Genomic DNA, 57,671 nt, shown 5'->3' with positions numbered 1-57,671 from the left:
TACCTCCATATTGTTTTACGAGGTGCTGGAAATGTTCACCCCTTTTCTCATAACTCGAATACATGTCCCAACTGGTACAAGCTGGAGAAAGAAGTACTGTCTCTCCTGGCAAAGCTGCTTTCATAGCCATGCGAACAGCCTCTTCCATATCAGCAACTTCAATACAATTTGAGAAGCCAATATTTTCAAGGGCCTGGAGAATCTTCGTTTTCTCTTCTCCCAGAATAATGGCTACTCTCGCTTCTTTTTTTACGACTTCAGCTAAAGGACCGTAATCCTCGCCCTTCCCCTTGCCGCCAAGAATTACCACCTTTTTCCCCTCTATTGAAGAAAGAGCTGTGGAGCTAGCAGCTACATTGGTTCCTTTAGAATCATCAATATAGCGAACCCCGCCTATATCAGCTACAAAGGTACAGCGATGGGATAGAGGGTTAAAATCCGCTACAAAGTGAGACGCTGCAGAGCATTTCATTCCACCTAAAGCAAGAGCAGCCATTGTCATAGCCACATTTTCCAAATTATGGCGACCAATGAGGGATGTATCTTCATAACGAAAAAGCAACTCGTCTACCCCATCAGTACAAAAAAAGGCTCCTTTATCTTCCATTCGAATAAAGGCATGAGTCTTTTGTAACTTCTCTTGTTGCCCTTCCCAAAAAAGAGAAGCTACATGGGATCTTTTATGAGCTTCAAGAGCCCTAACATCGCGATTTTGTACTATCGCCCACTGACCAGGTTCCTGCAAATGAATAAGACGAGCCTTTGCTTCTATATATTTTTCGTAGGAACCATGCCAATCGATATGGTCAGGAGCCAGGTTTGTAACAATAGCTATATGGCTATGTAAATTATGAGCCCAAGCAAGCTGAAAACTACTCAGTTCAATAACAATATAATCCCAATTTTCCTCAGCACAACACGAAAGTGCTTTGCCTATGTTTCCAGCTGCTACTGCCTTGTACCCGCACTTCTCCAATACGAATCCTGTCAAAGCAGTTGTAGTACTCTTCCCATTACTCCCTGTGACCCCAATAATTTTCCCTTGAAGATGGGGCACTACAAAATCTAGTTCCCCCATAACAGGAACGCCGGCACCTAAAGCCTTCTGAATAATAGGAACAGATGGAGATATTCCTGAGCTTACAACTAATACATTCGTGTCAAGTGCTCTTTCGCTATGCCCTCCTGTTTCCCAATCTATCCCATTTTCATGGAAGGCCTTTTCAACATGGTCAGGGAGTGATTCTTTATGTTCCGTCACAAAAACTTGCGCACCGAGACGACGGGCTAGGAAAGCTAGACCTTGCCCACTTGTTCCGGCCCCAAGAATCGTTACTTTTTCTCCTTCGTATGATTGGATCGTACCCATAGTGTGTGCCTTCTTTCTCGCTATCATAAGGTAATTCATGCCCACCAAGACATCAAAAAGAAGATACAGACAATCGCCCCTAAACCATGAAGAATCAAAAATCTGGTTACAATCTGATCTTCACTCCACCCTGTAAGTTCAAAATGATGATGAAGAGGGCTCATTTTAAAAACTTTTCTCTTGAATTTATGAATAGCTATCAATTGTATAGAAACAGTCAGGATCTCAACACCAAAAATAAAGCCAAGAGGAATCACTGCCATTAAGAAGCCACTTAACGCACAGAGAGAGATAAGAACCCCTGCCAAAAAATGAGAACCGACATCCCCCATAAATACAGCCGCAGGATGAGAATTATACCAAAGAAAAGCCAGACACATTGCAAGGGTAACAATTCCTCCGCTCCGTACATACGTAGCAGCAGGAAGCCAGACAAGGAATGCCACAAGAGAGAGAATGACCGATCCCGCAGCTAAACCATCAAGCCCATCGGTCACATTAACGGCATTCAACATCCCGATAGCTATGAAGGCAAGAAGGGGAACACCAAGCCATAGAGATAATTCCATATTAGGCCATAAATAAATCCCTTTATACCATCCGACCCAAAAGGCCCACGGTAAGGCAAGAAGTATCTGGGCTACGAGTTTACCTAAGCTGGGGAGACCTTCGCTTGAGTGTTTTTTGTATTTAATCCAATCATCGATAAAACCGATAAGAGCAGCTCCCCAAGGGAGTATCCAGAAAACAAAAGACTCATGCCATGTTCCTGCATTGGATAATGGGAAAAGAAATAAGCACAAAAAAGATACCGCTAAAAACATGAGACCTCCCATAGAAGGAGTTTTGCTCTTCGTTAAAATATGGCTTTGAGGCCCATAATTTTTTTGCACCTGAGACATATCCATTTCGCATGATTTTCGAATCCATAACTTCTCTATTAATAAAGAGAGAAAAAATATAAAAAAGAAGAGGAAGAGTCTATTCATTCTTGTTCCCTCCCACTAGAGACGAGACCACAAGATCCAAACGATGGATATGAGATCCCTTCACGAGGAGAAGATCCCCTTTATGGAGTCTCGATAAAAGTCCTGCTCCTAAGGCTTTCAAATCAGCAATACATGCGACTCTTTTCCGTTCTTCATCAGATAGTTTCAGATACGGGTCTTTCCATTCCTCTCCTATGAGGAATAACACGTCTAAAGCAAGAGCTTTCTTGAGAACCTCCTCATGCAGCCGCGTGTCATCCTCTCCTAATTCCTTCATACTCCCTAGAACAGCTATTTTTCGCCCTGTCGCAGGAAGATCTAAAAGAGTAGTAAGGGAAGCATCCATAGAGGAAGGATTAGCATTGTATGAGTCGTCAATAAGTATAGCTTCGTTTTTCAATACCATAACGACACCCCGGCCAGGCAGAGCACTCATAGTCTCTAAACCATGAATAGCCTCTTCTAGAGAGAAATGCAACTCTGAACATAAGGCCAGAGCAAAGGCAATAGATAACGAAGCATGTGTTCCCCATAACCCCGTGTAAATCTCGTGAGCCCCTCCATCTGGAGTTGAAAGAACAGTTTTCAGACGAGGCAAGCCATCTATTATATGAAAATCAGCTTCTTTTATCCGATAGAGACCGTGGATATACCCCACCCCAACTTTTTCATACTCTCCAGGATGTTGAAGAATCTCTTGAGTTAACAATCTGTTATCTTCGTTAAAGAAAATAGTCTTTATATCTGACGATTGGAGGATTTCAAGTTTAGCAGCTATAACTCCCTCCAAAGATTTCAACCCTTCGAGGTGAGCAGAGCTTACCTCCGTTATGATAGCTCTTGTGGGGGGGAAGTACTGAACCATCTCTGCAATTTCTCCAGGTTTATTGGTTCCCATCTCCAAAATTAAGACTTCAGTTCCTGACGACATTCCTAAAATAGTGAGAGAACATCCTATGAGCGTATTAAAACTCCGTTCTGCTCCATACGCAAAAGGGAACCTCTCTAAACATTTTTTAATAATTTCCCTCGTCGTTGTTTTCCCGACACTCCCTGTAATAGCAACAACTTCTTGCGGAGCAACTGCCTTGAGATAGGCAGAAGCCATACGAGCCATGTCGGTCACGGAATCATTTACTTCTATATAGGCCCTACCATCAAAAGATATTCCTTTCGGCACGCGCCCCTTTTCAGCAATAATAAGGGTCGCCCCACGATGTAAAGCATCAATTATATAGTCATGCCCATCTTGGTTAGCTCCTCGAACAGCAACAAAGGCTGAACCAGGATAAACCTCTCGGCTATCAACACAAAAAAAGTCAGGAATTACTATGTCACTACCTGACCAAGTAGCACCTATAGAACCAGCTAAATCTGATATCTTCCATAGTTGCCATTTCATTTTATTGCCACCTCAATCCCTGCTTCATGCCCCATTCTTTAATGGTTTCTGAATCATTATATGGAATTCGTTTATCCTGAAGTAAAATATAATGTTCCGGCCCTTTCCCGCTTATTACCACCATATCTCCGGGATGAGCCATAGAGAGGGCTGTTCCGACAGCTTCTTGGCGATTCAAAATACGATAGTGCTCCAACAATGACGACGTAAAACCTTTTTCTATTTCTTCTGCTATCTGAGCAGGGTCTTCGCTACGTGGGTTATCCATAGTTACTACTACTACATCTGCATTTTCAGATGCCACTTGTCCCAAAAGAGGACGATTCCCGTGATAGCGCTCTCCCCCATGTCCAAAAACAGAGATAAGTCGACCTTTGCAGATTTCCCTCATCGCTGACAAAACGTTCTGAAGAGCATCTGGAGTATGTGCGTAATCTACTACGGCACAAACACCATTTTCAAAAAAATATTTCTCGACTCTGCCAGGAACCTGGGGCATAGTTTCCAAGCCTCTTTTTATAGTGGGCATATTTATTCCTACCCCATAAGCAAGAGCAATAACACCGAGAGCATTATAGACATTAAAACGCCCTGTAACAGGAATATCTAATTCTAAGGATTCCCCCGCCGGCAAGCGGACGTCCATCTGAAGACCTGAAAGTCCCATTCCCAGCCACGTAGGATAGACATCATGACCAGCACAAGAACATAATCCGTAAGACAAGCAACGATCCTTATATTCATATAAAAGCCTTTTCCCGTACTCATCATCGCCATTAATGGCTCCGCACCAATCATGACTGACGTATTTTTCAAAAATGCTTTTTTTAGCCATGAAGTAATGTTCCATATCTCCATGATAATCTAGATGCTCTGGAGTTAAATTAGTAAAAATCATGCCGCTAAAAAAACAACCGTTAAGTCGCCCTTGGACTGCTCCATGAGAAGATACTTCCATTGTGGCACTTTTACACTCATTCCTTACCATACGGGCAAGATATCGTTGAACATCACAACTTTCCGGAGTTGTACGGCTCGCTTCTTCCTCCACATCTCCATCAGAATAAACAATAGTACCCATAAGACCGCTTTTCTCACCTGAAGCTTGTAAAACACTTCGCATCATATAAGAAGAAGTACTTTTTCCATTTGTTCCGGTTACACCGTACATGGCTAAATGCTCAGACGGACAATCATATACAGTAGCTGCCGCATACCCCATGGCCCATCGAACATCTTTTACAATAATTTGAGGGACATTTATCTCTAAAGGGCGCTTGCATAACAAAGCAATGGCGCCTCGCTGGACTGCGTCTGCAGCGAAAAGATGGCCATCATGCCTTTCTCCTTGTATACAACAAAAAAGGGAGCCTGGATTACATTCTCTGCTATTGCTAAAAATACTCGTGATAGGCAAGCTCTCCTTTGAGGGGAAAACAATTTGTTCTATTTCTCCGTTCCCCTCTAATATCTTTATTATATTCTGCAGGTCAGACATTCCTCTCACTGCCTCTCTCTTGCCAATTTAAAAAATGTTTAATTGCGCCATATCTTCTACGACAGATCTAAAAACTGGCCCGGCTACACTTCCACCATAATACTGCCCTTTAGAGGGTTCGCCTACAACTATAAGCATAGCGTACTTAGGGGATTCATAAGGCCAAAAACCTATAAAAGATGCCACCCATCTTTTTTTAGCGTAAACACCTTTTTCCGCAACTTGGGCAGTTCCAGTTTTACCTGCTACAGTAGTTACCGGCGTATCCGCTAACCTGCCTGTTCCGCGCACTACTACATCCCTCATAACTTTTCGCAGCCATGTCGCAATGGAAGGGGTGACAACTGTACGTATAACTTCCTTTTTCCCTTCGTAAACTTTTTTCCCGTGGCTATCTATAACATCTGCCACTATATAGGGACGTAATAATTCTCCACCATTGATTATGGCATTCATAGCGGTTAAAAGCTGAAGAGGAGAAACTCCAATACCTTGCCCTATGGCGATATTAGCTGGGACAACGCCCCTCCACTGGTCTGGTGATGGCAACAACCCTGCCTCCACCCCGTTGAGTTCTATTCCAGGCACTACCCCCAAACCCCAATCTTTTAAACTGTTATACATATCAAAGGGGCGGATCCGAAGTCCTATTTGTGCCATCCCAACATTTGAAGATTTTACCACGATATCTCCTAAAGATAAGGACCCCCAATTACTATTACCTGACTCCGAAATAGATCCATCTGCAACTTTAATTCTGTGAGGTGTAGAGAGGACTTCCGAAGCATACGTTACTTTACGTTCCAATGCTATGGACACTATTACTGGCTTAAAGGTAGAGCCTGGTTCGTATACTCTGCTTACAGCATTATTAAAAACTTTATTTTTATTGAGCAAATCCATTCTATTATTAGGGTCAAAAGAAGGGGCACTAGCTAATCCCAATAGTTCCCCTGTAGAAGGATTCATACAGATAGCAGCTCCCCATCGAGCTTGATTTTTATCTATTGCCTCTTGGAGACGCTGTTCCAAAATATATTGGATACGCATATCCACTGTTAAGCGAATTCTGCCTTTATGTTCTATTTTTTCAAGGTCAGATAACGTTGTAGATACATCTATCGCACGCCCTGTAGCTTCTTTTATAAAAAAACGGATGCCTGGGGGAGAATATAATATCTGATCCCAAACTAGCTCTATTCCTGCAAGTCCGCGATCATCAATATCACAATATCCAATAGCATGTGCTAAAAGAGAGTTTTGTGGATAAAGACGTTTTTTTTCTTGTAGCCGATAGAGTCCGGGTAAATTTAGTGCCATGATGGCGTCAGCTTTTTCTTTACTTATTTTTCGAGCAATCCAATGAAAACGGCCAGCAAGTGGCTTTGATATTTTATCTACAACCTCAGAAGGAAGTAATCCTGACAACGATTTACCGTTAGAAGGGTTCCAAAAAGCTGGATCGACAAAAAAACTATATGCTGGCACGGACATAGCTAAAGGATTTTCATGAACATCGACAATAGATCCACGAGTGGTGCTAACAGGGACCTCACTCCAATATTGCCGCTGAGATTGCCGAATAACACGATCATCCGGCATACAATGCACAAAAAATAATCTGCTTAAAACTACAATAAAAGAGATAAATACCCACGGCCAAGGCCCTAACCAGAAATTTCGTTTCATTTTAGTTTCAATCTGCTCCAAAGTATAAAGTCAATTTATCCTAATCTTTTGCTGTGGCTGGAGAAGAGAAGAGTGAAAACAATAAGTTCCATCCATGACTCGAAGCTATAGAAGCGACCTCCATTTCTTCCTTTAAAGCGGGTATTCTCGCTACATGAACTACTCCGGTCTTTACATTAGCAACCATGCCTAGTTTCTTTTGGGAGTAGCCGTAAATAGCCTCTGGAGAAGTTAAAGAAGAAAGCACACGATGCATCTCTGTTTCCTGCATCTCATAACTTTCTATTTGCAAATTAATAGCATGAAGACGAGCCTCAAGTCGGTTAGAGTACAACCTTAATATGCCCAAACCAATAAAAGACACAACCATAGCTAAAATGAAAAAGATAAAATACGGGCTGACTTTTCGTGCCGATTCACAGGGATACTCACATGTTTGGGAATCATACACGGTGTGCACACCTCCCTTAAGAATCCTCTTCCATATCTACTTCTCTCATAAATGCCCGAAACTTAGCGCTTCTAGCCTTATAATTTTCTTCTATTTCCTTTTCTGTAGGAATGAGAGGATGGCGGGTTAAAATAATGCCTTTACCTTCGTTTTTCCAGTCTCTCATGGCGTACTTAACAATGCGGTCTTCTAAAGAATGGTAACTAACAACAATAATAACTCCTTTATCTGCTGCTTTTTCGATAGCAGCCTGCAACCCTTCTTCCAATTCAACAAGTTCATTATTTACAAAAATACGGAGGGCCTGAAATACTTTCCGAGCTGGATGTCCTCCCATTTTCCTTTGAACAGGTGCCGGGAGAGAGGCTCTAATGGCCTCTACAAGTTGCGCAGTAGTTGAGATTTGACCGTTTTCTTTTCTATATTTGACAATACCAGATGCTATCCGTCTCGAATATCGCTCCTCTCCGTATTTCCAAAAAATATCTGCCAAATCTTTTTCTGAAAAAGTATTTACTACGTCAGAAGCACGGAGCCCCTCAACTTCTTTAGAACTTTCCATGCGCATATCTAAAGGGCCATCTTGTTGGAAAGAAAAGCCTCGTTCCGGAAGGCTTAATTGCAGATTAGAAACTCCTAAATCAAAAACAACTCCATCAGGAGTTACTTTTTCTTTCTCTAACACAGAAACAAGTCTACTGAAGGGAGCAAGATAATAGTGAACTCTGTCTCCAAACGCAGCTAAACGGTCACGAGCCATAGAAAGAGCTTGCTCATCTCTATCCACACCAATAAGCAAAACATCCGGAAATTGTGTAAGGATACTTTCTGCATATCCTCCCAACCCCAATGTCGCGTCGACTATCACACGTGGGACCGGTATCTGCTTGAGATGCTCTACTACCTCATTAATCATAACTGGAATATGCTCTACCATTAGAATCCATCTATCCCTTCTGCTATCTCTGGCAGCTCATCAAGAACAGTTTTGCTATACTGTTCCCAAATACCTTTATCCCAAAGCTCTATATGATCGCTTATCCCCACAAAAAAAGCATCAGTCAGAAGTTCTGCATGATCCCTTAAAATCTGGGGGATAAGGATACGTCCGGCACTATCAATAGCCAATTCATGAGCACTAGCAAGCATAATTCGCATAAGCCCTCTGGTTTTGCTCTTTGAAAAAGGCAAACTTTGGAGTTTTTCCAAGACCTTTTGCCATTCCTCCATGGGATAGAGAGAAACACATCGATCTATACCTATAGTGGCAACAACACACTCCCCGAGCTCCTGCCTGAACTTGGCAGGAATAACCGTTCTTCCTTTAGCGTCGACTCGGTGTTCGTAAGTTCCCACTAACATGGGGAAACCTCCCACTTTATGACATTTTCTACCACTTTCTCCCACACTAGCACCTACACATAAAAACAAATAAGCCTGGAGGACTAAAAAATAAATAAAACAATAGTCCTCCAGGCTTATTTTTCATCAAACTATAATAAAGGAGCATTTTATAAGCCGGGTTCTGTGTAAGAGATGACCATTTATCTGGGAAATACCTTGCGGTACTCCTCAAGCGACCGTACCCAGGGGTCAGCGGGCCGCCTCTTTCCCCTCTATTCGGCCTTGCTCCGAGCGGGGTTTGCCTGGCATATCGGTTACCCGACACCCGGTGGGCTCTTACCCCACCTTTTCACCCTTACTTTCTACTGCGAGAAAGCGGTTTCTTTCTGTGGCACTTTCCTTTGGTTCGCACCAACTGGACGTTATCCAGCACTCTGCCCTATGGAGCCCGGACTTTCCTCTACACCCAAAGGTGCAGCGGCCATCTAAAATACTCCTTATATATTATTTTAACATTTTTTATTCTTTGAGAAAGAGCAAAATCCTATAAATATGGTATATATGTTTCATAAACTATGCGTAATAATCGGATTAGAACTTAATTGAGGTGAGAAAATGGACGAGCTAGAAAAAAACTATGATTCTCCTGCATACAACAACTTTAAGAAGAAGATACGAATTTTGACTGGGCTTGATCTAAATTCTTATAAAAATCAAATCCACCGTCGCGTACACATGTTAATGCAAAGATGGAACATAACCGATTATGATGCATATTTTGATTTAGTAAAAAAAGAAGAAAAAAAACTTCGAGAATTTCTCGATTATCTTACGATTAATGTATCGGAATTCTTTAGGAACCCCCCTCGATGGGATGATCTTCAAAACAAGGTTCTACCTGAATTAATTAAAACTCGGGGATCCAAAAGACTAAAGTTGTGGAGTGCTGGCAGCGCTACAGGAGAAGAACCCTATTCTCTTGCGATGTTGTCTATGGAAACAAAACTTCATTGCCCCCCTTATGTACTCGCCAGCGATATAGATGAAGGAGCAATTAAAATTGCACAGAAAGGAGAATATCACATACGGCAGCTAGCCAACCTTTCTCAAGAGTACGTTGATAAATACTTTTCAAAGATAAATGAGGAAATCTTCTCCATACAGGAAGGAGTCAAGAAACGAGTCAACTTTGAACAACTCAATTTAATAGACAACCCATTTGGACAAGATTTTGACCTCATCCTCTGTCGAAATGTCGTTATCTACTTTTCCACAGAGACTAAGAAAAATCTTTATTTAAAATTTTACAAAGCCCTCCGTCCTGGCGGTTTTCTTCTTGTGGGATCTACCGAACAGATTTTTGAACATAAGGCGCTAGGTTTTGAATCTGCCGGGCCATTTCTGTATAAAAAAACCCTTCCTTGATATCCTCTCTCTGTAGAAACCCCTATGCTCTCGTGGGAAATACCGGAGCAGAGCAAAAACATGACCTTTATTATATTCCTCTGATTTTTATAAAAAGACAAGGCCGGGAAAATTTAATTTCCCGGCCTTCTTGTTTTAATGTGAACGCACTATATCTTTAATTTTCATCAACCGGCTGAGAGTTGACCGCTCCTGTTCATCTAGCTTCATCGTAATATACCGAATAGTTTCGTTAAAGTTAGGTATCATTACGTGTTCCAAAGCGTTGACTCGACGTCTCGTTTTTTCAATTTCAGAAGCCATAAGCCGAATAGCCTTTTCTTTTGCTGCCAAAGCAATGAGCTTAGGAATTAACTTGGAGAATCGCTCTAAAGCGACGTCCAAACTCCCTTGAGACGTTGCAAGCCCATAGCTTAAAGCCTCTCCCTGCTGCTCTACAGTATATTCAGGTACAACAACGCTCATGACATTGCGTTCTTGTACTTTCAAATTACATCGTGTCCCTGAAATCATAAGAGCCTGCTCCAGCATTGCAGGTAACGTCTGAGCCCGGGCAAGAAGGAAACTATGGTAACAATCTCCCAATTCTACCTCAAGCTCCTCTCGCAATGCCTTCCCTTCGCGAGCACGTTCAAGAAAGGCCTTAATCAAGGCATCTTGCTTATCTTTAAGAAGCTTATGTCCACGTTTAGCTACAACGAGTCGTTTTTTTAGACGAGAAAGCTCCATCCGGTTGGGGTTGACGTTCAACCGTGGCATACTTCGTCACCCCCTACTTTACAACGGGAACTGCTTCTTCGTTTTTCCCCTCTTCTTGCAGCCTCGGTTTGAGATATTTCTCTATATATGCGTCACGAACACGTTTGAGCTCTTTCACTGGAATCATCGTCAAAAGATTCCAACCTAATTCGAGTGTTTCATCAACTTTGCGGTTCTCATACTCGCCTTGACGGACATATTTGTCTTCAAACTCATCTGCAAAACAGGCAAAGGCCTTATCTTCTTCAGTAAGGGCACCTTCTCCAAGAATAACTGCAAGCTCCTTAGCTTCTTTACCGCGAGCATAAGCAGCAAAAAGCTGGTTCATAAGGTCTGCATGATCTTCTCTGGTTTTCCCCTTACCGATACCTTTATCCTTAAGACGAGACAAAGAAGGCATAACGTCTACAGGCGGATAGATGCCCTTACGATGAAGGCCTCGACTCAAGATAATCTGCCCTTCTGTAATATATCCTGTCAAGTCAGGAATAGGGTGAGTCTTATCGTCTTCTGGCATAGTCAGAATAGGAATCTGAGTAATGGATCCCTTTTTCCCCTTCAGACGACCAGCTCTTTCATACATGGTGGCAAGGTCTGTATAGAGATAACCAGGATAACCTCGCCGTCCCGGAACCTCCTTACGGGCAGCAGAAATCTCTCGCAGTGCTTCGCAGTAGTTGGTTAAGTCTGTCAAAATAACCACTACATGCATATCCTGTTCAAATGCTAGGTACTCCGCAGCTGTCAATGCAAGTCGAGGTGTAGTAATCCGTTCAATAGCTGGGTCATCAGCTAAGTTAACGAACATTACAGTCCTCTGTATAGCGCCAGTTCTTCTGAAGTCTTCCATAAAGAACGAAGCTTCTTCAAAAGTGATACCCATGGCAGCAAAAACAACTGCAAAATCCTCATGCCCGCTAATAACGGTGGCCTGACGAGCTATCTGGGCAGCCATTCTGTTGTGAGGAAGACCACTTCCAGAGAATATAGGCAACTTTTGTCCACGAACCATTGGGTTCATGCCATCAATAGTAGAAATACCGGTCTGGATAAACTCAGAAGGATAGTCTCGAGAATAAGGATTCATCGGCATCCCATTGATATCCAGCTTTTTGTCAGGAAGGATAGGAGCTCCTCCATCAATAGGTTCTCCCCGTCCATTAAAAATACGCCCTAACAAATCCCGGCTAACTGGAAGCATCAAAACCTTCCCAAGGAATCGGAGTTTTGTATTCTGTATGTCGATTCCATCGGTTCCCTCAAAGACCTGGACAAGGGCCCTATCTGATGTTATCTCAAGAACACGTCCTCGCCGCAATTCTCCACTGGCAAGCTCAATCTCCACTAGTTCGTCATAACGAACATCCTTGGTTTTTTCCACAACCAGAAGTGGGCCAGATAACTCGGTGATGGTACTATACTCTTTAGGCAGCATCACTATCGCCCCCCACTGGTATTAATGCATTTATCTCTTTCTTCATTTGGTCTTCTAGCGCATCAAGCTGTTCAATCTCTTTTTCATCTACATAACGCATTCTAGCGATTTGCTCTCGTACAGGAAGATTGAATACCTTATTCATATCTGCGCCACGTTTCAACCCATCCATAGAGAGGTGATGGAATATTAAAATATTCTTCAACATTTTAAATTGCTTTCTCATAGAAGCATATGTGTCAATCTCATGGAAAGCATTTTGGTGCAAGAAATCTTCTCGAAGCGATTTAGCAGTCTCCAAGACCATTCGCTCCTCTTTGGAAAGAGCGTCTATTCCCACGAGACGAACAATCTCCCGCAGTTGGTCCTCTTCTTCAAGAAGAGACATTCCCTCTACGCGAAGAGAACTCCATTCATCGTCAAACTGAGAATCCCAGTATTTGTCCATAGTATCGGTGTATAGGGAGTAGCTCAACAACCAGTTAATCGCCGGGAAATGGCGCTGATAGGCCAAGCTAGCATCAAGTCCCCAAAATACTTTAGTCACACGGAGAGTGTTTTGGCTTACTGGTTCAGAAAGGTCTCCACCAGGAGGGGAAACTGCTCCTATAGCTGTTACAGATCCTTCTCTACCATCAGAACCAAGGCAAATAGCCCGTCCCGCTCTTTCATAGAAACTGGCTAACCGCGTTCCTAGGTACGCAGGGTACCCTTCTTCTCCTGGCATTTCTTCAAGTCGTCCTGACATTTCTCGAAGAGCCTCAGCCCAACGGCTTGTAGAATCTGCCATAAGAGCCACAGAGTATCCCATGTCTCTGTAGTACTCTGCAATTGCAATGGCAGTGTAGATACTCGCTTCTCGCGCAGCGACTGGCATATTAGACGTGTTTGCTATAAGAACCGTACGTTTCATCAACGGTTCCCCAGAACGTGGGTCTTCTAGCTCAGGAAACTCCAACAGAACGTCTGTCATTTCGTTGCCTCGCTCACCGCAACCTACGTACACTACGATATCGGCTTCCGCCCACTTTGCAAGCTGGTGCTGAATAACTGTTTTCCCTGAACCAAAAGGTCCTGGGACACATGCTGTTCCCCCTTTTGCTATAGGGAAGAAAGCATCTACAACTCGTTGTCCTGTAGTTAACGGAATAATAGGGGGCAAACGCCGAGCTACTGGTCTAGGTTTACGCACAGGCCAACGCTGGAACATAGAAACATTCACTTCGTCTCCTGTTTTCGTTTTTACAACGGCCACTGTTTCTTCTACTGCAAATTGCCCCTGTTTTATTTCAGAAACAGTTCCTCGTACTCCATAAGGAACCATTATCCGATGTTCCACTAAAACTGTTTCTTGAACTATACCCAGAACATCGCCAGGCTGAACAGTATCCCCAACTTTAACTCGTGGTGTAAACTCCCATTTTTTCTCTCTGTCTATAGAGGGAACTTCAATTCCACGAGAAATAAAGTGGCTCTTGGCAGCATCCTCTATTAGGTTCAAAGGACGCTGTACCCCATCATAAAACTGCTCTATGATTCCTGGACCTAACTCTACGCTCAGGGGTTCGCCAGTACTTACGACAGGTTCACCAGGCATAAGGCCAGAAGTTTCTTCATAGGCCTGAATTGAAGCTGTATCGCCTTTCAACTCAATAATTTCACCTACAAGACCTATATTCCCTACTCGTACCACGTCGTACATACTAGCACCATACATGCCCTTCGCGACAACGAGCGGTCCGGAGATTTTTTCAATGGTCCCTTTTATGACCTTTTCCGTGGCCACAATGTATCGCCTCCAGCATCAAATTCTATTTCACAGCAAAGATATCCATGCCGACAGCTCGTTCTACACTGTTACGAATGGATTTTAGTCCTGCCCCAGAACTTCCTTTGAGTCCAGGGATCGGTAAAACGCTTACAGCATATTCCTCGTTCACAGTCTCCACTGTGGACATAAATTTTTCGAAAAGATGCTCTTGAACAAAAATAACCGCGTACTTTTCTCGAGCTAGCTGCAAAAGAAGAGATTCAAAATGCCCACTCTCTTCTTCAGGCATAACATAAGGCTTCACCCCTACCGCCTGGAAAGGAAGTACTGTTTCATATTCGCCGATAGCAGCCATAGGCTGATTCCCTTCTTTAGCCACGACGCATCAACCTCCTCGCCAGATCTTTGTCCATGGCATTAGCAACAGAAACCAACGCAACTCGTACATTTTTCGCTTCCATTTCCTTATGCCATAAATAATTAAGGACATTTTCCGGAGCAAAAGCACTATATTTTGCTGTCTGAAGAATACTTGTTACGTAGTCATCTAAAATCTTTTCCATTTCCACAAGGAGTGCATTCATATCTGCCCCATCTTGTACGTGATAAAGAACTCTCCCTATATCTGCATAAGAAAGGACCCGAACCCAACTTTCTATAGGTTCCGACAACATAGAAAGCAGCTGCTCTACTGATACGAACCCCCCATCATGGAGATAGGACTGAACACTGACCGCATCTTTATCCATTCTTTTAAGGCGGAACATATTTCGTACATTTTCAGCGTCAACTTTTCCACGAACCCAACGTAGAGGAGCTTCATACTCCAAACTACGGGCTATCTTAAACATTTCGCGGAAAAGTACGTTGTCGAGGAGGCGCTCCACCTCAAGAATATCTCGGGTTTGATCCCATAAGGCAAAAGACTTTGGTAAAACAGCGTGAAGATCATAAGGCAACAACCTGTAGTCTTCCGTTTCTACTGCCATAATAAGATCATCTGTCGGGATATTGGCTAGCGCCGTTAACAGCTCGAAATGACGCTCTCCTCCCTCGCGCTGAAGAATCTGGCCTTTGAGAAGAACCTTTACATTATGAAAATCGTAAGGCAACCGACATATCTCTACCAAACCAGAGTCTGGAACAAATTTTTTTACCTCATTATAAATATAAAGAAGTTCCGACTCTATGGCCTTATCGAATTCTGTATTGGATTTCAGCTCCACTAACCATGAGGAATATACTGTCTCCCCCAAAACCTTCATGGCGCTTTCCAGATCTTCACAATCGATCAGTCTCTGCAGCACGCTATCATCGAGAAGGCGGCTTTCCATAGCTCGCAGGCGAGCAACCGTATAACCATACTGCTCTACTGTAGCCATGCTGCCCCACCCCCCTGTCTACTTCGAGAACAGCCGTTTCGCAACGTCTGCCTCGATCTCTTCTTTAATCCATGTAGTCAACATATCCCAAGAGCAGTTGGTATCAATATCGCCCTTCCGAAGGATAAAACCCCCGCTCATAGGAATTTGAACAGTCTCAAGGGTAAGAGATGTTTTATGTTTCTCATTATATTTTTTTAGCCACTCCCCATTAAGATATTTCTCCTTTGGAGAGACCAATATCTTTTCGTCTCCTGACTCCGAAGCCTGTTTTAAGAGCTTTTCACAAAAAGCAAGATATTTCTCTTCTGGAAAAGACGCTAAAATTCTCAACGACTCGCCAAAAGCTTCTGTAATAAGATCTTGTTTAGCTCCAAGCAAAATCTTCTTTACATCTAAGTTTGCAACAATTTCACGCCTATTGAAAACTTCTGGTTTTTCTGTACTAAAGCGATTAGCATAAAACGACTCTATTTTACTTGCTTCGCCTTCGGTAACAGTTTCTATCTCTTTTACTTTCAATCTCGCATCTTCCAGAATTTTCTCTGCCTCTTTTTGTGCATCAGCTTCAATTTTAACTTTTATATCTGCCAAAGACATAACCATTCACCTCAAATCGCGAATGGCTATATCTGAATGCCATTAAGCAAAATAATGCTTGTAAGAAGCCCAAGAACCGCGTAAGTTTCAACCATAGCTGGTAGAATAACAGCTTTACCAGTCTCTTCAGGCCTTTTAGCAATCATTTGAATACAAGCAGCACATGTTTTGCCTTGAGCTATTGCAGAAAAATAACCGGCAATGCCCACGGGAAGGCATGCAAAAAATATTCCAAGCCCTTGCCATACGTTTACAGCTACCGCTGCTCCTCCACCAAGCAACCCTACTTTCAAAATGGCAAAGAAAGCAATCAAAAGACCATAAATACCCTGAGTTCCCGGCAAAGCCTGAAGCAACAGTACAAGGCCAAATTTACCCGGATCCTCAGTCATAACACCAGCCCCAGCTTCTCCAGCAATGCCCACACCTATAGAAGATCCCGAGCCGGCAAAACCCGCAGCTATAGCCGCTCCTAAAATCGCTAACATCATTCCAAGAAGATCCATACTTTTAAACACTCCCCTCGTTCTGAGAACTTAATCCGTCAATTAAGCTTCTTTAGTTTCAGATATGGTAACGAAACTAGTGTTATACGTTAAAGGAGCAAAACTTTTGCCCCCACCGGAGTAAAACTTACTAAAAAACTCTACGTACTGGAGCCGCAACGAGTGCACAAAAGCTCCGAGTACGTTTACGGCAACGCTAAACAAATGTCCACCGAATATAAGGATTAACGCAAGTACCCAACCTATAAAGGGAATCCCCATTGCAAGACTTGCTAGCATATTGATAATGGAACCTATCGCGGCTGAGGCCAAACCAAGAGCTAGCAATCGGCTGTAACTCAACACGTCTCCTAAATAAGACGTTACGTTGTAAAGGCTCATTACACCAGAAATGGCCTTCTGTACAACTCCGCTTTTAGCCCTACCTTGAGTCAAAACCAAGACAAGAGCTCCTGCAGCAGCTGTAGCTTTTGAAGGCCCGCTTAAACTGGCTGGCAATTTTCCACTCACAGTCCCCCCTATGAGAAGCAATCCTAACAAGAATAGAATCCATCCGCCCTGATCTGCAAAAGCCCCCATATAGTCTTTTTTCCGAAGGCTGTCGTAAAATGCAACAAACAAGCCAAAGAAAATCTGGATCGTTCCTAAGCCCAAAGAGATAAAAAGAACTGTCATGGGATCATTCATAGGATCCAGAACAACCGGGATATTCTTAATCGGGCGAATAAACTTAAACACCCCAAAAACATCGATTAGATCGCCAAACCAGCTTCCAGTAAGAGCCCCAACAAATATTGTAGAAATTCCTGAAAGGATAAACAATGTAATAAAATTTTTAACTCCTTCAGGCATACGCTTGAATTTTTTCATGAAGAAAAGGAAAAAACCAAGCATGATTAAACCATAACCACCATCTCCCAGACACATACCGAAGAACACAAAAAAGAAAGGAGCAAGAAGAGGTGAAGGATCTAGTTCTCCATATTTCGGCAAACCATAGAGCTTCGTAAGGGTTTCGAAAGGCAATACCCATCCTTTGTTGACAAGAAGAGTGGGAGGCTCATCCTCTGGAGAGGGATCCGACACTGCTATCTCCATAACTGCACGATATTGTTTTAATTGCTCCTCTACTTTAGGAACAGCAACTTCGGGGATCCAAGATTTGATGATAACGGTCTTATCTGTGAATTCACTATTGGAGAGAACTTCGTATTTAGACTTGAGGATATTCCAATAATCGCTCAGCGCACGAGTGGTAGGCATCCATTTTGTTGCCTCAGAAGAAGCTTGCATTTCTATTTTTTCCTCTTCCTTTAGGAGGCTTTCTCGTCGCGTCTCGAGTCTTAGCAACTCTTCCCCAACGCTTTCAGTTAAAGTATCGGGGATTTCTATACGAGAAAATCCATATTTGCTACAGAGATCTAATGCCTCCTGTTCCTTATCTCTGCGACAGAAAAGGGCTACCCATGCTTCCTTCTCTTTTCCTTCATAGGAAGCGATAAAAAATTCGCCAGCATCACCTAAATTTTTCTCGATAGCCTGTTTCCAACCTGCTATTTGTTCCACGGGCAACATACCAACAAACCCTCCCACGAAACGAGTCCCACGAGAAACAAGCTCCAGTGAGTATGGAAGTTCTGTTATATGAGATAAAATAGCTTTTGTACTATCGATCTGGGTAATTTCTGAGCGTATTTCTATGAGCCGCCGCTCCAAGGTCCGTATGTGCTCAGCTAATTGAAGCAAATCCGTTTTTTCAGCAAGAGATGCAAGCTCCTCTACTGAAAAGTCTGGCCTTTCGCCAAGGGCTCTGGCCATAGGAGGAACGCTATCTTCATAGAAAGGTTCAAAAAAACGGAGAAGGAACCGTGTTTCGCTGAGCAAACTATCGATACGCTGTAGATGAGCAGTTGAATGACTATCAACCTCATCTACATCCTGTCGGGAAACTATCTCGCATGTCCCTGTTTTCTGCAAAATCGATAAAACATCTTCCACGACAGAGTTGTGAACGTAAAACTCAACTTTTTTAATACTAGCCACGGCCATATCTAGCCATCACCTCTTCCGCTATCCAGGTGGCTGTTTCTTTTACTCGCCCCTGATGGCTATCAGTAAAAGCGCGCGCGCTTTCCCTTCCTGCTTCAACTATTTTCGCCGCATTTGTCTCGGCCTCGCTTTCTACTTGAACAATATTGTCACGATACTTACGAAAAGCTTGTTGTTTTGTCTCTTTGATCCGTTGATCAGCCTCATTCTTAGCCTTACTGACGAGCCGAGCAGCTTCATTTTTTGCATCCTTAACCCGTTGCCTTGCTGCAGCCTCTGCCTGTTTGATTTCTTCGGCTAGGTTTGTCACCATGCCATCCACCCCCCTCCGACAACAAAACTACATATCTATTACAGCAGGCCGTTCAAAGCGCAAAACTGGAGTTATTGTAATACCCATAAAAATTTGTGTCAAACTTAACAAGTTAACCAAGTTTGTAAATAGTGTCGAATTAAAGTAACTAAAGTTAATAAACTAAGGTTTTTCTGGATTATTATTTGGGGGAAGTTGTTTGAAATAAAAAAATGGAGCGGACAACGGGATTCGAACCCGCGACCCTTAGCTTGGGAAGCTAATGCTCTACCAGCTGAGCTATGTCCGCGCCACCGATAGGACATTATAAACGTGGAACCTTCTTTTTGCAACAAGATCTACCACATTTCAAAAAGTCACAAGGTTATTGTTGTTTCTAGTAATACCTGCCTGCTCAAAGTTACAGTTTTTATCTTATATATTTAAGGTTGGCTTTCAATTTAGATGAATCTATTGCCATAAATTGGATTTAGCATAGAACCGTAGACACAAAAAATCCAATCTCATAAAATATTTTTATCAATTTCGCAAAAAACCCTAAGTTCAAATTTAGGCACTAATGCAACGTATTTTTTCATTCAGTTATGTTTTCACAAGCTAAAGGTTAACCCCCCAGCGCAAACTCCAGTAAGCCCCTTATCTCATCCGTGCGCCTTCCATCAGTTCATATGCCACAAACCTACCTGCTGGCAATTCTAAGTCTGTCACAATCCCGAACATTTCTGCCGACCGGTAGCCAAACGGATGATAAGTTGGGTGCCCCCACCAGAAGCACTGACTTAAAACCTAAAGGCTGTTTCTTCAATGAGCCGCCACCAATACCTTTTCTCTGGAAATCTGGCGCCACAACCACAGGGGCCAACACAAGAGTCTCGTGCTCTCGTACTTCTTGTCGAATTACCGCCCTAGTAAACAAGATATAACCAACGATCTCACCTGCTACCTCTGCCACCAAGGACAGCTCCGGCAAGAAGACGGAGCTGTCCTACAGTCATACCACAAGATTCTGCTTGTTGTGATTCGTATGTTCTGCATGGGCAAAGACCGCTCGCACTAATCCATATACCTCGTCATAATCGCCCTTTTGTCCCTGCCAGATCATCGAGTTCCTCATCAGTTACAACGTATTCAGCCGAAAGACACGGGCAAACTCGTTGCATCCTATCTTTACTACAATATAGATTGGTGGGATCTCGTCTAATAGCTTCGAATACTAAGCCTTTTTCATATCAATTCCATACAGTTCCTTCATAATTCCAGCAGCATCCTTGTTGATTTGCAACTTTGTTTCTGTGCCAACGGAATAGCGTTCAAAAGCATCTGCGGCTAAGCATTTCTGCAATTTGACTTCTTCATGAATAACGAACATAGATAAAACCCACTTTTAGTTTACTTTTGCTCATTGGGCGCCTCCTAGTCCTGTTTTCCCACTTCAAACCAACCCCTTGTATTGTTCGCTATTCTCATAAGAGTTAACATAATCGGCACTTCCACAAGCATACCAACAACAGTAGTTACTGTAGCTCCTGATTGCAAAACAAATAATGAAATAGCAACTGCAACCGCAAGTTCAAAGAAGTTTGATGCACCAATCATTCCAGCAGGCGCCGCCACATCGTGGGGAAGTTTCCATAGCTTTGACCATATATAAGCTATAAAGAAAATAAGGAAGGTCTGAATAACTAAAGGTATGGTTATTAGAACAATGTTTATTGGATTACCAATTATTGTTTGCCCTTGGAAAGGAGAAATAATTATTAGTGTTAACAAAAACCCAATAATTGTTATATTGTTAAATTTAGGCATAAATGTATTCTCAAAATACTCTAGGCTTCGGTTCTTTGTTATTATTACCCTAGAAATACATCCAGCCGCAAGCGGTATTACAACAAATAATACTACTGATAAGAATAATGTCATCCAAGGTACAGATATATCGCTAATTCCTAAAGAAAGTGCAACTATAGGTCCAAACCCAATTAATATAATAAGGTCATTTGTAGCTACTTGCACCAAAGTATATGCAAGATTTCCTTTAGTAAGATGGCTCCAAACAAAAACCATAGCCATACATGGAGCTGCTCCAAGTAAAACAGCACCTGCCAGATAAGCCCTTGCAAGTTCAGGAGGAATAAGCCCTTTGAAAACAACACAAAAGGAGAATGCTGCAATTCCATACATCGTAAATGGTTTGATCAGCCAATTTGTAACCCCGGTTATAATCAATCCTTTTGGATTCTGCCCATCTGTCTTATACTATTAAAGTCAACTTTTAGCATCATGGGATAAATCATAATCCATATAAGTATTGCAACCGGGATAGAAACTCTTGCATACTCAAATTTACTAAGGAGTTCTGGAACTCCCGGTAAATAAATACCTACTAAAACACCTACTGCCATACAAATAAAAACCTAAACAGGAAGGTGTTTCTCAAAAAAACAATACCAGACAACTTCTCTTTTCCCATTATAACTACCCCCTAACTTTTCGAAGTATTTTTACTGCCTCATCAACTTTAAGTACCTTCCCGTAAGAAACCACCTTACCATCGACCACAAGAGCAGGGGTAGTCATCACTCCATAGGCTGCAATCTGCAAAAAATCAGTTACATGATCAATAGTAGTATCCATTCCAAGTTGTTCCAAGGCTGCTTTTGTTACCGTTTCAAGTTGATCACACTTGGCACATCCACTTCCCAATACTTTTACTCCAGCACCTTTAGATTTAGCGGCCTCTGCTTTTGCCATGCTTTCTGCGTCACAATTTCCGCTGCAGCAACAAGATGTAGTTCCCTCTTTTTTATTTTTCTTACCAAACAATCCCATAACAAACCTCACCTTTTTTATATTATTTTAGAACCCAAGATAAAACATATAAAACCCAATGAGCAATATCAGAGCACCCATCACTATTTTCAGTATAGTGCTTGCTTTACCGTATTTTTCGCTTGAAGAAAGCTTTTGCACAAAGCCTATAGACGTTCCAGCTACAATAGCAAGAATGCCATGACCGATTGAATACAGTAGCAATAGTAGTATTCCCCATAAAACGCTTCCTTTTCCAGCTACAATAGCAAGGAGAGCGATAAGTACAGGCGTGGAGCAGGGTGAAGCAAACACCCCTCCAAGAACTCCAGCAATGAAAGCGCCTAAATAGCCTCTTCTAGTATTCTTAGAAAGAAGATAACTTGAAGGAATAATTTCATATATACCCCACGTCTGCAAAGCCATTAACAACATTAAAATTCCAAGAATGATGTACCACCATGATGCTGAAGTCCCAATTAAACGACCGGCAATAGAAGCACTCGCCCCTAGCGTTGTAAATGTGACAGCAACTCCCAACGTGAAAGTGACAGAAAGCCAGAACGCTTTTTTCGTACTCCTCTGACCAGTACCACCCACATAACCTATGACAAGAGGGATACCAGACAAAGAACATGGTGTAAAAGAAGTAAGCACTCCAGCAAAAAGCGCAAGAATTGGTGCGAGCCAACTGCTCTCAGAAATTATTTTAGATAAACCTTCAAGGATTTGTGTCATTCATCCACCCCCATGTCGGCAAGGATAGCCCGCATCTGATCTTCGGTTAATTCGCCCTGATGTACAGTGAAAGCATGTTCATAGATATCCTTGCGTCTATACATGTCAAACTTAATTTGCATATCACCGCTTGGCACATAAGGTGTACCGTCAGCGTTGATAAAAACCTGAGTGGGAATAACCTGGATAGGGAAATCATTTGCAACGGCTCCATTTTTCCATACGTCAACAAACTTGATTATGGCTTTGCCCTGCATTTCCGCATTTAATGTTTTTAGTACAGGGGCCATTTTTTTGCATGGAATACATGAATTCGCCCCGAAATCAATGATGATAGGCAAATTGTATTCCTTCAGCACATCTAAATCAATTGATGTTGCCTCAAGCACAAAATCTTCTTCATTCTTGGGTTTTACAAGATTTTCTAAACATTTATTCTCAGAAAGAGACACAATGGAATCTGACTCCTTATACACATTCTTGAATATCCATATTCCTGCAACAATGAGAACCAAACTAATGGGAATTATGATCTTTAACAGTTTTTTCTTATCCATCAAAAGCAACTACCTCCTCAGGAGCAGCCGGTTTTGTTTTCCTTCAAAAAATTCTTTTAGATTTTCAGGTAATTCATACTCTACGCAGGAACAACCAGTTTCAACCTGCCCAAATACTGCATTTAGTATAGCTTCAGCAATTATTTCTTTTGGAGGCACCTCGTAGGGTTCCCCGTTATATTCAAACACCCTACAGTTCACATCGGTTCCGCTTATTTCACTGCAGCAGCCGCAGCTATTCTCTACAACCGATTGGCAGATGTCCTGACCGTTCACGCGGATCGTAGGCGAGGAAATAAACCTGTATTGTTTTGCAATTTCCGCTGTCTTCATCTCAATTTTGTTATATTCTATTTCAAAGCCCGCAAGGCTCAGCGCAGGGGTAAGTGTCACCATAACCTCGTCAAGTACATTGTCTGTCCCAACGCAACGGTCACAGCTTTCAAGATCTAGATAGAGATACTCAACAACGATCTTCTTTTCGGAAACCGTCCCACATCCGAAAGAGCAACAGGATTCTTCCGATGTTTGCTTCCCATTCAGCGGCGTCAAACCCATGTCATCACCTACATAAGTAATTGCTCCAACTGGGCAACAGTTGCCGCAGCCATGGCAATGGTCAATACAGAATTCCATTTTTTTGCGACAGGCGAAGGTCCCTTTTCTGTCTCGTATATACCACTTCGCGATGCAACTACCGCACTCAACACATGTGAGATAATCAATAAAAGGATGCCATTTCTTTGCTATACTTTATTTCCTCCTAAACTATCAACGCCTGAAAAACGTTGAATAAATAACCGACAATTATAATTCCGATTGTACAGATTGCAATGAAAAGCGCCAGAAGCTTGGGCTTAATTACTTTACGAAGCATAATCATAGATGGCAGGGATAACGTAGTAACCCCCATCATGAAGGACAGAATGGCACCAAGTTGTGCTCCTTTACTTAATAGAGCTTCTGCAACCGGGATAGTCCCAAAAATATCAGCATACATCGGAACTCCCACAAGAGTAGCAAAGATAACAGCAAAGGGATTACCACTACCTAAAATATTTTCAACCCAAGATTGTGGAATCCAATTGTGAATACCTGCGCCTATTCCAACTCCTACCAATATATATGGGAAAACCTTTTTGAATGTGTCGATTGCCTGTTCTTTGGCAAAAACCAAACGGTCATGCTTTGTAAGGTCAGGAGATTCGATGTCTACACTACCACCTGTGGTAATAAAGCTCTCTACGTATTTTCCCATATCCAATCTTTTAATTATCGTACCGCCAATAATGGCGATAATTAAGCCGAGAACAACATAAAGAACAGCTATCTTCGCTCCAAAAATGCTCATTAAAAGAACAAGAGAACCCAAATCAACCATAGGAGAGGATATAAGAAACGAAAACGACACTCCCAGCGATAGTCCTGCCCTGGCAAAACCAATAAATAGTGGAATGGACGAACATGAGCAAAAGGGTGTTACCGTACCAAGCAAAGCAGCAACAGTAATCGCACCAATTCCATGAAAGTGTCCCAAGATTTTTTTACTCCGCTCCGGCGGGAAATAGCTTTGAATATAGCTGATTATAAAAATCAAGAAACACAAGAGTAGAGTAATTTTAATAACATCATAAACAAAAAATTGAATGCTTCCCATCCAACGATTAGTTGTGTCAAGACCTAATGCATTAACTCCACTGTCGATTAATTCGTTTAGCCATTTCATCGCCAGTATTTGATTCTGGAAGAAAATCCAGATCGCTTTTAATATTTGCATACCATAAGAACCTCGCTTTCTAATTCAGAACAATTAAATATTTTCGATTTAATGTTAAAAAAATATTCTTATAAATGTGTTTTTAAGCTTTGCAACAATTATCTTTTACATTTATTGCATCCGGCGTTGTCAATGTTTTAAGTAGTTCGGCCGCATAGTCGCTACCTTTTTCACTGATTGTATAGTGTGTCCATTTACCATCTTGTCGACTCTCTACAACACCCGATTCAACCAGAATTTTCATGTGATAAGACAGCGATGACTGACCTATATCCAGATCTTCTAATAACTTGCATGCACACTTTTCTCCACTGCGTAACAGTTCAAGTATCCGCAGGCGTTTTTCATCGCAAAATGCCTTAAACACTTTTGCATAATCCTCATATGTTGTATCCAATTCATCACCTCGTATCGAATTTATTTGATATGTAATATATATGCTTCATATCAACTTTTGTCAATATATACTTTAGCTTTTCTATGTAGATGAGTCAGAGTTTCGTTCCGTTTACTTAGGTACAGTGAAAGAGATAATAAAAAAGGCGCTTTACCGAAATTTACGGTAAAGCGCCTTTTTTATATAGCAGTAGCTTTTTTTAATATCTCGTTCTCCAACTCAAGTTCAGCTATGTGTTTCTTCATGCAAAAAATAGAGATTAAGCTAACCTGACCAAGTCATGACAACAATATCAGCAAAGAAAGCCGGACCGTTATTGACACGTTGTGGATCGGTTTTTCAAGCATTTATGATTTGACCTTGGGGAGTATCACACCGTACCGATAGGGTCAATCCCTTTATTTTCAATCATTAAAACTACAGCCTTGCCTTCTGGTACCACTGGTCTATGCATTGTGCCTTTTGGCACACAAGTTCCTTCGTATTGTTCCAGATTAAAGTTACCTTTTTCTGTTTCCAATATCATAGCACCCTCTAATACAAAAAAAACTTCATCATCATTCTCATGCTTGTGCATGTGGTACTCGCCTTCAAATATTCCAAGTCTTAAAACAGATGAGTTTACTTCACATAATGACTGATTAAACCACCTGTCCGTATTATTACTAATAATATCTTTAATAGTAATTTTTTCCAGATAATCAAATTTAATATTCATTTGTTGATTGTAATTATATTTCTTTTGATTTTCCATATGTACCTCTGTACCTCCCTCATATTTTTAAGCTCTTTAGATAATTTTTAACTCTCACTTGCTGTTCTTTCTATTTGGGGAACAATAAAAATATTGTTATCCCATTAGTACAATTATTAAGAAGTTGATAATAAAAACTCCGATCAACAATAATATACCAGTTTTTATTTTCACCCCCTAATTCGCTTGTGCATTATAAAAATACTTTATTATATATTGTACAATTTCATTGTATTATAGTTTAAAGTTAGAGGTGTTTATTGCAAAATACAATGGAGTAAAGTTGCGAAACAAAATTCTCCACTTTCGCAACGTAGGAATCCCCCGAATTGAGAAAAACTATACTTCCCCCTGGCACTCCGAAGAAGTAGTCACTTTGCATATATCTTCCATACTCTTACACAAAATCTTACCACATTACGCGTATTTGTAGATTTCCGTGTAACCAACCATACGTCCCCTTAGCGGAAATCGCCTAAACATAAGTCTAGGCAAACACAAAACACACTTCTTTAATTACCCTAAAACCCGCGATTCCTTTGGAATCAAACCTTTTCTCTCTCTATTAACGCGACGCACTCAACATGGGCAGTTTGTGGAAACATATCAAATGGCTGTAAAGATTTTAACGTATAGCGACCTTCCCCACAAAGTCGAGATATATCCCTCGCTAAAGTTGCCGGGTTACATGCTACATATAAAATTTTAGCCGGATTCAATTCCAATATTTTACTTATTACTTCTGGAGCACATCCGCTTCGAGGTGGATCAAGGATAACGGCCTCAAAAGGCCCCTTGAGGCTTGATATTATTTCTTCCGCCCTTCCTCCATAAACTTTTATATTAGAAAATCTATTAATTTTCGCATTTTCTTTCATTGCTTCCACAGCGCTTGGCCACTCCTCCACCGCAGTAATCTGTGCAGCGGCAGGAGCAAAAAAGAGGGTCATAGATCCAACTCCCGCATAAAGTTCGAGTAAATGATCCGCAGGAGAGGAGCGAAGGGAATGGACCCCATATTGATATAATTGCTTAGCTTGATAACTGTTCACCTGTAGGAAAGCCGTCGCTTCATAGCGAATTTCCAAGGAGTGAAGATATTCTCGAAGCCATGAACGTCCTGAAAGGATAGTCGAATGGCGACCTAATATAGCATTCCCGCGATGGGGATTATGATTAACAAGTACACCTGCCACATTTATATTTTCCCCTTGAAACTTTTCCCAAAGCTCTCGGATATTTTTGTTATCTTTTTTCGACAATCTTCTTCTACATACAAAACAAATTGCTGCTTCTTTAGAAAAGCTACCATATCTAAAAACCAGATGACGTAACATTCCGGAATGATTTTTTTCATTATAAGGAAGAATCCCTAAGGCAGGTAAAGCCTCTCTCATATAAACATACATCTCGTTTAAAGCTGGCTCCAGAAGAGGACAAAAATCGATCGGGATTAAATCGTGGCTTCGACGGCGATAGAAGCCAGTTTCTATGCCATCTTTTGTTCCTTGCACAGGAAAGGAAGCCTTGTTTCTGTATCCCCATTGGCGCGGACTGGGCACACAAGGAGACAGGATATCTTCTATATTCATGTGGGCAATACGACGGAAGGCATCCCGAACAAAATCTTTTTTTGCCTCAAGTTGAGCATTATAAGAAAAATGCTGCAACTGGCATCCGCCGCAAAGAGAATACCAGCGACACTTCGGTTCTACTCGCTGTGGATGTGGAGAAAGGATTTCCTCTACATCTGCAATACCATAGGTTTTCTTTTTTTGTAAAACCGTAGCTCTTACTCTCTCACCAGGTAATGCACCAGGAACAAAGTAGACATAGCTGCTATTTTTCTCTCGAGCTATGCCATTACCGTCATTACTTAATGCATCTATCTCTAGCTCTATATGTTGATTTTCTTTATGAAGAATAGGTGTTCCCAAAAAAAGATCATCCTTCCACGTTTTATTATTATTTATACTAGCTCACTATTCTAAGGTTCATAGACGTTTATAAGTATCCTTATTTCTACGCTTAAACTAAGAATTATCTGAAGAAATTTCCCCTGCCATTAAGAGAGCTTGCTTTGCTATAACAGGTCCGATTAGTTCATATATAACTGTAGATCCAAGAATAATATTTCTCAATGCAACTCCCATCCCAGGAAGAGATTTTTCTGCCAAAAGAGAAAGGCCTATAGCCACGCCAGCCTGGGGAACAAGAGTTAACCCTAAATATTTTTGCACAGTAGCCGGTGCCTTAGTCCATTTTGCCCCTATATAAGACCCTATAATTTTCCCTACTATCCTAAAAATCACATACCCCACTCCAAGCAAACCCACTTGACGAAGAACTGAAAGTTTCAAATCCGCCCCTGATATCGTAAAAAAACTGACAAAAATCGGCGGTGTTAAACGATCCACTACAGATAAAACTCGATCTCGGTGATACACTAAATTTGATACAGTAGCTCCAACCGTCATAGACGCGAGAAGAGGTGATACTTTTAATTCAGAAGCAATCCCTACCGCTAAAAAAATACAAGCTATAGTAAAAGAAAGGAGAGTCTCTTGCCCCTTTAGTCGTCCGGAAATAATGGAAAGGAAAAGGCCAATACATCCCCCTAAGCCAATAGCGATAAAGATCTCTAACAAAAGCTCTACCGTTATTTTGAGTAGAGAAACATTTCCTCCACCTACCGATGACAATGACTGGGCAATTCCAATGGCTATTCCAAAGGCCATAATGGCTACAGCATCATCCATGGCCACAACAGGAAGGAGGGTATCGACAACAACCCCTCTCGCATTATATTGTCTAATCACCATAATTGTCGCAGCAGGGGCAGTAGCCGCTGCAATGGATCCCAGAATAAGACTAAAAGCTATCGGTTGCTTGAAAATCAAGACCATAGCACTCGTAACAGAGAGCATCGCCCCTAAAGATTCCGCAATTGTAATCCAGAGAATAGACGGGCCTAATTTCTGCAAATGCTTAAGATTAAATTCACTACCGATGCTATAAGCAATAAACCCTAAAGCAGCCTCTGAAAGAATATTGAAAGAAGAGACAACTTCGTGAGGAATAAAGCCTAAAAAAGAAGGGCCAATAAAGACTCCCGCTAAAATATAACCTGTTACATTAGGTAATTTAAATTTCCTTACAATTTTCGCCATAAAGAGCCCGGCAAAGAGGACTATGGCGAGATAATACAAAGAGTGCACCGTTTATCTACCCCTTTAAAATGTTTTAGATTTTGAATCAACATCTGGAGAACGAAGAAAAAGCCCCTCAACATAATTAACCGGCACCGTAAAAAGAATCCCTGCATTAGGCTTAGATAAATCTTCTAAAACCTTTTTCACAGCTCCTATTGCAGGTTGAACTTGACTATCTTCCAGAACCACAAAAATTGTTTTGTTGAAAGGATATTGATCATTAATAAGCATTTTAAGAGAGCCGAAAAGGGGGATTTTATCGAGATCATCGTGCAAAACTCGGGCCATCCCCTGTGTATCTATGACCGTTGCTCCTCGTATTCCAATATCGAGAAGTTCTTTAAAGAGAGTTTCTACTTTTTCTATCCTGTTAGTAACAACAACTAGCAACTGCATCATACACACTCCTTTGTTGTTATTGTTTTATTCCCTCCATAATATAACAAAAAACAAGGAAGGGCCGGCCAATGTTAGCAGACCGACCCTTCATTACTGTGGGTAATATGACCCAAACAGTTTTACTTCTATAGAGGGGTGTGTTTCTTACAAATGAACGCTTCCTTTAAACAACTGGTAGCCTTCCTCAAAAGCTTGCGCATTAAGTTCTTTAGTGCCAGCAGGAACTTTTTCGAGGATAGCTCTCTTAACAGATTCAGGGTTCGCCACATGCTCCAATTCAAGAACACGGGCAACTGCGCCCAAGGCTACCATATTGGTAACAAGCTCTTTCCCTATTTTTTCTCTAGCAGTACGAGAAATAGGTAAATGATAGATATAGGCATCAACCTGAGGGAAATCTGTTACAAAAGTATCATCCAATATAATTCGTCCACCCGGCAACGTATCTCCGGAAAACTCCTCGCAAGCCTGCTGCGTTAAGATAACCTGCAGGTTAGGACGGGTAACTTTCGGGTAATCTATAGGTTCTGTAGAAATGACTACTTCAGCTTTAGATTTTCCACCTCGAGCTTCAGGACCATAAGATTGAGTTTGAACAACGTACAGCTCTTCTTCGAAAAGAGCAGCCGCTTCACCCGCAATAACTGCAGCCAAGATAATGCCCTGACCGCCAGACCCAGCAAAGCGAATTTCATATCTACTCATGATCCTTCCCCCTTACCATTTCAATGAGAGAGAGATACTGCTCTGTATATTCAGGAACATCTCTATTGACAAATTCACCAACAACTATCTTGCCTTGTAATTCCTCTGGAGACATGTCTTTCGCTTTCGCTATAGAGACAGAGTTTTCTCGGAAGAAATTAATATTATCCATAGGAGATCTTCTCTTGTTGCGGCGTCCAAACTGCGTATGGCAGCTACTCACTATCTCTACAACAGCAAAGCCTTTCTTATTTATACCGTTCATAATATATTGCTCTGCCATTTTAGGATTCGCTATAGTAGCACGGGCAACATAAGAAGCGCCCGCCCCTTCAGCAAGGCGACAAATATCGAAAGGAGGATCAATGGCTCCGTAGGGAGTGGTAGTGGCTAAAGCACCCTGAGGTGTCGTAGGAGAAGCTTGGCCTCCAGTCATCCCATAAATATTATTGTTCATCACTATGGCCGTAATATCAATATTTCTACGGCATGCATGAATGAAATGGTTCCCTCCAATAGCAGAACAATCTCCATCTCCCATAACATCCACTACAGTTAGAGAAGGATTAGCCAATTTTATGCCTGTGGCGAAACCTAAAGAGCGACCATGCGTAGTATGTACTGTGCAAGCATCTATATAACCAGGCATACGGCTAGAGCATCCAATTCCAGACGCAATGACGGTTTGGCTCTTCTTCTTATCTAGACTCACAAGTGCTCTAAGTAAGGCGTGCATAATAATCCCATGACCACATCCTGGACACCAGATATGAGGAAAAAAGCGCGTCCTAAGCCAGCTCATAACTTCCTGAGTAGGCATTATGCCACCTCCTCTATTGCAGAAAGGATATCATCAGGTTGGAAAAGCTCTCCATTTACCAAGTTTTGAGGAATAACCTTAGCTTTACCATGGACAGCTCGCTCCACCTCGAGAACCATTTGTCCGCAATTCAACTCTGGAACAAGAATGGCTTTTGCTTTCCGTGCCAATCTTTCGATCTCTTTATCAGGGAAAGGCCACAAAGTAATCGGTCTGAAATATCCAACTTTGAGCCCTCTGCTTCTTGCCTCTCTTACAGCTCTCAAACTAGAGCGAGCAACACTGCCATAAGAAACGACAATAACATCAGCATCTTCTACGTCTTCCACTGCATACTCCACCACATCATCTCGGAAACGACTTACTTTACGGACCAGCCGAAGCATCTTCTTTTCGATTTCTTCCGGGTTGTTGGTAGGAAATCCCCAATCGTTATGAGTCAATCCCGTAACATGCCATGTATAACCGTCTCCAAAAGAAGCCATGCACGGCAAATCATCCTGAGGATCTGGACGATATGGGACAAATTTTTCCGGGACATCAACAGGCCGCTTACGATTCATTATTGGATAAGACCCTGCTTCAGGAAGAACTATTTTTTCTCTCATGTGTCCCAACACTTCATCGCTCAAGATAAGCACTGGCTGTCTAAAACGCTCAGCCATATTAAACGCTCTGATAGCTATATCAAAACATTCTTGAACTGAAGATGGAGAGTAACAAATAGTCGCATGATCTCCATGCGTTCCCCACCGCGCCTGCATCACATCTTGCTGACTCACTTTCGTAGGAAGCCCTGTAGAAGGTCCCCCACGCATAACATCTACTACAACAATAGGAATCTCAGCCATATATGCGAGTCCGAGATTCTCCTGCTTTAAGGAAAAGCCAGGTCCCGAAGTAGCTGTTAAAGATTTCATTCCCGCAATAGAAGCACCAATAATAGCAGCAATACCGGCAATTTCATCCTCCATCTGGAGAAACCGCCCATTCAAACGAGGGAGCTCAAGAGCCATAATTTCAGCTATTTCTGAAGACGGAGTGATGGGGTACCCTGCAAAGAATCTACATCCTGCAGCCAAAGCCCCGTGAGCCAATGCCTCGTTTCCTTGCCAAAACCGGACCTCAGGCATCCTCTTTTTCCTCCTTTACAGTTACAGCAAAATCTGGGCAAATATTTTCACACTGTCTACAACCTATACAATCTTCTGGTTTTTCGGGCTGAGCCTTTCTTTGTTCATTGAAACTAAGAACCTTTTTGGGACATACATTAATACACAAGCCGCATCCTTTACACCATGTCCGATTAATACTTACATCAAATTTTTTTGGCAACGTTGCCACCTCCCAATGAAAGGGACATTTAAATAATTTTATTAGGGTTAGCAAAAAAACAACTCTTCCAAAGAATATAGGTTTCTGTTTTTTTATTCAAGGTGATTTTTATTTTTTTCTTTTTATTTTTATTTTTTTATTGTGATAAAAAAGATAAAAATACAATACAAGCCTCATTTAGGGAATATCTAATGGTTTTAATTTAATTTTTCCCGAAATCTGGCTCTCTTAAATAATAAGCTTGAACTCTATCAGCAGGCGTATTCATATTTCTTCTTATATGCCCCAATTGAGCGATATTACCACCGGAAGGGATTAAATGAATACAATTTGAAACTTTTTCTTCAGGGAATAGCGTCATTATTCTGCTTTTATCATCACAAAGCCATTGGGAAGGGACATCTGAAGGTATCCGAGTCGCTATTTCGTGAAGATTAGTCGCGCAACAAAAAAGAGGCGGACAAAGAACATTCATCTCACCATCCTTATTATCATAAGCAGCACAGTACACTCCCCCCCGTCCTGCCCAAATAATGGGAATAGCAACAACTCCCATGCGTACTACAGGGAATGCCATGACCTCTAGAGTGGTGAGAGGAATTACAGAAATACCTAATCCTTTTGCAAGAGCGCATCCGTAAGCAAGCCCTACCCTCACTCCTGTAAAATATCCTGGCCCAACAGTCAACGCTACAGCAGAGATTTGATTCAGTGCAATATCTGTTAAATCAAGAAGTTTATTCACTAACTCCGGGAGTTTAGAGGCCTGTTCTCTCCCTATGTTCACATTTATTTCTCCTATGACAGTTCCATCTATCGACACTCCGAGATTAGTCCATCGGGTCGCACAATCTAAACCTAAAATAATATTTTGACTCATTCCAGCCCCTCCTTAACATCTGACAAAAGGGCGTAAAGGGCTTTTTCAGCTTTCGGACCTCTCGCAGATAAAGTTATTTCTCGAGTGTTTTGATTTTTTATTTCAAAGGAAAACAGCCAAACATCTGTATCAGGCACGGTAACGAGTCGATCAGGCCACTCTATGACTACTACAAATCCCTCGTCAATATATTCAAAAAGACCTAATTCATCTTCCGCCCCTTTATGTAACCGATAAAGATCAACATGAGCGAGTAATAATTGCCCTTTATACTCATTAATAAGAGTAAAAGAAGGACTTCGAACCCCACGAATACCCAGGCCATTACCAAGACCTCTGACAAGTTCCGTTTTTCCAGCTCCTAGATCTCCGTAAAGTAAAATGACGAGACCAGGATAGACATGATGCGACATAAATTGCCCCAAGAGAATTGTTTCTTCTGGAGATGAGGATATGAATTTCATAAGGCAGCCTCTTTTCCCTTTTATTTCCGCTTACCCGCAACACAAAAAATGAGAAGAGCTCCCCCCATAAAGAAGAGAATGACCCACAACGCAGAACCCCAAGACCACTCTTTATGCATATGTTTCATTCCAAACAGCCAAAACAATGCCATTAGAAAGGTTACAAGGGTGAGTCGTAAACCCTTTCTTCGAATCTCTTCCGACTTCTTGATCTCTTCGTCCCAATTAACTTTTCGCCTTCTCATGATTACCTCTCAGCTCTGCGAGGACTGTAGGGATATAATTTGCCACATCTCGCGCTAGAAGGCCATCTACACCCCGCTGACATGAGAGGCAAGAACCTGCTTGTCCGTGAATCCATGCCCCTGATGCGGCTCCTTCTAACAACGAAAAGTGATTCCCAGCAACAAGACATCCTATAATTCCTGTAAGGACATCTCCAGATCCAGGGATAGATAATTCAGGACCACCTCTGCTTATAATTGCAGTTTCTGCTCCGTTATCAATAATAGATCTATACCCCTTCAAAACGACAGTGCCCCATTCCATAGCTATGTCCCGAGCCGCTGCAAGCCTAGAACTAGCTATCGTTTGAGCGGAGGTTCCAAGCAATGTAGCAGCTTCACCTTCATGAGGAGTAAGAATAACATCACGACGCTTTCTCAGACACCCTTTCATTTCGGAAAGCCAATATAACCCATCTCCATCAATTAGCAAAGGATGAGCCCACTGGTTCCATAAAAAATCCATGAGGCGACGTCCTCTCTCCCCTCGTCCCAAACCTGGTCCCACAACAGTCATGGTAGCACGATTCTCCCATGAAAGCAGCGATTCTACCTCCTCTGGATTATCAAGAGGATGAAAAACTGCTTCCGGCAAAAAAGAAGATCCTGATTCACAAACTTCCGTTGGAGCTACCACTATTACTACTCCACAACCGCTCCTTAATGCACCCAAAGCGGAAAGCAAGGGGGCTCCTCGATACAAATAGCTTCCCCCAACAATGAGAAGAGTACCTCTCCCTCCTTTATGCAAACCCAGGGGGCGAGGAGACAAGTAAGCAGCTGTATTTTTCTCATCCCATAAAAAAGCTCTTGGTTTGTCATCAAGAATAGCTTCTGGAGAGACACCAAGATGAGCTACATAAAGCTCTCCCACTTTTTCAGATCCAGGCATAACTACAAGACCTGTCTTAGGAGCAAGCATTGTAATAGTTATTTCCGCATCTATACATGGCTCGTAAATTTCTCCCGTAACACCGTTAACTCCACTAGGAATATCAATAGAGACAATGCCACGCCTTCCCTGGAGTAAACGAATAGCCCTCTCTACTTCGCCTCGCGGAGCCCCTATGCTTCCAGTACCTAAAAGACAATCTACTACAATATCGTTTGATCGGAAAAGTATTCTCAGATCTTCATCTGAACACTCTGAAGAAAAATAGATAGGAATACAAAGTCTTTCTGCAATGTCTAAATTTATACGAGCATCTCCATGAATTTTCTCTTTAGGAGAGGTCAAAACTATCAGAGGATCGAGACCTTGTTCTTTAAAATGCCTCGCCATAACATAGCCATCTCCACCTTTATTTCCCGGACCAGCGACAATACAAATCTTTTGAGCGTAAGGATATTTTTCAACAACGATATGCGACGCTTCTTTCCCTGCATTTTCCATAAGAACAACACCAGGTATGCCCAGTTTCTTTATGGCATTTTCATCGGCTTGCCGTACACTTGAAACATCGTAAAATTTCAATTTCAGTCACCTCTTCTCGAGCACAACAAAAGCGAGGGCAAAATCTCCATCATGAGAAAGGCTCACATGGGCTAACAAACAGTGTTTATTCATCCACTGTTCTATTTGTGGAGAAAAAACAATTGAAGGGCCCGTTGAAAATCGACGAATCCATACTCCTCGAAAAACAATCTGAAAAAAGTCAAGACCGGAAGCCTTGACAAATGCCTCGCGTGCTGCAAAAGAAGCAGCAAGATGTCTCGCAGGAACGGGTTTCTTAAAGGCATAATCCTGCTCTTCTTCATGAAAAACCCTTTGAAGGAAGCGGCGATTCTTAACCAGTTCCCCAATTCTGGAGATACGGCATAAATCAACCCCTATGCCTTGAATCATCGATATAAATCCCCCTTTTAGATCTTTACACTTTTACACTATTTCACTATGTTTATTTTATACCATGCAATTTATGAAATCGCTCAAAAACAACCTTATAAAATCCTCTACATTAATCTCACAAATATAAGCAACGCATAAAGAACTATATAACAGCACTATCAAATATATGACGACACAGGCTTGGTTAAGAGAAAAACGCAAGAGTTAAAGTTGATAAAGAAAAAGGGGGGGACAAACGTGAATAATAACCAGTTGGGAGGAAATGAGCGATGACAAAGGCATGTAATCAATCAATCTTAGATCAGTTAGTATATAGTGCCGCTACCAAAAGATATATTTATGGGGCTGTTTTTTATATATCGTCCGATGATAAAAGGATTGATGCAATTAGTGCTTGCGGGGATATGCAGGAAGACAGCCACTATTTCATCGCCAGCATCAATAAGCTATTTGTATCCTCCATTATTCTAAGGCTCTCTGCAACAAAAATTTTAGATTTATACGATAAAATTTCTAAATATCTTTCTGACGAAATTCTCCGAGGTTTACATATTTACAAAGGGAAAGAATATTCTTATGACCTTTCCATTCTCCACCTTATTTCTCAGACATCAGGGCTCCCCTGTTATTTAACAGACAAACAAAATAACGGGGGGAAAGTGATGAAAGAACTTGAAGCAAGTATTGACCAACCTTGGCCTGTTGATAAAGTCATACAAAGGGTAAGAGAAATGAAAACACACTTTTCGCCTGGACAAAGAGGGTGCGCAAAATATACAGATACAAACCACCAAATTTTGGGGCTCATTATAGAAAACATTACAGGAGAACCTATACATGTCGTTTTAAGCAAGTTGTTTCAAGAATTGGGGCTCTCTCAGACGTACGTATATGAAGAAAGCAAAAGTGAAAAATTCGTTCCCATTCGATATAAAACTAAAATAATGCACATACCTATGTTTCTCAACTCTACGCGAAATGATATTATTTCCACAGCACGGGATCAAATGACATTTTTAAAAGCATTCTTTAACGGGTATTTTTTCCCTAAAGAACGACTTTCAGAATTAGAGAAATGGAATAAAATTTTCTTCCCCTTTCAGTATGGCATTGGGATAGAAAGATTTTCTCTGCCTCGCATTCTTTCCCCATTTCAGCCTGTGCCCTCTATGCTAGGGCATTGCGGTTCTACAGGTTCAGTAGCGTTTTATATACCAAATGAAAAACTATACATTACAGGAACAACAAATCAACAAGCTAAGCCGAATATCGCATTTCAAACTATGATAAAAATTATTCAGGCAACAAAAAGCCTCTCTCTGACGAAGACGGCTTGATTTCTTAAAAATGGTAAATGTCAGCTAAAGCTAATGTAAAAAAGAGCCTTTTATGACTCCTTCCTCATAACAAAAAGGCTTTCAGGGTTTCCCCCTGAAAGCCTTTAATCATCATATGGTGGGTGGTAGAGGAATTGAACCTCTGACCTCTTCCGCGTCAAGGAAGCGTTCTCCCCCTGAACTAACCACCCAACGACTTGGTATTCTACAGGTCTGTACCTGAATTGTCAACGTCTAGGAGAGATAAGACTTTTTTTAACTGTTTTTACTTTCCTTAGCCAGTTCCTTCCCTCTCCGCGTAGCAGAAGTAATGGCTCGGATAAAAGCACTTCGAACATCGCCTTCTTCTAGTTCATAAAGGCCTTCTATTGTGGTCCCACCAGGAGTTACAACCCCATCTTTTAACTCTGCCGGATGCTTCCCTGTTTCCAGTACAAGTCGAGCTGCTCCAATCATTGTAGCAGCAGAAGCTTTTAGGGCTAAATCTTTAGGAATGCCAACGCGAAGGCCCCCATAGGTAAGAGCCTCCAAAACTGTAAAGATATATGCTGGCCCAGAGCCAGATATGGCTGTTATAGCGTCAAGGTAGGGCTCTTCAGTCTCCTCTACCTCTCCCAAAAGAGAAAAGAGTTTTATAGCTGTATCCCGATCCTGATCCGTCGTATTTTGAGACAGAGTAAAAGCTGTAAAGGCCGCATTTACAGATGCACATATATTTGTCATTCCACGAACCCAATGAACTTCAGGCGCCACAGAAAAAAGCTGTCCTATCTGCACACCTGCCGCCATGGAGAAACATAGTTTTCCTTTTAATTCTTCAACGAGCAAGGAGATTACCGGCAACTGGATATGGGGTTTCAATGCAAAAAAAACCACATCTGCTTGACGAATTGCTTCTACATTGTCATGAAGAAGAACTATTCCCGCCTCTTCTAAATGTTTAGCCTTCTCTAGATTTTTATCCGCAGCCACCACATGGCAACCCTTTTGCGCTAATCCTTTCGCAACAGATCCACCTAACATGCCTGCTCCAATCACAGCAACGCGAAAAGTCATTTCATTCAGCCCCTTCTATTGTTCTTGTTCTCCCCAGGCCCTCGCCCATTCAAACATGCCAAGAGCCGCAGCAACACTAGCATTGAGAGACCCAGTTTCTCCAGTCATAGGGATACGGAAGAGAAGATCGCAGCGTTCCTTTACCAGACGAGACAATCCCTCTCCTTCTGCCCCTATCACGAGAATTGTACGTTTCGGGTAAGAAGCCTCCCAAAAAGATTGCTCTGCATTGTGATCTAGGCCAACAATCCAAAATCCCTCTTCTTGCAACCGTAACAACGTCTGTGCAATATTTGTTACAGCAATCATAGGAACGCGCAGAGCAGCTCCTGCACTCACCTTTACTACTGTACCACCAGGTAGTGCAGAGCGCCGTCGGGGGTAGATAACTGCCGCAGCCCCTGCCGCCTCTGCTGTTCTCACAATAGCACCAATATTGTGAGGATCAAGGATATGGTCTAATACAACGATCAATATATGTTTAGCTTGAGCATAAGGACTCTTAAGAAATATATCAAGGTCTATCTGTTCCACTGCCGTAATTCGGGCTATGACACCTTGATGAAGCTCTTTGGGGCACATTTCATCAAGAACCGATGGAGGTACCTTCTGAAAAATAACACTTGCTGACTTAGCAAGTGTTACAAATTCGTTAACAAAAGCCGATTGAGCTCTCTCTGAGATCCATAATTTTAAACATTTTTCCGGGGAATGCCGTAGTAAATCCAATACTGGCTGGCGACCCCATATAAATTCCTGATCGATGGCATCACGATCCTGTTTTTTCGCCATAACGTTCCTCCTTCTCCAGTTGCTTAGCATATTCATGCATATACGCCGCAGTATATCCTCGTTTCGAAGTCATGACTTCATCGGGAGTTCCCTGCGTGACAATTGTTCCTCCTTCTAATCCACCTTCAGGACCTAGGTCAATAATATAATCCGCCGATAGCAATACATCGAGGTTATGTTCTATCATCACCACAGTATTCCCCTGATCGACTATCCGATGGATGATCCTTAGAAGTTTTTTAACATCCGTATAGAAAAGTCCTGTAGTGGGTTCGTCAAGAAGATAGAGAGTGGGGCCTGTAAAACGTTTACTGAGCTCCTTAGCTAATTTAACTCTTTGAGCTTCTCCGCCACTCAAGGTTAAAGCAGACTGCCCCAATCGTATATACCCTAACCCTGCGTCTTGTATTAAAGCAAGTTTTGAGGATATACGAGGAATATCTTTAAAGAATTCGGAAGCTTCGTCTACTGTCATGTTCAAAACATCTGAAATATTACGCCCTTTATAACGAACTTCAAGGGTTTCTCTGTTATATCTTGTACCGCCGCATACATCACAATCAACGTATACATCAGGCATAAAAAGCATTGAGACCTTCACTGATCCAGCCCCACCACAAGCCTCACATCGTCCCCCCCTAACATTGAAACTAAAACGACCCTGAGCATATCCTCTTAATTTAGCCTCCGGCAGCTGAGAAAAAAGCTCTCGGATCAAGGTAAACACTCCCGTATATGTAGCGGGGTTTGAACGTGGGGTTCGCCCAATAGGGCTTTGGTCAACCATTACCACATTTTTAAACAGCTCTATCCCTTCTATGCCATCATGTTTCCCAGCTCTCTCCCGAAAATCTCTATCTAAAAGTCTTTTCATTCCTTTATATAATACGTCATACAGGAGACTACTTTTACCAGAGCCAGAAACACCACTGATGCATGTAAAAACACCTGCGGGAATCGATACATCAATATCCTTCAAATTATGATGAGCCACTTTCCTAAGAGTGAGCCATCCTACAGGGGGACGTACAAAGTCTCTTCGTATACATCCTGAAACTTCTCCCCGCAAATAAGGACCTGTCAAACCTTTCGTTTTGCGAATCTCTTCCGCCGAACCGGCACTAACAATTTCTCCCCCTCGCTCTCCAGCCCCTGGCCCCATTTCTATAATAGAATCAGCAGCAAGCATGGTCTCCCGGTCATGCTCTACAACTACAACAGTGTTTCCTAAGTCCCGGATAGACTGAAGGGTGCGAAGAAGGCGGTCTGTGTCTCTAGGATGAAGTCCTATCGTAGGTTCATCGAGTACGTACAAAACACCACTAAGTTTTGAACCGATCTGGGTTGCAAGCCTAATACGCTGACTTTCCCCTCCACTGAGGGTATCAGCTCTACGAAGAAGAGAGAGGTAGCCTGCCCCCACATCCACTAAGAAAGAGAGACGCTTTTCAAGTTCTAACATAACTTGTCCTACAATTTTATGCTCATTTTCCGAAAACTCCATGGCCTTTAAAACTGGTATAAGCCGATCTATAGGCGTTTCCATAAGGTCTCCTATAGAGTAGCCTTTAAGTCGAACCATAAGGGCTTCCTTACGGAGCCGTAATCCTTGGCAGGTCTGACAGAGATCCTCCACACGATATCCGCCAAGCTCTTCCATAACGTTCTCAGACTCTGTATCCCGCCATCGACTTTCTAGCCATGGAAGAAGTCCTTCGTAACGCCCCATATATTGGCGACTTTGCCCCTTATCTGTAAAAAACATGGGGAGGCGCTCATCAGAACCCCAAAGGATGAAGTCTTGAACTTTTTTAGAGAGGTTCTTATAAGGGATAGATAAATCCCAGTTTTTTTGAGTAGCAAAAGTATAAAGTTTACTCAACATATAGTGTTTTTTCTTCCACGGTAGAAGGGCTCCATCACTTACGGTACGACTAGGATCTACTGCCAATTCTTCGGAAAAATGCTCGTGACTTCCGAGACCTGAACAATCAGGACAAGCTCCATAAGGATTGTTAAAAGAAAAAAGCCTCGGCTCTATCTCGGGAAGCGCAACCCCACAATCAGGACAAGCATAATTTTCTGTTAAGAGCCGCTCTACGCCTCCGTCAGTGACAAGCAAAACATAGCCGTTACTTAAAGAAAGAGCCGTCTCTACTGCCTCACTAATTCGAGCCTTTCTGTCTTCTAAAACTTTAAGCCGATCTATCACCACTTCTATGGTGTGCCTTTTGTTTTTATCGAGAGGAATCTCTTCTTCAAGCCAATACACTGTTCCATCAACTCGAACTCGCATAAAACCCTTTTCTCTGTTTTGAAGAAAGAGGTTTTTGAACTCTCCCTTTTTAGCTCGAACTTGCGGAGCAAGAACTTCCAGACGCTGCTCCGGATAATCCTTATAAATAATATCCACTATTTCATCTAGAGAATGGCGAATAACAGGCTTCCCGCACGAAGGGCAATACGGTACTCCCAGCCTTCCAAAGAGAAGTCGAAGATAATCATAAACCTCGGTTACAGTTCCAACTGTAGATCTGGGATTATGAGATGTCCCCTTTTGTTCAATAGAAATAGCAGGAGATAAACCTGAAATATCGTCAACATCAGGCTTTTTTTGCATTCCAAGAAATTGTCTGGCATATGCAGAAAGAGATTCCACATAGCGTCTCTGCCCCTCTGCATAGAGGGTATCGAAAGCCAAGGAAGACTTTCCAGAACCCGAGGGGCCTGTAATGACAACTAATTTATTTTTCGGAAGAGTAACGCTTATATTTTTGAGATTGTGTTCTCTTGCTCCTCTTATGCTGATGAGATGCAACACGTTGCCACTCCTTCCCTTTCGATGCAGTTAAAATATCGCGAATTTGTGCCGCTTTTTCAAAATCTAAATGCTCTACCGCTTCCCACATAAGCTGTTCCAGATCAGGCTGAGAGTACGTCTGAACCGGCAAAGTTCTCTTCTCTCCACCGCCTATTTCTTGCTTTTCTTCAAAAACAAGTTCTTCGGGGAGTAAGTTTTGGATAGATTTATACACAGATTGAGGTGTAATGCCATGTTCTACATTGAAATCCATTTGGATTTCCCGGCGACGACGCGTTTCTTCCACAGAGGTACGAATACTTTCTGTCTCTTCATCAGCATAGAGAATAACTTGTCCCTGAATATTTCTAGCCGCTCTCCCCATAATCTGAATCAAAGACCGGTGGGATCGTAAAAAACCTTCTCTATCTGCATCAAGAATAGCCACGAGAGAAACTTCTGGAAGGTCCATTCCCTCTCGTAGCAAATTAATTCCTACGAGAACTGAAATATCGCCGCTCCGAAGATCACGAATAAGCTCAGCTCGTTCAAAAGCGTTAAGCTCGGAATGAATGTATTTTACTTTAAATTGTAATTCTGATAGATATTCAGCCAGGTCTTCTGCCGATTTTTTAGTAAGGGTTGTTACAAGTGCCCGCTCATTACGAGCTATAACATCCCTAAGACGGCCGACAAGGTCATCAACTTGCCCCGTAGCTGGGCTCACAATAACTTCCGGATCTACCACCCCTGTAGGGCGTATAATCTGTTCCACTATGCTTAAAGAGACCTTCTTCTCCCAATCACCAGGAGTAGCCGAGATAAAAATAACCTGCCCCATATGTTTTTTAAACTCTTGCCAATTCAATGGTCTATTGTCTAAGCAGGAGGGTAAACGAAAACCATTTTCTACCAGCGTCAATTTACGAGCTCTGTCGCCATTATACATACCACGAACCTGCGGCAAGGTAATATGAGACTCATCTATTACCATAATAAAATCATCGGGGAAGAAATCAAGAAGCGTACCTGGAGGTTCTCCGGCTTCCCGTCCATCCAGATAACGAGAATAGTTTTCTATCCCCGAACAGTATCCTACTTCTTGGAGCATCTCCATATCGTAACGAGTACGCATTTCAAGTCTTTGGGCCTCCAGCAATTTTCCCCGTTCCTTAAGGAGACAAACTTGCTCCTCAAGTTCCTTTTGAATATCTTCCATAGCTTGATCTATAGCATCGCGACTGGTTATATAGTGCTGAGCTGGGAAAATCGAAGCTTTTTCAAGCTGCTTCACTGAACGGCCACTTACTGGATCTATCTCATCAATACGTTCTATCTCTTCGTCAAAAAAAGCTATACGGAGGGCAGTGTCGTTGCTATATGAGGGAAAAACTTCAATAATATCGCCTCGAACACGGAATTTCCCTGGCTCCAAAAGCATATCGTTTCGCTCATAATAACTATCTAGAAGACATTCCATGAACTTCCTGCGCTCCCACTCTTCTCCCACAGCAAAAGGGAATATAACTTTTTCGTACATCTCTTTTTTCCCTAAACCGTAGATACACGATACACTTGCCACTACAATAACATCGCGGCGTTCAATAAGAGCTTTTGTCGCAGCAAGTCGCAATTTCTCTATCCGATCATTCACAGAGGCATCTTTTTCTATGTAAGTATCACTTGAAGGGATATAAGCCTCCGGCTGATAGTAATCATAGTAACTTACAAAATAATGAACCTCATTCTCTGGGAAAAAACCTTTGAACTCTGTATAAAGCTGCGCCGCCAGCGTTTTATTATGTGCTAAAACTAACACTGGTCTATCAAAAGAAGCTATGACATTTGCTACAGTAAAGGTTTTTCCACTACCAGTTACCCCTAAAAGGGTTTGGAAACGATGCCCTTGCCGCAAAGATTGGGTAAGAGCTTCGATGGCCTCCGGCTGATCCCCTGATGGAGGCCAGTCTGCTTCAAGATTAAATAAATGAGCCATCACTCTAGAACTCCTTTAGTTTTACATGCTTTACTAATATCTTTTTATTTTATCCCTTTTTACAACAAAAGAGCGTGCCCGCTTTTGCAGACACGCCCTTGTTTCTTCTCTACTTTTTATGCAGGATTCCCGACAACTCCAGGCCTTCCTGCCCCTGTACGAACCTGACTTTTCTCTTCTAGATCCACATTTCGGGTAGGTTCTTCTCTCTCCGCACTTTCTCCACCAGAAATGCCAAGAAGCTGGTCAAGCTCTTTCCCTTCAATAACCTCTTTCTCAAGAAGGGCTTCTGCTACAAGGTCCACTTGATCCTGGTTTTCACTTAATATATTTTTAGCCTTCTGATAGCAACTATCGATAAGGAATTTTATTTCCTGATCGATCATATAGGCTACATGATCACTGTAATTTCGATCTTCCGTGATATCCCGTCCCAAAAAGACTTCCTGATGTTTATGGCCAAGCTTAACGAGACCTAATTTCTCGCTCATACCGTATTCAGTAACCATTTTACGAGCAATGAATGTTGCTCGTTCTAGATCGTTACCGGCTCCGGTTGTCACATCCCCAAAGTTGAGTTCCTCAGCTATTCGTCCGCCAAGAAGCACTGTAATCTGGTTTATCAGCTCCACCTTTGACATAAGGAAGCGATCTTCCACAGGAAGCTGAAGAGTGTATCCAAGAGCCATATGCCCTCTAGGGATAATAGATATCTTATGCACCGGATCACAATCAGGAAGATACTTCGCTACCAAAGCATGCCCCGTCTCATGATACGCTATGATGCGTCGTTCTTTATCGCTAATTAGTCGACTTTTGCGTTCTGGTCCAGCTATGACTCGGTCAATGCCTTCTTCAAACTCAGCCATGGTTATGAGATTCTTCCCAGCCCTTGCGGCAAGCAGAGCAGCTTCATTCACTAAATTAGCAAGGTCCGCCCCTACAAAACCGGGGGTTCGGCGAGCTACAACACCAAGGTCTACATCTTTATCTAATTTCTTATTGCGAACGTGGACCTCTAGAATTTCCTCTCTCCCTTTTACATCTGGGCGATCTACAACTACATGCCTATCAAACCGCCCTGGGCGGAGAAGAGCTGGATCAAGAATATCCGGCCTATTGGTCGCCGCGATAAGGATAATCCCTGTAGACTCGTCAAAACCATCTAGTTCCACTAACAACTGGTTCAAGGTCTGCTCGCGCTCGTCATGGCCGCCACCAAGTCCTGCTCCACGCTGACGACCGACGGCATCCATCTCATCGATAAATATAATGCAAGGCTGATACTTTCTTGCTTGCTCAAAAAGATCTCGCACACGCGCAGCCCCAACCCCAACAAACATTTCTACAAAATCGGAGCCACTGACACTAAAGAAGGGTACGTCAGCCTCTCCAGCTACAGCTCGAGCGAGAAGGGTTTTCCCTGTTCCCGGAGGTCCCAGAAGCAACACCCCTTTAGGAACCCTCGCCCCTAACGCCTTAAACTTCCCTGGATCACGGAGGAATTGAACGACCTCACTGAGCTCCTCTTTCGATTCGTCACATCCCGCCACATCCTTAAACGTTACCTTCGGGCGATTATCAAGGAAGAGCTTTGCCTTGCTTTTAGCGAAGTTCATGACCTTACCTCCGCCACCCTGCATGTTATATAAGAAAAATATCCATACTCCTATAAGTAACAAGGTAGGGAAGAACGACGAAATCATTGTCGCCCACCACGGAGTTTTCTGGGGAGGAGTAACTTCTACATTAACCCCCTTCGCTGCAATCTCCTTTGCAAGATCACCAGTTCCAACTACTTCCGCCTGGAAATTTCTGCCGTCTATAAAACGTCCACTTATAGTATTGTCTTTAATAGAAACACTTTTAACCTGGCCCGTATTCACAGCGGTCAGGAACTCGGAGTACGTAATTGCTTCTGCTTGCTGGGGGTTGTGAACTGGTGAAAGGAAAACATTCACCAAGCTGACCACAAGCACAACGAGAATCAAATACAACCCGAGATTCTTGATCAATCGGCCCACTAAATATCGCCGCCTCTCAGTAAATTGCCCTCTATAGGGCTATTCTTGTACATCCACAACGTGGATTGAAGGAAGATTTCTCCATTTGCCAGCATAATCTAACCCATACCCTACCACGAATTCATCTGGAATATCAAATCCCTTATAATCTACTGACACTGGAACTTTACGCCGCTCCATCTTATCAAGAAGAACACACACACGAACACTTTTAGGATGACGCTCCTTCATCAATCGAATGAGGTAAGAAAGAGTTAGGCCCGTATCTACAATGTCTTCTACGATAAGAACATGTTTCCCTTTAATGCTCGTATCAATATCCTTGTTTATTTTAACAACACCACAGGTTTTCGTGGAGTCCCCGTAGGAAGATACTGCCATAAAATCCATAATAACATTCACATTATTTCCAATATGACGAACGAGATCAGAAAGGAAAACAACGGCTCCTTTCAATATCCCCACTGTTACCAAATCTTCTCCAGCATAATCTTGAGCGATCTGTTCCCCAAGCTCCTGTACCTTTTTCGATATGGTATCCTTCGACAGGAGCACTTCCGACACTACATAGTTCATTCTACCGTTCCCCTTCCAGGGCTGAAGCCAGAAGCGTCAGCTTAAAAATGATCCAGGGGCCTTCTTCTTTCACGACATTATGTGAAGCCCCCCATTGTGGTATCCAACGCCATCCGCCAGGACCTTCTAAAACAGGCCAGAAATCAAAGAGCCACCACGGAATAGCTTTCCGTTCTTCTTTAGAGAGAGTGGCACTGATAGCGGAGACAGTAGTAATACGAAATTTTTTGCCCTCTTGTAAAGAATATATAACACATCTAGAAGAAAGAGGATATTTTTTGATCGGGGGTAAAGAACGAACCTTCTCCCATTCCACACTCCATCTTCCCCATCTGAAACTACAACCCTCTCCTTCTAGGAGAATTTCTTGATCTTCAGCGAGAGTATTATACAGGACTTTAGGATTTATCCATACTATAAAATCAGATCCACAATATACAAAACTTTCTTTTTCCCACTGGAAAAGCCATCGTCCAGATTTTTTGATAGTATCAATGAGATTTGTGAGACGATGCCTTGGAAGAGCTTTAAGGCGAAGATCTCGACCTACTGCACGGATAAACCAGGCCAGATCTCGTTTCGATAAAGAACGAGCAAAAGAAACATCCGCCGCATATTGGGCTAGTGGGAAATCCCGTCTTCCTTCTAACAAAAGAGCCTGTCCGGTTTCCTCCTCTTCCGTTCTATACTCCTGCATATCTTTTGCCAACGCTACTAGATGCTTTCGAGTAGCTGAATTTACTGTTCGTTCCAAAAGAGGTAGGATTTCGAGGCGAATTCGATTCCTTGTATAAGTAACGTCAACGTTCGTTATATCTTCTCTCCAGGAAATTCCTCGAGAAGATATAAGCTCTCTTAATTCGTCACGCCACCAATTTATGAGGGGCCGAACAAAAAGACCACGCACTTCTGGAATTCCCACAAGTCCAGACGGGCCTGTCCCTCGGCATATATTAAAAAGAACCGTCTCTGCTACATCATTAGCCGTGTGGCCTAGTGCTATTATTACGGCATTATGTTTTTGAGCCACACGTCTTAAAAAATCGTAGCGGATCCTTCGAGCTCCCTCCTCTACAGATTCTCCCTTGCGAAGAAGATCTGGCACAGAAGAATGTTCTATACATACTCGACAACCCCACCCCTCTCCTAGATGGCGGACAAAAACCGCATCATCTAGAGAGCTCTGATCTCGAATTCCATGTTCCAAATGGGCTACGATAACTTCATAAGGCCAAAATTGAACAAAAAACCACAGGAGGGCCACGGAGTCGCTACCGCCTGAGACAGCGACCACTGCCGGGCCTTTTTTATCTGCCCAGCCTTGCTTTTGGGCTATAGCCCAAAAGCGGCGACGTAAATATGATAAGGACATTTCGAAGGGAAGATCTTTGTCTACGCTTTTCACACCATTCATCACTCCACCTCCACTAATACGAGGTGAAACAAAAACGGCGGGAGACATGGCTCCCGCCTGTTATCTTTAAATATTGGTGGCGGTGACTGGAATCGAACCAGTGACACTGCGGGTATGAACCGCATGCTCTAGCCATCTGAGCTACACCGCCTAAAAAAATGGTTGCGGGGGCAGGATTTGAACCTGCGACCTTCGGGTTATGAGCCCGACGAGCTTCCTGACTGCTCCACCCCGCGATGTAGTTTTACCTAAAATAAAAACTCGACGAATTCTTTTATGGTGCCGGACGCGGGACTCGAACCCGCACGGACTTTTCGGTCCCCAGGATTTTAAGTCCCGTGCGTCTACCTATTCCGCCAGCCCGGCCAGCACTCAGACATTATAAGGAGGACTCCCAGTTTAGTCAAGGGGCGGAATTAGAAACATGAAGAATATGTGGAATGACAATCACAATTACCTCATTTTTTTCCTTCTCCGTGTTATGAGAAGCAAACATTGTCCCTAGAAAAGGCACGTCTCCCAAAACTGGAACTTTATAATGATTTTCCCGTTTCTGTTCCTTAAAAAGACCCCCTATGACAAAAGGCTCTCCGTCACGAATCCGAACAGTAGTTTCAACCTCTCGGGTACTCGTTTCTGGGTAGGTTTCTCCCCTTGCTCCCTCTCGCCATGACAAGACTTCCCCCGTTCGAATAGCTAAATCTATTGTAACTATCTGATCTCTTCCTATGAAAGGGGTCATTTCCAACTGAGGCCCCACTTCTTCGGAAACATAAGAAGGATTGCCAGCTTCGTCGCGGACAGAAACATAGGGATACTTCTGAACAAGACGAATTTTCGCCTTAGTTCCCTCTACAGCAATAACCGATGGCTCGGCCAGAACATGTCCTTTCTCTTCTTTTTCTAACATAGATAGAAGAGCATCAAGTTTCCTCATAGTACCTGTTAAAGTTTCTACTACAGGAGAATCCTTTTCTCCAGAGCTGTACTGATACCTTACCTTTCCGGGGCTGCCTCCGCCTTGATACTCTAAAAGCCAATGACGATAAATTGAGTCAATACATGAAGCGACTTCTTCCCCCGCTCGGTCAGACACCTCTACTATTCGAGCTTCAATCATGACCTGTTTCCCAGGATGATCAATAACTGAAAGCAACTCTTCAACCTTTAAAAGATCATCTTCTACCGCCGTAATGTAAAGAAAGTTCCTTCTTTTATCTTCAACTACTTTACGTAAACCTGTAAGACGCATAATTATGTTCCTGACCTGAACTACATCGCTATAGGCTAAATGATACGCTTTTGTTCTGGCCATCCCCAGTTTTTTACCAAGATCCTCAGAGGACCCAATCCATAGAGTTGTATCACCGAGAGTAGCAAAGCGAAGACCTTGAGTCTTTAATATATATCCGAAAGCTACATCGGCAGGAAGATTTTTAAGAGTAAGGGTTATATTCTTCTGAGGAACAGAATCATCGAGGAGCAAATTCACACCCCAAAACTCCGCAAAAAGACGAAAAACATCCGTAAGTCTCACTTCTCTTAAAGAGAGTGAGATAGGTTTCGAGTACTCAGAAAAATTTGTAATTTCTTTTCTTTTCTGTATAAGAGGCCCCCTCTCCTTTTGTAATATTTTTACAAAAGAAATATGCTTTTTACCATTCCCCCCATCCTTGAGGGAAATGTGCATGCCATCTTCGTGTAATAAATTCATAAAAGTATGGCCATTTTCTTCCCAGGCCCGAACTGAAAACAATAGAGGGAAAGGATAGTCTTTCTCCCACTTTTTTGCAGGGAGAAAGACTCCTGGCCATTTCAATAGACTTTCTCCTTCTCCACTGTTACGTATCTCTGGAAATGGTAAGGAAATACCCGATACTTCCATACAAACCTTCTGATCCCCTATCTGTTTAACTTTAACCCCAAGCATAGTAGGGAAATCTTCACACCAAGCCACACTACTTGTACAGATACAAACAAAAATAAAAAAGATAGATTTTTTCATGAAAGAAACATATTCTTTTTTTAATAATATCAATGACCCTCAGCACCTTGAAAAGAAGAATTTTCCCATTTTTCCCCTATCGCCACAAATGAATGCTGCCCCCCTACCTCTAATTCCACATTATCTATGGAGATATGACGGAACACTACCTTTTGGTCTCCTAGCACTTCTTTTTCTCTTACAATGGTGCCCTCTTCTCCGCTAGACAACATATCCACGAGGGATAAATTCCCCCCCTCCCCCAGTAGAACGCCAGAGATGCGCATAAGAGGATGAGAAGCTTCCTCTTCCTTTCGTTTTTCTAAAGATTCTCTTCGAGAGCTTATAAATGGGGATAGTTTTCGTGGGAGTGCAAAAAGTTGCTCTCTATTCCCTTTACTTTCTACTTCGCAACGAAGAAAAGTAGCGAGAGTTTTTATATACTGCTCGTCTTCATGTGAATTTTCGTTACATTGAGGAATCTGAGCCTTTTTTGATTCCATCACATCACCATAAACTGCGACATTTTGGGGGAACCAGATATAACCTAAATATAAAAAAACAAAAGAACCACTAAGAAGACTGAGTAGAGATAAAAATTTCCATAGACTATATTTTACTGTCACTTTGTTTTTCACCTATCTTTCTTATATCAAATGAAATGTGTAAAAAAACTTCTTCTCGACAGGGATATAGTTCCCCTTGCTGTAAATGTGCTAAGCCATAAAGTTTTTCGCTTTCTTTAATAAAATCGACACACTGAGAGTAGAGCCCTCTACATTCCATACGTACAAGATTCGGTTCCTTCTGATCTTCGTAAAACCTTGCAATAGTCAACCCACATTTTTTTGCCAGATCATAAAGTCTCTTTCTCGGGCTCGGGGAAGAAGCTGTATCTCTTTTATATTTTTCTTCAACTTGCTTTAAGATTTTTTCGTAAAGAGAGACTTGCTGCATTAAACACGCAACCTTTTCCTCTACTCGTTGCTTTTGAAGGCTTACTTGTAGCAATCGCGTCCTCGCTGTTTTTTGTCTCACAACCATGCAACATAAAATAAAGAAACAGACGAGAATAAATACTCCCCATGTCCCCTTGAAAAAACGCAGATACAGTGAACTTTTCTTCAATGAGATCGCTCGCATCTCTTGCTCTGGGTTATTTTCATTTTAAACAGAGCAAAATCACCTTCCCACGAGAGGAGAGGGCAGCATATCTCTTCTGAAGGAAAAAACTCAGAAAGAGAATCTCTCCACAACAATATCTCATCACCTCTACCCTCTCCTACCAAAAGAACAGACTTTTGGTCAAAAGAAATTTCTTTAAGAAAAACCGAATCGGGAAGATTGCTTGTGAGAATCTCTAAAAAACGCCCGAAGAAAAATCTTGATTGTTGAAAAAACGAGATCCAATTTTTACATTCAGAACATAATGTCGTATATTGATGATCTAACTCTTTTTGCAAAATCGCCATCTGGGCTATTTTATTCTGCATGTATCCTATATTTTCCTCCATTTTCATTCCACATTTCTTTCCGTTATGCAAGGCAAATCCCAAGGAAAAAGTAAAAAATGCAACCACGCCCCACATAATCCCTTCTTCCCATTTGTTAAGGAGGTCTCTTTTTCTGCCTTTTATATAAGATGGAAGCAAATCCATAGATAAACTCATGAGAAATCCCTTAACGCTACGCCCACTGCGACTTCAAAACCATCTAAATCAAACCCATTTTTTTCTATTTTCCATTTCTTCCATGGAGATAGTGCTGGTATAAACGAAGGAAGAATTTGCGTAATTTCATTCTTCATGTCTTTGCACCCCCTAAGCCAGTATTGTCCCGAAAGATTTTGAATATCTTTTTCGCACAGAGCTACTTCCATGTGGATCTGTTCCACTGTTTCTTTTAAAGGGAGAATAGCACTTCGTATATCTTCATTTTCAGAAATGATAAGAGACGTTATTTCTTCTTCATCTCGAAAAGCAAGCATCATTGGCTCTCTCTCTAAAGAATCGACCCCTTTAAAGGCTCGCAAAAGACTTATTTGAGGAGGTTCAAGGCAGGCTGCACCTATTCGAGATTTTTTTAAAAGTTTCATAAGTTTCAAAACATGACATTTCTTTATAGCCGCAGTAAGAAAACAATGTTGCCCCTTCCGCCCATCGGACAGCTCTAGAGCAACACTGTCTCTACACGTATCATCTAAGCCCATCCCAAAAATTCGTTGAAACTCCCATTTAAAAGCCTCTCGCAATTCTTTATGAGACATTAAAGGGAAACACAAAGTATGCAAAGCCGTTTCCTTTAGCATAAAACTTATGTTCATTAACGGATTCAGCGGTAGAAACGATTCCTTTTTCAAGGACAAGAAAAGAGAGAGCCAATCCTGTGTCCGATCAAAAATATTCTTTTCCTTTGGGGATGGCAACTTTAATGCTTGCTTAACATGCAACTGCCCTTTTTCCCAGTCTAGATGAATATATCGAACCACCCGTTTCTCTATAGAAACCCCAGTGAGGGGAATTTTCTTCCATTTTTTCCCCCAAGGGAAGTTCCACAAAAAAATCACCTCTCTTTAAAGGTTTCCAAAAGACCAATAGATACTTCTACAGGTAGGGTAATGCACTAGACACTCCACCTTTATAGCTGTTGATCCCTTCCTCCCTTTAGAACAAAACCATATATATCGATCATCCTGAGATGATCTGAAATATGGAGGCATCCATTTTTCCCGATCTTCGTAATAAACACCACAATCCAAAGCTACAACTTGTACCTCTACTCCATTAAGATTCAAAATTTCATATTCAGGGGGTAACAAATTATAAGGAGGTACCCCTTCTTTCCTAGCATAAAAAATCCATTCTTTCCCTTGTTGATGATATGTTTTGATCCAGTGAATTCCTTGATAGACTCCAAAAAGAGAGCTGTGATAAAGTTTTACCCAGATATCCACAACATCAGTCATCCATAGATTGTCTTCCAGGAAAGAATAGAACCAAGGGATTAACATGGAAAAATAAGCCAAAGAGATTAATATCACTATTACTACGAATCCTCCGCTTTTAGAGGCATATTGCGTAGTCGAAAGGCAGTGTTTACTTCTTGGCTCTTTTTTTTGTGCTTTACTAAAAAGCAAACTTCTAGAACTCCTTTCTCCTCGTTATAAGCAAAAGATGCTTTTTCTATGCCGCTTACCACTGGTTGCGAGTTTTGATATGTAACATCGTGACAATATAGCTCTGGACCTCCACTTGGTCCCATCTTTACATATATTTTGGCAGCTCTAAGCAAATGTAAGGAAGCACCAACTGGGATACTTGCAACATCTTCACTCAATTCGGATAATTGTAATATTCTTCCCCGTATCCCCTTCAATCGCAAAGGGCGAGAAGCTCCTGGGAAAATCACCCAATTAAAAGTTTTTCCTGCTTTTCCTGTCGTTCCTCTAAGCTTATTAGGTGAAGGAGGAACAGAGAGAACCACCTCTTGTTTTTCTGGAAAAACTGACTGTACTTTATTGGCAGTAGGGACGGCATAAACTATTCGAAGCTCATCTCCCCAGTCAATGCCAAGGTTCTGAGCTCTATTGTTCGGAACAATAGTTACTGGCTTTCTCCATGCTCCAAGAGCTGGTATATCACTAAAGGTCTTTTGGTACTCTTCTGGCACTCCAGGAATCCCCAAGGCTCCATTGAGAACTTTAGGCATTAAAAGAGCTATAGCATGAGCTGTTTTTACTTGCGTTTTTCTTTCCAAAACCATAAGAGACACACAATCAGACATTCCTCGCCAGCCCCATAATAAAGCTGTGCTTACCATCGCTCCTACGAAGAGGGCCATAAGAACTTCCGGAAGACATAAACCATAATATTTCCTTCTATCTCCAGATTGAAAGTTCATAAATTTTTTCATGATTTTTCAGGTCCCCTTCTACAAATGAGCAAGAAAAAACTGAAACTATGATATTGCAAGAATTTACAAGCTTCTTCTCAATCCAAAAGCCTAAATCTGGAGAGGAAAAGTTGTCCTCATCCCAGCCATATTCCGCTACGTAATGAGCAGCCCAGCAACCAACGAAAGATTTATGGTTTCGAGAAATGAAAGCCATAATATTGGTAAGGGTATAAAACACACTTGTTAAAAGAAGAGAACCTATTAAAAGACCTATTAAGGCTTCGACAAAGATAAAACCTTCAGACTTTTTCTCGTCTTCAGTTACATAACCCTTATCCATACCCAAGGTTCTTCACCACTTACATAGGGTGTTTGGGGCTCTTCCGAAGAGCTGGATGAGCCATATAGTCCATTTTCTTCCGCCCGTTGTTCTATATACCGAGAAACTTTCTTTTTTATGGGACCGCAACCTATAAAAAGTTTTTCCTCATTTCCATACAAAGAAAAAGATTCGGCCTGAATTTTTCTATCAAGATACGTTTCGAGGCACGTTATATCAAAAGTAGATGGATCATTAATTTCTGCATCTTCTTCCATAGAAAACATGAGATAAGCAACTTTAATAGACCTCAAATCAGATATAATTCGAACCGCCTCCGCAGAAGCCATAGCCCGAGAAGCTGCAATCATTAACCCCCCTGATAAGAGCCCCATGATCATGAGAACCACAAGCAGTTCTATTAACGAAAACCCCTCTGTTTTTCCTTTAAATCCTTTCACTTTGTTATTTTCGCTCCTTTCCCTATAAATTTGTTACAACACAAGGCTATGCACAGCTCTCATAAGAGGCATAAACAGAGCTACAACCATAAAGAGAACAAAAATGCCGATTACAAGTGTAAGGACAGGCTCCATAAGGACTTCAACCCTCTTGAAATCTGTAGCGAGGCTCTTCTTATTTTGTTCTGCTTCTTTTTGAATCACCCATTGCAGAGTGCCTGTCTGTTCCCCTAAAGAAACCAGAGGAGCAAAAGCAGAAGGGAAAAAAGAGTGCTCTCGAAAAGCTCTCCCCAGGGGTACTCCCTGACCAAGTTTCTGAGCCACTTCCTCCCAGATTCTTTGGACTCCCTCATGACCGGTAGCATTTCCTGTCAAGTGAATAGCTTTTAACAAGGGCATTCCCGCCTCTAAAAGAGCTGCCAATATATACAGGCTTCGAACCAATAAAAATTTTTTTCTAAAAAAACTGATAGAACATCTCTGATAATTAAAACGATCAAAGGGAAACCCTTTTCTGAAATAGTGCCAGATAACCACAGAAAATACCAAAAACATCAACGTTAATAGCCTTATAAATTTCCGTCTCTCTGATAAAAAAATAATAAGCCTCGTTATTTTAGGAAGAGGGATATTCAGTCTTTTTAAAAAGTCCTCTATTTCAGGTAAGACTTTATTAAAAAGAATTCCAAAGACAAAACAAGCTAAAATTCCTATAAAAGCGGGATAAAGCCATGCTGTAAAAAGCTTCCGATGAAAATCAATTTTTTGTTCAAAGAAAAGCGACAATTGCGATAGCATTTTAGGAAGTTTTCCACTTTCTTCTCCGGCCTTTACAATAGGAACAACTCCAGGAGGCAAAAAAGCACTTTCATATAAGCTATCACTGAACGCCAACCCCTTCTCTAAATTTACTCTCAAATCTTTAATAAACGGAATAAAAGAAGCTTTGGGGCACTCTTGCTCTATTACAACAAGAGCTAATGATATAGTTCCCCCTGCTTGCAGGATAGAGGAAAGTTGAGAAAAAAAGCTCGCTAAGAAACGAGAAGAAAGACGGCGTTTACCTCTTGAAGGGAAAGAAAAAAGTTCCGCTGATACATGTCGCCTCAAGTAGACAGGCATAAGGCCTTGTGCTTGAAGTTTTTGTGCTGCGTCTTTCTTTGATGAAGCTTTTATAGAGCCACTCGAAATTCGTTCTCCATTTGAAGTCGAACGAGCACGGTACCGGAAAATCACTTTTCTCTTAACCTCCCTTTAAAGCAGAGAAATTTCTTCCACAGACGTTTCTCCTAAATACACTTTTTCCATTGCATTCTCGCTTAAAGTTTTCATTCCTTCTTTTTTAGCCTGAACACGAAGTAACTGCGTTGGCTCTTCTTGCAAAAGAAGACGACGTATATTTTGAGTTATGAACATGAGTTCAAAAACTCCAGTCCTTCCTTTATACCCAGTCCCTTGACAATAATGACATCCTCTCGCTGTGTATTTTTTACCCACGCCTATATCAGAAAGAACTGCTTTGCAATAAGGGCAAAGAAGACGTATCAGTCGCTGAGAAAGAACTGCTTTTAGAGCCGATACAACTAGAAATGGAGGAACTCCCATTTCCATCAGGCGCAAAGGAGCACTTGCTGCATCCTCCGTGTGAAGAGAAGATAAAACGAAATGCCCCGTAAGTGCTGCTCTCATGGCGAGCTGCGCTGTTTCAGGATCCCGAATCTCGCCGACCATAATAACGTCAGGATCTTGTCGCAGAATTGAGCGCAAAACAGAATGAAAAGAACGACCTGTTTTTTCGTCTACCTGTACTTGTGTTACACCTTCATGTGTACGTTCTACAGGATCTTCCACAGTTGTTATATTCAGAACATCGGCATTCATTTCGTCAATTAAAGCGTGCAAAGTTGTTGATTTTCCACTCCCAGTAGGTCCTGTAACAAGGAACATTCCTTCTCCTTTATTGAGAATATTTCTTAGTTGATCGAGCTCACTACTGCCAAGTCCTAATTTTTCAATATTCTCAGGAGATGCCGATGGGTCCAGGAGGCGAAGAACTAATTTTTCTCCGTAGAGCGTCGGTAAAGAAGAAACTCTGACATCTATAGGCATAGACAGAGATGGATGGAGACAAAAACGGCCATCTTGAGGAAGTCTCTTTTCTGCTATATCCATAGATGCAAGCAACTTTATTCGAGAAATCACAGATGGATGAAAATCAGGAGAAAAGACATACGTAGGGTAGCAACATCCATCAACTCTATAACGGATACGGCTAAAATCTGCGAAAGGTTCTACATGTATATCAGAGGCTCTACATGTTAAAGCTTTTTCGATAATAGAATCTACAAAACATACAACTGAGTTAGGAGATGATAAGCTTACTTCCCCTTCTTTATTACCTTGGAGGCCATAAACGATTTTGCGGATCTGGGAGAGAGGAGCTAGAAAAAGTTTAAGGTTCATATGGGTCGCATTATGTATATAACGGAGTTTATCTGCGTTAAAAGGGTCAAAAAGAGCTATTTGAAGTTCATTTTTTTCAGGAATACATGAGAGAGGAAGAATGTCTAACCGTTCTATCTGTTCCATAGTAAAAAAAGCCAACGCCTCTTTATTAGGAGGGGAAAGAGGCAAAAATACAATAGGAAGCTGCGTAAACATTCGCATGAGAGCAAGAAGACGATCTTCTAATCCTGGCGAAAGATGTAAAAACTCGGCAATAGGAAAAGATGTACGACGATATTTTTCATAATTATTCTTAATAAGAGGTCCTGTCACTTCGTCTTTCAAAAGAAAAGCAGAAAAGTTTTTCCATGTTCTCTCATCTAAAAACACAATATCACCACGTGTAAAGAAAGATATAGAAAAGCTATAAATAATATAATAAAGAATAACATATTAAGAGATTATTTTCTATAAAGAAAATATGGAATAGAAAGACTTAAGGGAAGTAGTACTTATATAATGATCGTTTCAGTGAAGGGAAATACTCTTTCTGTTCTTTTCGTTTCTTTACACGCTTTTTGTCAGTTCTCTATCATTCCAGAATGTAAGGCA

Annotated in this window: 59 protein-coding genes, 5 tRNA genes, 1 other RNA gene and 1 pseudogene (1 of these 66 running past the window's edge); 2 read left to right on the top strand and 64 right to left on the bottom strand. The window is 41.9% G+C overall.

What is annotated here, in order from left to right:
* The 9 genes from murD to rnpB form a co-directional block, all read right to left on the bottom strand.
* A protein-coding gene (gene murD, locus B4J50_RS04305; protein WP_286846586.1) for a UDP-N-acetylmuramoyl-L-alanine--D-glutamate ligase crosses the window boundary here: on the bottom strand, positions 1–1,369 show its 5' portion. Its footprint begins 8 nt before the window's first position; only the first 1,369 of its 1,377 coding nucleotides appear in the window; it begins with the start codon at positions 1,367–1,369; its stop codon lies off the left edge, out of view.
* Between the two features lie 35 nt (positions 1,370–1,404).
* A complete protein-coding gene (gene mraY / locus B4J50_RS04300) occupies positions 1,405–2,358 on the bottom strand; it encodes a phospho-N-acetylmuramoyl-pentapeptide-transferase (RefSeq protein ID WP_286846588.1) in 954 nt (317 codons plus the stop codon).
* Positions 2,351–3,760, bottom strand: coding sequence for a UDP-N-acetylmuramoyl-tripeptide--D-alanyl-D-alanine ligase (locus B4J50_RS04295; RefSeq protein ID WP_286846590.1), 1,410 nt, complete (start codon positions 3,758–3,760; stop codon positions 2,351–2,353). The genes mraY and B4J50_RS04295 overlap by 8 nt, the downstream gene beginning before the upstream one ends.
* A 1-nt stretch (position 3,761) precedes the next feature.
* On the bottom strand, positions 3,762–5,258 hold the full coding sequence (locus B4J50_RS04290) for a UDP-N-acetylmuramoyl-L-alanyl-D-glutamate--2,6-diaminopimelate ligase (protein WP_286846592.1): 1,497 nt from the start codon (positions 5,256–5,258) through the stop codon (positions 3,762–3,764).
* A gap of 27 nt (positions 5,259–5,285) precedes the next feature.
* Positions 5,286–6,947 (bottom strand): peptidoglycan D,D-transpeptidase FtsI family protein, encoded by a 1,662-nt coding sequence (locus tag B4J50_RS04285; protein ID WP_286846594.1) that lies wholly within the window; start codon positions 6,945–6,947, stop codon positions 5,286–5,288.
* A gap of 40 nt (positions 6,948–6,987) precedes the next feature.
* Complete coding sequence (locus B4J50_RS04280) at positions 6,988–7,398, bottom strand: hypothetical protein (RefSeq protein WP_286846597.1); 411 nt, start codon at positions 7,396–7,398, stop codon at positions 6,988–6,990.
* Positions 7,399–7,414: 16 nt separating this feature from the next.
* Positions 7,415–8,335, bottom strand: coding sequence for a 16S rRNA (cytosine(1402)-N(4))-methyltransferase RsmH (rsmH, locus tag B4J50_RS04275; protein ID WP_286846599.1), 921 nt, complete (start codon positions 8,333–8,335; stop codon positions 7,415–7,417).
* On the bottom strand, positions 8,335–8,760 hold the full coding sequence (mraZ, locus tag B4J50_RS04270) for a division/cell wall cluster transcriptional repressor MraZ (RefSeq protein ID WP_024822365.1): 426 nt from the start codon (positions 8,758–8,760) through the stop codon (positions 8,335–8,337). The genes rsmH and mraZ overlap by 1 nt, the downstream gene beginning before the upstream one ends.
* A gap of 137 nt (positions 8,761–8,897) precedes the next feature.
* Positions 8,898–9,239, bottom strand: an RNA gene (rnpB, locus tag B4J50_RS04265) — RNase P RNA component class A.
* 118 nt (positions 9,240–9,357) lie between these two features.
* Here rnpB and B4J50_RS04260 point away from each other — a divergent pair.
* Positions 9,358–10,167, top strand: a complete 810-nt coding sequence (locus B4J50_RS04260) for a CheR family methyltransferase (RefSeq protein ID WP_286846621.1) — start codon at positions 9,358–9,360, stop codon at positions 10,165–10,167.
* Between the two features lie 135 nt (positions 10,168–10,302).
* Here the strand turns inward: B4J50_RS04260 and B4J50_RS04255 are convergent, their stop codons facing one another.
* The 33 genes and pseudogenes from B4J50_RS04255 to B4J50_RS04090 all read right to left on the bottom strand — a co-directional run bounded on the left by B4J50_RS04255 (position 10,303) and on the right by B4J50_RS04090 (position 35,958).
* Positions 10,303–10,926: a V-type ATP synthase subunit D gene (locus B4J50_RS04255; RefSeq protein ID WP_024822367.1), complete on the bottom strand. Its 624-nt coding sequence runs from the start codon at positions 10,924–10,926 to the stop codon at positions 10,303–10,305.
* A 13-nt stretch (positions 10,927–10,939) separates the two neighbouring features.
* Positions 10,940–12,361: a V-type ATP synthase subunit B gene (locus B4J50_RS04250; protein WP_024822368.1), complete on the bottom strand. Its 1,422-nt coding sequence runs from the start codon at positions 12,359–12,361 to the stop codon at positions 10,940–10,942.
* Positions 12,351–14,147 carry a V-type ATP synthase subunit A gene (locus B4J50_RS04245; protein ID WP_286846625.1) on the bottom strand — a complete coding sequence of 599 codons (1,797 nt, stop codon included), beginning with the start codon at positions 14,145–14,147 and terminating at the stop codon, positions 12,351–12,353. Before B4J50_RS04245 ends, B4J50_RS04250 begins: the two co-directional genes overlap by 11 nt.
* 25 nt (positions 14,148–14,172) lie before the next feature.
* Entirely contained in the window at positions 14,173–14,511 is a 339-nt protein-coding gene (locus tag B4J50_RS04240; protein WP_286846629.1) for a V-type ATP synthase subunit F, read from the bottom strand.
* The gene (locus B4J50_RS04235) at positions 14,504–15,514 is read right to left on the bottom strand and encodes a V-type ATPase subunit (protein ID WP_286846631.1); all 1,011 of its coding nucleotides are present in this window, start codon (positions 15,512–15,514) and stop codon (positions 14,504–14,506) included. Before B4J50_RS04235 ends, B4J50_RS04240 begins: the two co-directional genes overlap by 8 nt.
* 18 nt (positions 15,515–15,532) lie before the next feature.
* Complete coding sequence (locus tag B4J50_RS04230) at positions 15,533–16,114, bottom strand: V-type ATP synthase subunit E (RefSeq protein WP_286846635.1); 582 nt, start codon at positions 16,112–16,114, stop codon at positions 15,533–15,535.
* 26 nt (positions 16,115–16,140) lie between these two features.
* Positions 16,141–16,620: a V-type ATP synthase subunit K gene (locus tag B4J50_RS04225; RefSeq protein WP_024822373.1), complete on the bottom strand. Its 480-nt coding sequence runs from the start codon at positions 16,618–16,620 to the stop codon at positions 16,141–16,143.
* A gap of 42 nt (positions 16,621–16,662) precedes the next feature.
* Positions 16,663–18,669, bottom strand: a complete 2,007-nt coding sequence (locus tag B4J50_RS04220) for a V-type ATP synthase subunit I (RefSeq protein WP_286846638.1) — start codon at positions 18,667–18,669, stop codon at positions 16,663–16,665.
* Positions 18,656–18,982 carry a cell envelope integrity/translocation protein TolA gene (locus tag B4J50_RS04215; RefSeq protein ID WP_024822375.1) on the bottom strand — a complete coding sequence of 109 codons (327 nt, stop codon included), beginning with the start codon at positions 18,980–18,982 and terminating at the stop codon, positions 18,656–18,658. Before B4J50_RS04215 ends, B4J50_RS04220 begins: the two co-directional genes overlap by 14 nt.
* A gap of 213 nt (positions 18,983–19,195) precedes the next feature.
* Positions 19,196–19,271: transfer RNA gene (locus B4J50_RS04210), tRNA-Gly, on the bottom strand.
* Between the two features lie 390 nt (positions 19,272–19,661).
* The gene (locus B4J50_RS04205) at positions 19,662–19,952 is read right to left on the bottom strand and encodes a GNAT family N-acetyltransferase (RefSeq protein WP_286846641.1); all 291 of its coding nucleotides are present in this window, start codon (positions 19,950–19,952) and stop codon (positions 19,662–19,664) included.
* 243 nt (positions 19,953–20,195) lie between these two features.
* Positions 20,196–20,351 (bottom strand): hypothetical protein, encoded by a 156-nt coding sequence (locus tag B4J50_RS04200; protein ID WP_286846643.1) that lies wholly within the window; start codon positions 20,349–20,351, stop codon positions 20,196–20,198.
* A 44-nt stretch (positions 20,352–20,395) separates the two neighbouring features.
* Positions 20,396–21,452, bottom strand: a pseudogene (arsB, locus tag B4J50_RS04195) (ACR3 family arsenite efflux transporter).
* Between the two features lie 5 nt (positions 21,453–21,457).
* Complete coding sequence (locus tag B4J50_RS04185) at positions 21,458–21,811, bottom strand: thioredoxin family protein (RefSeq protein WP_286846652.1); 354 nt, start codon at positions 21,809–21,811, stop codon at positions 21,458–21,460.
* A 27-nt stretch (positions 21,812–21,838) separates the two neighbouring features.
* On the bottom strand, positions 21,839–22,528 hold the full coding sequence (locus tag B4J50_RS04180; RefSeq protein ID WP_286846654.1) for a cytochrome c biogenesis protein CcdA: 690 nt from the start codon (positions 22,526–22,528) through the stop codon (positions 21,839–21,841).
* Positions 22,525–23,085, bottom strand: a complete 561-nt coding sequence (locus B4J50_RS04175; protein WP_286846656.1) for a thioredoxin family protein — start codon at positions 23,083–23,085, stop codon at positions 22,525–22,527. Before B4J50_RS04175 ends, B4J50_RS04180 begins: the two co-directional genes overlap by 4 nt.
* 9 nt (positions 23,086–23,094) lie before the next feature.
* The gene (locus B4J50_RS04170; protein WP_286846658.1) at positions 23,095–23,637 is read right to left on the bottom strand and encodes a DUF2703 domain-containing protein; all 543 of its coding nucleotides are present in this window, start codon (positions 23,635–23,637) and stop codon (positions 23,095–23,097) included.
* 14 nt (positions 23,638–23,651) lie between these two features.
* Positions 23,652–23,795: a hypothetical protein gene (locus B4J50_RS04165; RefSeq protein WP_286953952.1), complete on the bottom strand. Its 144-nt coding sequence runs from the start codon at positions 23,793–23,795 to the stop codon at positions 23,652–23,654.
* 53 nt (positions 23,796–23,848) lie between these two features.
* Positions 23,849–24,862: a permease gene (locus tag B4J50_RS04160; RefSeq protein ID WP_286846662.1), complete on the bottom strand. Its 1,014-nt coding sequence runs from the start codon at positions 24,860–24,862 to the stop codon at positions 23,849–23,851.
* 82 nt (positions 24,863–24,944) lie between these two features.
* Complete coding sequence (locus B4J50_RS04155) at positions 24,945–25,259, bottom strand: ArsR/SmtB family transcription factor (protein ID WP_286846664.1); 315 nt, start codon at positions 25,257–25,259, stop codon at positions 24,945–24,947.
* A gap of 370 nt (positions 25,260–25,629) precedes the next feature.
* Positions 25,630–26,013 carry a cupin domain-containing protein gene (locus tag B4J50_RS04150; protein WP_286846667.1) on the bottom strand — a complete coding sequence of 128 codons (384 nt, stop codon included), beginning with the start codon at positions 26,011–26,013 and terminating at the stop codon, positions 25,630–25,632.
* A 545-nt stretch (positions 26,014–26,558) separates the two neighbouring features.
* A complete protein-coding gene (gene rlmD, locus B4J50_RS04145; protein WP_286846669.1) occupies positions 26,559–27,950 on the bottom strand; it encodes a 23S rRNA (uracil(1939)-C(5))-methyltransferase RlmD in 1,392 nt (463 codons plus the stop codon).
* A 96-nt stretch (positions 27,951–28,046) separates the two neighbouring features.
* On the bottom strand, positions 28,047–29,231 hold the full coding sequence (locus B4J50_RS04140) for a cation:proton antiporter (RefSeq protein ID WP_286846671.1): 1,185 nt from the start codon (positions 29,229–29,231) through the stop codon (positions 28,047–28,049).
* Positions 29,232–29,246: 15 nt separating this feature from the next.
* Positions 29,247–29,624, bottom strand: a complete 378-nt coding sequence (locus B4J50_RS04135) for a P-II family nitrogen regulator (RefSeq protein WP_286934947.1) — start codon at positions 29,622–29,624, stop codon at positions 29,247–29,249.
* 144 nt (positions 29,625–29,768) lie between these two features.
* Positions 29,769–30,329, bottom strand: coding sequence for a 2-oxoacid:acceptor oxidoreductase family protein (locus B4J50_RS04130; RefSeq protein ID WP_024822385.1), 561 nt, complete (start codon positions 30,327–30,329; stop codon positions 29,769–29,771).
* Positions 30,322–31,149 (bottom strand): 2-oxoacid:ferredoxin oxidoreductase subunit beta, encoded by an 828-nt coding sequence (locus tag B4J50_RS04125; protein ID WP_024822386.1) that lies wholly within the window; start codon positions 31,147–31,149, stop codon positions 30,322–30,324. The genes B4J50_RS04130 and B4J50_RS04125 overlap by 8 nt, the downstream gene beginning before the upstream one ends.
* On the bottom strand, positions 31,149–32,282 hold the full coding sequence (locus B4J50_RS04120; RefSeq protein WP_024822387.1) for a 2-oxoacid:acceptor oxidoreductase subunit alpha: 1,134 nt from the start codon (positions 32,280–32,282) through the stop codon (positions 31,149–31,151). Before B4J50_RS04120 ends, B4J50_RS04125 begins: the two co-directional genes overlap by 1 nt.
* A complete protein-coding gene (locus B4J50_RS04115; protein ID WP_024822388.1) occupies positions 32,275–32,484 on the bottom strand; it encodes a 4Fe-4S dicluster domain-containing protein in 210 nt (69 codons plus the stop codon). The genes B4J50_RS04120 and B4J50_RS04115 overlap by 8 nt, the downstream gene beginning before the upstream one ends.
* Positions 32,485–32,686: 202 nt before the next feature.
* A complete protein-coding gene (gene tsaB, locus B4J50_RS04110; RefSeq protein WP_286846680.1) occupies positions 32,687–33,364 on the bottom strand; it encodes a tRNA (adenosine(37)-N6)-threonylcarbamoyltransferase complex dimerization subunit type 1 TsaB in 678 nt (225 codons plus the stop codon).
* Positions 33,361–33,828 carry a tRNA (adenosine(37)-N6)-threonylcarbamoyltransferase complex ATPase subunit type 1 TsaE gene (gene tsaE / locus B4J50_RS04105; RefSeq protein WP_286846683.1) on the bottom strand — a complete coding sequence of 156 codons (468 nt, stop codon included), beginning with the start codon at positions 33,826–33,828 and terminating at the stop codon, positions 33,361–33,363. Before tsaE ends, tsaB begins: the two co-directional genes overlap by 4 nt.
* 20 nt (positions 33,829–33,848) lie before the next feature.
* Positions 33,849–34,073 (bottom strand): hypothetical protein, encoded by a 225-nt coding sequence (locus B4J50_RS04100; RefSeq protein ID WP_286846685.1) that lies wholly within the window; start codon positions 34,071–34,073, stop codon positions 33,849–33,851.
* Positions 34,054–35,586, bottom strand: a complete 1,533-nt coding sequence (locus B4J50_RS04095) for an NAD(P)H-hydrate dehydratase (protein WP_286846687.1) — start codon at positions 35,584–35,586, stop codon at positions 34,054–34,056. The genes B4J50_RS04100 and B4J50_RS04095 overlap by 20 nt, the downstream gene beginning before the upstream one ends.
* Before the next feature lie 6 nt (positions 35,587–35,592).
* Positions 35,593–35,958: a holo-ACP synthase gene (locus B4J50_RS04090; RefSeq protein WP_286846689.1), complete on the bottom strand. Its 366-nt coding sequence runs from the start codon at positions 35,956–35,958 to the stop codon at positions 35,593–35,595.
* 272 nt (positions 35,959–36,230) lie between these two features.
* Between B4J50_RS04090 and B4J50_RS04085 the strand changes: the two genes are divergently transcribed.
* The gene (locus B4J50_RS04085) at positions 36,231–37,298 is read left to right on the top strand and encodes a serine hydrolase domain-containing protein (RefSeq protein WP_286846691.1); all 1,068 of its coding nucleotides are present in this window, start codon (positions 36,231–36,233) and stop codon (positions 37,296–37,298) included.
* A gap of 116 nt (positions 37,299–37,414) precedes the next feature.
* Here the strand turns inward: B4J50_RS04085 and B4J50_RS04080 are convergent.
* From B4J50_RS04080 to B4J50_RS03975, 22 genes are all read right to left on the bottom strand, one after another.
* A tRNA-Val gene (locus B4J50_RS04080) sits at positions 37,415–37,489 on the bottom strand.
* Positions 37,490–37,553: 64 nt separating this feature from the next.
* Positions 37,554–38,354, bottom strand: coding sequence for a pyrroline-5-carboxylate reductase (gene proC, locus B4J50_RS04075; RefSeq protein ID WP_286846693.1), 801 nt, complete (start codon positions 38,352–38,354; stop codon positions 37,554–37,556).
* A 15-nt stretch (positions 38,355–38,369) separates the two neighbouring features.
* On the bottom strand, positions 38,370–39,146 hold the full coding sequence (gene rlmB, locus B4J50_RS04070; RefSeq protein ID WP_286846695.1) for a 23S rRNA (guanosine(2251)-2'-O)-methyltransferase RlmB: 777 nt from the start codon (positions 39,144–39,146) through the stop codon (positions 38,370–38,372).
* The gene (gene uvrA / locus B4J50_RS04065) at positions 39,124–41,967 is read right to left on the bottom strand and encodes an excinuclease ABC subunit UvrA (protein ID WP_286846697.1); all 2,844 of its coding nucleotides are present in this window, start codon (positions 41,965–41,967) and stop codon (positions 39,124–39,126) included. Before uvrA ends, rlmB begins: the two co-directional genes overlap by 23 nt.
* Entirely contained in the window at positions 41,891–43,942 is a 2,052-nt protein-coding gene (gene uvrB, locus B4J50_RS04060; RefSeq protein ID WP_286846699.1) for an excinuclease ABC subunit UvrB, read from the bottom strand. Before uvrB ends, uvrA begins: the two co-directional genes overlap by 77 nt.
* A 116-nt stretch (positions 43,943–44,058) precedes the next feature.
* Complete coding sequence (ftsH, locus tag B4J50_RS04055; protein WP_286846701.1) at positions 44,059–45,966, bottom strand: ATP-dependent zinc metalloprotease FtsH; 1,908 nt, start codon at positions 45,964–45,966, stop codon at positions 44,059–44,061.
* Between the two features lie 39 nt (positions 45,967–46,005).
* Complete coding sequence (gene hpt, locus B4J50_RS04050; RefSeq protein WP_286846704.1) at positions 46,006–46,542, bottom strand: hypoxanthine phosphoribosyltransferase; 537 nt, start codon at positions 46,540–46,542, stop codon at positions 46,006–46,008.
* 1 nt (position 46,543) lies between these two features.
* A complete protein-coding gene (tilS, locus tag B4J50_RS04045) occupies positions 46,544–47,956 on the bottom strand; it encodes a tRNA lysidine(34) synthetase TilS (RefSeq protein WP_286846707.1) in 1,413 nt (470 codons plus the stop codon).
* Between the two features lie 74 nt (positions 47,957–48,030).
* Positions 48,031–48,107, bottom strand: a tRNA-Met gene (locus B4J50_RS04040).
* An 8-nt stretch (positions 48,108–48,115) separates the two neighbouring features.
* Positions 48,116–48,192: transfer RNA gene (locus tag B4J50_RS04035), tRNA-Met, on the bottom strand.
* A 41-nt stretch (positions 48,193–48,233) separates the two neighbouring features.
* Positions 48,234–48,322: transfer RNA gene (locus B4J50_RS04030), tRNA-Leu, on the bottom strand.
* Positions 48,323–48,359: 37 nt separating this feature from the next.
* Positions 48,360–49,961 carry a hypothetical protein gene (locus tag B4J50_RS04025; RefSeq protein WP_286846710.1) on the bottom strand — a complete coding sequence of 534 codons (1,602 nt, stop codon included), beginning with the start codon at positions 49,959–49,961 and terminating at the stop codon, positions 48,360–48,362.
* 29 nt (positions 49,962–49,990) lie between these two features.
* A complete protein-coding gene (locus tag B4J50_RS04020) occupies positions 49,991–50,566 on the bottom strand; it encodes a hypothetical protein (RefSeq protein ID WP_286846713.1) in 576 nt (191 codons plus the stop codon).
* Positions 50,550–51,068 (bottom strand): hypothetical protein, encoded by a 519-nt coding sequence (locus B4J50_RS04015; RefSeq protein ID WP_286846715.1) that lies wholly within the window; start codon positions 51,066–51,068, stop codon positions 50,550–50,552. The genes B4J50_RS04020 and B4J50_RS04015 overlap by 17 nt, the downstream gene beginning before the upstream one ends.
* Entirely contained in the window at positions 51,065–51,460 is a 396-nt protein-coding gene (locus B4J50_RS04010; protein ID WP_286846716.1) for a hypothetical protein, read from the bottom strand. The genes B4J50_RS04015 and B4J50_RS04010 overlap by 4 nt, the downstream gene beginning before the upstream one ends.
* Positions 51,461–51,606: 146 nt before the next feature.
* Positions 51,607–52,206, bottom strand: coding sequence for a hypothetical protein (locus tag B4J50_RS04005; protein WP_286846718.1), 600 nt, complete (start codon positions 52,204–52,206; stop codon positions 51,607–51,609).
* A gap of 306 nt (positions 52,207–52,512) precedes the next feature.
* Positions 52,513–52,980 carry a hypothetical protein gene (locus tag B4J50_RS04000; protein ID WP_286846720.1) on the bottom strand — a complete coding sequence of 156 codons (468 nt, stop codon included), beginning with the start codon at positions 52,978–52,980 and terminating at the stop codon, positions 52,513–52,515.
* Positions 52,981–52,985: 5 nt separating this feature from the next.
* Positions 52,986–53,852: a hypothetical protein gene (locus B4J50_RS03995; RefSeq protein ID WP_286846722.1), complete on the bottom strand. Its 867-nt coding sequence runs from the start codon at positions 53,850–53,852 to the stop codon at positions 52,986–52,988.
* Positions 53,818–54,180, bottom strand: a complete 363-nt coding sequence (locus B4J50_RS03990) for a hypothetical protein (RefSeq protein WP_286846725.1) — start codon at positions 54,178–54,180, stop codon at positions 53,818–53,820. Before B4J50_RS03990 ends, B4J50_RS03995 begins: the two co-directional genes overlap by 35 nt.
* Positions 54,156–54,614 carry a type II secretion system protein gene (locus B4J50_RS03985; protein WP_286846727.1) on the bottom strand — a complete coding sequence of 153 codons (459 nt, stop codon included), beginning with the start codon at positions 54,612–54,614 and terminating at the stop codon, positions 54,156–54,158. Before B4J50_RS03985 ends, B4J50_RS03990 begins: the two co-directional genes overlap by 25 nt.
* A gap of 33 nt (positions 54,615–54,647) precedes the next feature.
* Positions 54,648–55,850, bottom strand: coding sequence for a type II secretion system F family protein (locus tag B4J50_RS03980; protein WP_286846729.1), 1,203 nt, complete (start codon positions 55,848–55,850; stop codon positions 54,648–54,650).
* 18 nt (positions 55,851–55,868) lie between these two features.
* The gene (locus B4J50_RS03975) at positions 55,869–57,404 is read right to left on the bottom strand and encodes a GspE/PulE family protein (protein ID WP_286953949.1); all 1,536 of its coding nucleotides are present in this window, start codon (positions 57,402–57,404) and stop codon (positions 55,869–55,871) included.
* Positions 57,405–57,671 lie beyond the last annotated feature (267 nt).

The sequence above is a fragment of the Aminobacterium sp. UBA4908 genome (assembly GCF_002398115.1).
In the GTDB taxonomy this organism is placed as follows: Bacteria; Synergistota; Synergistia; order Synergistales; family Aminobacteriaceae; genus Aminobacterium; species Aminobacterium mobile.
Note: the sequence above shows the minus strand (reverse complement) of the source record. Positions and strands in the feature narration are given on the sequence as shown.

What these genes read in the sequence shown, in the direction of transcription:
- B4J50_RS04005 (WP_286846718.1), bottom strand. Translation starts at nt 52,206, where the DNA reads ATGTCTCATAAAGAATTGCGAGAGGCTTTTAAATGGGAGTTTCAACGA.
- B4J50_RS04085 (WP_286846691.1), top strand. Translation starts at nt 36,231, where the DNA reads ATGACAAAGGCATGTAATCAATCAATCTTAGATCAGTTAGTATATAGT.
- B4J50_RS04135 (WP_286934947.1), bottom strand. Translation starts at nt 29,624, where the DNA reads ATGATGCAGTTGCTAGTTGTTGTTACTAACAGGATAGAAAAAGTAGAA.
- B4J50_RS04295 (WP_286846590.1), bottom strand. Translation starts at nt 3,760, where the DNA reads ATGAAATGGCAACTATGGAAGATATCAGATTTAGCTGGTTCTATAGGT.
- proC (WP_286846693.1), bottom strand. Translation starts at nt 38,354, where the DNA reads ATGACTTTTCGCGTTGCTGTGATTGGAGCAGGCATGTTAGGTGGATCT.
- B4J50_RS04230 (WP_286846635.1), bottom strand. Translation starts at nt 16,114, where the DNA reads ATGTCTTTGGCAGATATAAAAGTTAAAATTGAAGCTGATGCACAAAAA.
- B4J50_RS04090 (WP_286846689.1), bottom strand. Translation starts at nt 35,958, where the DNA reads ATGATTCAAGGCATAGGGGTTGATTTATGCCGTATCTCCAGAATTGGG.
- B4J50_RS04150 (WP_286846667.1), bottom strand. Translation starts at nt 26,013, where the DNA reads ATGGAAAATCAAAAGAAATATAATTACAATCAACAAATGAATATTAAA.
- B4J50_RS04235 (WP_286846631.1), bottom strand. Translation starts at nt 15,514, where the DNA reads ATGGCTACAGTAGAGCAGTATGGTTATACGGTTGCTCGCCTGCGAGCT.
- B4J50_RS04255 (WP_024822367.1), bottom strand. Translation starts at nt 10,926, where the DNA reads ATGCCACGGTTGAACGTCAACCCCAACCGGATGGAGCTTTCTCGTCTA.
- uvrB (WP_286846699.1), bottom strand. Translation starts at nt 43,942, where the DNA reads ATGGCTCATTTATTTAATCTTGAAGCAGACTGGCCTCCATCAGGGGAT.
- B4J50_RS04220 (WP_286846638.1), bottom strand. Translation starts at nt 18,669, where the DNA reads ATGGCCGTGGCTAGTATTAAAAAAGTTGAGTTTTACGTTCACAACTCT.
- mraZ (WP_024822365.1), bottom strand. Translation starts at nt 8,760, where the DNA reads ATGTTAGTGGGAACTTACGAACACCGAGTCGACGCTAAAGGAAGAACG.
- B4J50_RS04125 (WP_024822386.1), bottom strand. Translation starts at nt 31,149, where the DNA reads ATGCCTACTCAGGAAGTTATGAGCTGGCTTAGGACGCGCTTTTTTCCT.
- B4J50_RS04225 (WP_024822373.1), bottom strand. Translation starts at nt 16,620, where the DNA reads ATGGATCTTCTTGGAATGATGTTAGCGATTTTAGGAGCGGCTATAGCT.
- tilS (WP_286846707.1), bottom strand. Translation starts at nt 47,956, where the DNA reads ATGAATGGTGTGAAAAGCGTAGACAAAGATCTTCCCTTCGAAATGTCC.
- B4J50_RS04290 (WP_286846592.1), bottom strand. Translation starts at nt 5,258, where the DNA reads ATGTCTGACCTGCAGAATATAATAAAGATATTAGAGGGGAACGGAGAA.
- B4J50_RS04260 (WP_286846621.1), top strand. Translation starts at nt 9,358, where the DNA reads ATGGACGAGCTAGAAAAAAACTATGATTCTCCTGCATACAACAACTTT.
- rsmH (WP_286846599.1), bottom strand. Translation starts at nt 8,335, where the DNA reads ATGGTAGAGCATATTCCAGTTATGATTAATGAGGTAGTAGAGCATCTC.
- B4J50_RS04010 (WP_286846716.1), bottom strand. Translation starts at nt 51,460, where the DNA reads ATGAAAATGGAGGAAAATATAGGATACATGCAGAATAAAATAGCCCAG.
- B4J50_RS04250 (WP_024822368.1), bottom strand. Translation starts at nt 12,361, where the DNA reads ATGCTGCCTAAAGAGTATAGTACCATCACCGAGTTATCTGGCCCACTT.
- B4J50_RS04100 (WP_286846685.1), bottom strand. Translation starts at nt 34,073, where the DNA reads ATGAGAAGGCGAAAAGTTAATTGGGACGAAGAGATCAAGAAGTCGGAA.
- B4J50_RS04175 (WP_286846656.1), bottom strand. Translation starts at nt 23,085, where the DNA reads ATGGATAAGAAAAAACTGTTAAAGATCATAATTCCCATTAGTTTGGTT.
- B4J50_RS04130 (WP_024822385.1), bottom strand. Translation starts at nt 30,329, where the DNA reads ATGAGTAGATATGAAATTCGCTTTGCTGGGTCTGGCGGTCAGGGCATT.
- mraY (WP_286846588.1), bottom strand. Translation starts at nt 2,358, where the DNA reads ATGAATAGACTCTTCCTCTTCTTTTTTATATTTTTTCTCTCTTTATTA.
- tsaE (WP_286846683.1), bottom strand. Translation starts at nt 33,828, where the DNA reads ATGAAATTCATATCCTCATCTCCAGAAGAAACAATTCTCTTGGGGCAA.
- tsaB (WP_286846680.1), bottom strand. Translation starts at nt 33,364, where the DNA reads ATGAGTCAAAATATTATTTTAGGTTTAGATTGTGCGACCCGATGGACT.
- B4J50_RS04215 (WP_024822375.1), bottom strand. Translation starts at nt 18,982, where the DNA reads ATGGTGACAAACCTAGCCGAAGAAATCAAACAGGCAGAGGCTGCAGCA.
- B4J50_RS04160 (WP_286846662.1), bottom strand. Translation starts at nt 24,862, where the DNA reads ATGCAAATATTAAAAGCGATCTGGATTTTCTTCCAGAATCAAATACTG.
- hpt (WP_286846704.1), bottom strand. Translation starts at nt 46,542, where the DNA reads ATGAACTATGTAGTGTCGGAAGTGCTCCTGTCGAAGGATACCATATCG.
- B4J50_RS04200 (WP_286846643.1), bottom strand. Translation starts at nt 20,351, where the DNA reads ATGTTCGTTATTCATGAAGAAGTCAAATTGCAGAAATGCTTAGCCGCA.
- B4J50_RS04185 (WP_286846652.1), bottom strand. Translation starts at nt 21,811, where the DNA reads ATGGGATTGTTTGGTAAGAAAAATAAAAAAGAGGGAACTACATCTTGT.
- B4J50_RS03995 (WP_286846722.1), bottom strand. Translation starts at nt 53,852, where the DNA reads ATGAAAAAATTTATGAACTTTCAATCTGGAGATAGAAGGAAATATTAT.
- B4J50_RS04285 (WP_286846594.1), bottom strand. Translation starts at nt 6,947, where the DNA reads ATGAAACGAAATTTCTGGTTAGGGCCTTGGCCGTGGGTATTTATCTCT.
- B4J50_RS04025 (WP_286846710.1), bottom strand. Translation starts at nt 49,961, where the DNA reads ATGAAAAAATCTATCTTTTTTATTTTTGTTTGTATCTGTACAAGTAGT.
- rlmB (WP_286846695.1), bottom strand. Translation starts at nt 39,146, where the DNA reads ATGGCGAAAAAACAGGATCGTGATGCCATCGATCAGGAATTTATATGG.
- B4J50_RS04120 (WP_024822387.1), bottom strand. Translation starts at nt 32,282, where the DNA reads ATGCCTGAGGTCCGGTTTTGGCAAGGAAACGAGGCATTGGCTCACGGG.
- B4J50_RS04180 (WP_286846654.1), bottom strand. Translation starts at nt 22,528, where the DNA reads ATGACACAAATCCTTGAAGGTTTATCTAAAATAATTTCTGAGAGCAGT.